At 70.9% G+C, this 50,511-nt stretch carries 47 protein-coding genes; 22 read left to right on the top strand and 25 right to left on the bottom strand.

Annotation, left to right across the window (positions count from 1 at the left end):
* The 4 genes from ACZ6QQ_RS31520 to ACZ6QQ_RS31505 form a co-directional block, all read right to left on the bottom strand.
* Positions 1–1,932 (bottom strand): S8 family serine peptidase (locus ACZ6QQ_RS31520; RefSeq protein ID WP_465881241.1); only part of this gene is annotated, 1,932 nt, incomplete at its 3' end.
* Between the two features lie 142 nt (positions 1,933–2,074).
* Complete coding sequence (locus tag ACZ6QQ_RS31515; RefSeq protein ID WP_465881239.1) at positions 2,075–3,085, bottom strand: serine/threonine-protein kinase; 1,011 nt, start codon at positions 3,083–3,085, stop codon at positions 2,075–2,077.
* 189 nt (positions 3,086–3,274) lie between these two features.
* Positions 3,275–6,646, bottom strand: a complete 3,372-nt coding sequence (locus tag ACZ6QQ_RS31510) for a 3-keto-alpha-glucoside-1,2-lyase-like domain-containing protein (RefSeq protein ID WP_465881238.1) — start codon at positions 6,644–6,646, stop codon at positions 3,275–3,277.
* A 182-nt stretch (positions 6,647–6,828) separates the two neighbouring features.
* Complete coding sequence (locus tag ACZ6QQ_RS31505; protein WP_465881237.1) at positions 6,829–7,251, bottom strand: MarR family winged helix-turn-helix transcriptional regulator; 423 nt, start codon at positions 7,249–7,251, stop codon at positions 6,829–6,831.
* Positions 7,252–7,336: 85 nt separating this feature from the next.
* Here ACZ6QQ_RS31505 and ACZ6QQ_RS31500 point away from each other — a divergent pair, with 85 nt between their 5' ends.
* The 3 genes from ACZ6QQ_RS31500 to ACZ6QQ_RS31490 all read left to right on the top strand — a co-directional run bounded on the left by ACZ6QQ_RS31500 (position 7,337) and on the right by ACZ6QQ_RS31490 (position 10,077).
* Positions 7,337–9,130, top strand: coding sequence for an ABC transporter ATP-binding protein (locus ACZ6QQ_RS31500; protein ID WP_465881236.1), 1,794 nt, complete (start codon positions 7,337–7,339; stop codon positions 9,128–9,130).
* 69 nt (positions 9,131–9,199) lie between these two features.
* Positions 9,200–9,637: an NAD(P)-dependent oxidoreductase gene (locus ACZ6QQ_RS31495; RefSeq protein ID WP_465881235.1), complete on the top strand. Its 438-nt coding sequence runs from the start codon at positions 9,200–9,202 to the stop codon at positions 9,635–9,637.
* A complete protein-coding gene (locus ACZ6QQ_RS31490) occupies positions 9,634–10,077 on the top strand; it encodes an NAD-binding protein (RefSeq protein ID WP_465881234.1) in 444 nt (147 codons plus the stop codon). The genes ACZ6QQ_RS31495 and ACZ6QQ_RS31490 overlap by 4 nt, the downstream gene beginning before the upstream one ends.
* A gap of 114 nt (positions 10,078–10,191) precedes the next feature.
* Here ACZ6QQ_RS31490 and katG read toward each other — a convergent pair whose 3' ends face one another.
* Both katG and ACZ6QQ_RS31480 read right to left on the bottom strand, forming a co-directional pair.
* Positions 10,192–12,465 carry a catalase/peroxidase HPI gene (katG, locus tag ACZ6QQ_RS31485; RefSeq protein ID WP_465881232.1) on the bottom strand — a complete coding sequence of 758 codons (2,274 nt, stop codon included), beginning with the start codon at positions 12,463–12,465 and terminating at the stop codon, positions 10,192–10,194.
* Entirely contained in the window at positions 12,462–12,917 is a 456-nt protein-coding gene (locus ACZ6QQ_RS31480; RefSeq protein WP_465881230.1) for a Fur family transcriptional regulator, read from the bottom strand. Before ACZ6QQ_RS31480 ends, katG begins: the two co-directional genes overlap by 4 nt.
* Before the next feature lie 512 nt (positions 12,918–13,429).
* Between ACZ6QQ_RS31480 and ACZ6QQ_RS31475 the strand changes: the two genes are divergently transcribed.
* Positions 13,430–14,662 carry a hypothetical protein gene (locus tag ACZ6QQ_RS31475; protein ID WP_465881229.1) on the top strand — a complete coding sequence of 411 codons (1,233 nt, stop codon included), beginning with the start codon at positions 13,430–13,432 and terminating at the stop codon, positions 14,660–14,662.
* Here the strand turns inward: ACZ6QQ_RS31475 and ACZ6QQ_RS31470 are convergent.
* The 5 genes from ACZ6QQ_RS31470 to ACZ6QQ_RS31450 all read right to left on the bottom strand — a co-directional run bounded on the left by ACZ6QQ_RS31470 (position 14,646) and on the right by ACZ6QQ_RS31450 (position 18,417).
* Complete coding sequence (locus ACZ6QQ_RS31470; protein WP_465881228.1) at positions 14,646–15,470, bottom strand: hypothetical protein; 825 nt, start codon at positions 15,468–15,470, stop codon at positions 14,646–14,648. The two genes, ACZ6QQ_RS31475 and ACZ6QQ_RS31470, sit on opposite strands and share 17 nt — an antisense overlap.
* Before the next feature lie 453 nt (positions 15,471–15,923).
* On the bottom strand, positions 15,924–16,664 hold the full coding sequence (locus ACZ6QQ_RS31465) for an IclR family transcriptional regulator (protein WP_465881226.1): 741 nt from the start codon (positions 16,662–16,664) through the stop codon (positions 15,924–15,926).
* A 228-nt stretch (positions 16,665–16,892) separates the two neighbouring features.
* Positions 16,893–17,027: a fumarylacetoacetate hydrolase family protein gene (locus tag ACZ6QQ_RS31460; protein ID WP_465881255.1), complete on the bottom strand. Its 135-nt coding sequence runs from the start codon at positions 17,025–17,027 to the stop codon at positions 16,893–16,895.
* On the bottom strand, positions 17,027–17,290 hold the full coding sequence (locus ACZ6QQ_RS31455; protein ID WP_465881225.1) for a hypothetical protein: 264 nt from the start codon (positions 17,288–17,290) through the stop codon (positions 17,027–17,029). The genes ACZ6QQ_RS31460 and ACZ6QQ_RS31455 overlap by 1 nt, the downstream gene beginning before the upstream one ends.
* 26 nt (positions 17,291–17,316) lie before the next feature.
* Positions 17,317–18,417, bottom strand: coding sequence for a cupin domain-containing protein (locus ACZ6QQ_RS31450; RefSeq protein ID WP_465881224.1), 1,101 nt, complete (start codon positions 18,415–18,417; stop codon positions 17,317–17,319).
* Positions 18,418–18,575: 158 nt separating this feature from the next.
* Between ACZ6QQ_RS31450 and ACZ6QQ_RS31445 the strand changes: the two genes are divergently transcribed.
* A complete protein-coding gene (locus ACZ6QQ_RS31445) occupies positions 18,576–19,358 on the top strand; it encodes an IclR family transcriptional regulator (protein WP_465881222.1) in 783 nt (260 codons plus the stop codon).
* Between the two features lie 205 nt (positions 19,359–19,563).
* On the opposite strand, the gene ACZ6QQ_RS31440 is transcribed toward ACZ6QQ_RS31445, so the two are convergent.
* Positions 19,564–20,493: an SDR family NAD(P)-dependent oxidoreductase gene (locus ACZ6QQ_RS31440; RefSeq protein ID WP_465881221.1), complete on the bottom strand. Its 930-nt coding sequence runs from the start codon at positions 20,491–20,493 to the stop codon at positions 19,564–19,566.
* Between the two features lie 85 nt (positions 20,494–20,578).
* Here ACZ6QQ_RS31440 and ACZ6QQ_RS31435 point away from each other — a divergent pair, with 85 nt between their 5' ends.
* Entirely contained in the window at positions 20,579–21,184 is a 606-nt protein-coding gene (locus ACZ6QQ_RS31435) for a TetR/AcrR family transcriptional regulator (RefSeq protein ID WP_465881220.1), read from the top strand.
* A 61-nt stretch (positions 21,185–21,245) separates the two neighbouring features.
* Here ACZ6QQ_RS31435 and ACZ6QQ_RS31430 read toward each other — a convergent pair whose 3' ends face one another.
* Positions 21,246–21,815 carry a TetR/AcrR family transcriptional regulator gene (locus ACZ6QQ_RS31430; RefSeq protein ID WP_465881219.1) on the bottom strand — a complete coding sequence of 190 codons (570 nt, stop codon included), beginning with the start codon at positions 21,813–21,815 and terminating at the stop codon, positions 21,246–21,248.
* Between the two features lie 103 nt (positions 21,816–21,918).
* Here ACZ6QQ_RS31430 and ACZ6QQ_RS31425 point away from each other — a divergent pair, with 103 nt between their 5' ends.
* The 3 genes from ACZ6QQ_RS31425 to ACZ6QQ_RS31415 all read left to right on the top strand — a co-directional run bounded on the left by ACZ6QQ_RS31425 (position 21,919) and on the right by ACZ6QQ_RS31415 (position 24,515).
* Positions 21,919–22,881, top strand: a complete 963-nt coding sequence (locus ACZ6QQ_RS31425) for a zinc-dependent alcohol dehydrogenase family protein (protein ID WP_465881218.1) — start codon at positions 21,919–21,921, stop codon at positions 22,879–22,881.
* Between the two features lie 170 nt (positions 22,882–23,051).
* Positions 23,052–23,555, top strand: a complete 504-nt coding sequence (msrA, locus tag ACZ6QQ_RS31420) for a peptide-methionine (S)-S-oxide reductase MsrA (RefSeq protein WP_465881216.1) — start codon at positions 23,052–23,054, stop codon at positions 23,553–23,555.
* A 309-nt stretch (positions 23,556–23,864) separates the two neighbouring features.
* Positions 23,865–24,515, top strand: a complete 651-nt coding sequence (locus ACZ6QQ_RS31415; RefSeq protein WP_465881215.1) for an ATP-binding protein — start codon at positions 23,865–23,867, stop codon at positions 24,513–24,515.
* 43 nt (positions 24,516–24,558) lie between these two features.
* On the opposite strand, the gene ACZ6QQ_RS31410 is transcribed toward ACZ6QQ_RS31415, so the two are convergent.
* The 3 genes from ACZ6QQ_RS31410 to ACZ6QQ_RS31400 all read right to left on the bottom strand — a co-directional run bounded on the left by ACZ6QQ_RS31410 (position 24,559) and on the right by ACZ6QQ_RS31400 (position 27,047).
* Positions 24,559–25,176: a lytic polysaccharide monooxygenase auxiliary activity family 9 protein gene (locus ACZ6QQ_RS31410; protein ID WP_465881214.1), complete on the bottom strand. Its 618-nt coding sequence runs from the start codon at positions 25,174–25,176 to the stop codon at positions 24,559–24,561.
* A gap of 194 nt (positions 25,177–25,370) precedes the next feature.
* Entirely contained in the window at positions 25,371–25,949 is a 579-nt protein-coding gene (locus tag ACZ6QQ_RS31405) for a hypothetical protein (RefSeq protein ID WP_465881213.1), read from the bottom strand.
* A 483-nt stretch (positions 25,950–26,432) separates the two neighbouring features.
* Positions 26,433–27,047 (bottom strand): TMEM175 family protein, encoded by a 615-nt coding sequence (locus ACZ6QQ_RS31400; protein WP_465881211.1) that lies wholly within the window; start codon positions 27,045–27,047, stop codon positions 26,433–26,435.
* Between the two features lie 187 nt (positions 27,048–27,234).
* On the opposite strand from ACZ6QQ_RS31400, the gene ACZ6QQ_RS31395 reads away from it, so the two are divergent.
* The 4 genes from ACZ6QQ_RS31395 (at position 27,235) to ACZ6QQ_RS31380 (ending at position 29,673) form a co-directional block, all read left to right on the top strand.
* Positions 27,235–27,477: a hypothetical protein gene (locus ACZ6QQ_RS31395; protein WP_465881209.1), complete on the top strand. Its 243-nt coding sequence runs from the start codon at positions 27,235–27,237 to the stop codon at positions 27,475–27,477.
* Positions 27,470–27,940: a hypothetical protein gene (locus tag ACZ6QQ_RS31390; RefSeq protein WP_465881208.1), complete on the top strand. Its 471-nt coding sequence runs from the start codon at positions 27,470–27,472 to the stop codon at positions 27,938–27,940. Before ACZ6QQ_RS31395 ends, ACZ6QQ_RS31390 begins: the two co-directional genes overlap by 8 nt.
* Positions 27,910–28,842 (top strand): peroxidase family protein, encoded by a 933-nt coding sequence (locus ACZ6QQ_RS31385; RefSeq protein ID WP_465881207.1) that lies wholly within the window; start codon positions 27,910–27,912, stop codon positions 28,840–28,842. Before ACZ6QQ_RS31390 ends, ACZ6QQ_RS31385 begins: the two co-directional genes overlap by 31 nt.
* A gap of 96 nt (positions 28,843–28,938) precedes the next feature.
* On the top strand, positions 28,939–29,673 hold the full coding sequence (locus tag ACZ6QQ_RS31380; protein WP_465881205.1) for an SDR family oxidoreductase: 735 nt from the start codon (positions 28,939–28,941) through the stop codon (positions 29,671–29,673).
* A 927-nt stretch (positions 29,674–30,600) separates the two neighbouring features.
* Here the strand turns inward: ACZ6QQ_RS31380 and ACZ6QQ_RS31375 are convergent.
* The 4 genes from ACZ6QQ_RS31375 to ACZ6QQ_RS31360 form a co-directional block, all read right to left on the bottom strand.
* Positions 30,601–30,732 carry a hypothetical protein gene (locus ACZ6QQ_RS31375; protein WP_465881204.1) on the bottom strand — a complete coding sequence of 44 codons (132 nt, stop codon included), beginning with the start codon at positions 30,730–30,732 and terminating at the stop codon, positions 30,601–30,603.
* Between the two features lie 75 nt (positions 30,733–30,807).
* Complete coding sequence (locus tag ACZ6QQ_RS31370; RefSeq protein ID WP_465881202.1) at positions 30,808–31,770, bottom strand: acyltransferase domain-containing protein; 963 nt, start codon at positions 31,768–31,770, stop codon at positions 30,808–30,810.
* Positions 31,771–31,913: 143 nt separating this feature from the next.
* A complete protein-coding gene (locus ACZ6QQ_RS31365; protein ID WP_465881201.1) occupies positions 31,914–32,654 on the bottom strand; it encodes a VOC family protein in 741 nt (246 codons plus the stop codon).
* 33 nt (positions 32,655–32,687) lie between these two features.
* Complete coding sequence (locus ACZ6QQ_RS31360) at positions 32,688–33,563, bottom strand: CDP-diacylglycerol diphosphatase (protein ID WP_465881200.1); 876 nt, start codon at positions 33,561–33,563, stop codon at positions 32,688–32,690.
* A gap of 249 nt (positions 33,564–33,812) precedes the next feature.
* Between ACZ6QQ_RS31360 and ACZ6QQ_RS31355 the strand changes: the two genes are divergently transcribed.
* The 3 genes from ACZ6QQ_RS31355 (at position 33,813) to ACZ6QQ_RS31345 (ending at position 36,382) form a co-directional block, all read left to right on the top strand.
* A complete protein-coding gene (locus ACZ6QQ_RS31355) occupies positions 33,813–34,949 on the top strand; it encodes a sensor histidine kinase (RefSeq protein ID WP_465881199.1) in 1,137 nt (378 codons plus the stop codon).
* Entirely contained in the window at positions 34,946–35,608 is a 663-nt protein-coding gene (locus ACZ6QQ_RS31350; RefSeq protein ID WP_465881197.1) for a response regulator, read from the top strand. Before ACZ6QQ_RS31355 ends, ACZ6QQ_RS31350 begins: the two co-directional genes overlap by 4 nt.
* A gap of 114 nt (positions 35,609–35,722) precedes the next feature.
* Positions 35,723–36,382 carry a DUF2306 domain-containing protein gene (locus ACZ6QQ_RS31345; RefSeq protein WP_465881196.1) on the top strand — a complete coding sequence of 220 codons (660 nt, stop codon included), beginning with the start codon at positions 35,723–35,725 and terminating at the stop codon, positions 36,380–36,382.
* Positions 36,383–36,640: 258 nt separating this feature from the next.
* Here ACZ6QQ_RS31345 and ACZ6QQ_RS31340 read toward each other — a convergent pair whose 3' ends face one another.
* Positions 36,641–37,672, bottom strand: a complete 1,032-nt coding sequence (locus ACZ6QQ_RS31340; RefSeq protein ID WP_465881195.1) for a DUF808 domain-containing protein — start codon at positions 37,670–37,672, stop codon at positions 36,641–36,643.
* An 86-nt stretch (positions 37,673–37,758) separates the two neighbouring features.
* On the opposite strand from ACZ6QQ_RS31340, the gene ACZ6QQ_RS31335 reads away from it, so the two are divergent.
* The 5 genes from ACZ6QQ_RS31335 (at position 37,759) to ACZ6QQ_RS31315 (ending at position 44,343) form a co-directional block, all read left to right on the top strand.
* Positions 37,759–37,944, top strand: coding sequence for a hypothetical protein (locus ACZ6QQ_RS31335; protein WP_465881194.1), 186 nt, complete (start codon positions 37,759–37,761; stop codon positions 37,942–37,944).
* A 248-nt stretch (positions 37,945–38,192) separates the two neighbouring features.
* Positions 38,193–40,991 (top strand): AfsR/SARP family transcriptional regulator, encoded by a 2,799-nt coding sequence (locus ACZ6QQ_RS31330; protein ID WP_465881193.1) that lies wholly within the window; start codon positions 38,193–38,195, stop codon positions 40,989–40,991.
* A 187-nt stretch (positions 40,992–41,178) separates the two neighbouring features.
* Positions 41,179–41,706, top strand: coding sequence for a hypothetical protein (locus tag ACZ6QQ_RS31325; RefSeq protein WP_465881192.1), 528 nt, complete (start codon positions 41,179–41,181; stop codon positions 41,704–41,706).
* A 71-nt stretch (positions 41,707–41,777) separates the two neighbouring features.
* Entirely contained in the window at positions 41,778–42,236 is a 459-nt protein-coding gene (locus ACZ6QQ_RS31320; protein WP_465881190.1) for an RICIN domain-containing protein, read from the top strand.
* A 331-nt stretch (positions 42,237–42,567) separates the two neighbouring features.
* Positions 42,568–44,343 carry an ATP-binding protein gene (locus ACZ6QQ_RS31315; protein WP_465881189.1) on the top strand — a complete coding sequence of 592 codons (1,776 nt, stop codon included), beginning with the start codon at positions 42,568–42,570 and terminating at the stop codon, positions 44,341–44,343.
* A gap of 42 nt (positions 44,344–44,385) precedes the next feature.
* Here ACZ6QQ_RS31315 and ACZ6QQ_RS31310 read toward each other — a convergent pair whose 3' ends face one another.
* From ACZ6QQ_RS31310 to ACZ6QQ_RS31295, 4 genes are read right to left on the bottom strand one after another with little or no spacing between them, the layout of a single operon-like run.
* The gene (locus ACZ6QQ_RS31310) at positions 44,386–45,927 is read right to left on the bottom strand and encodes an FAD-dependent oxidoreductase (protein ID WP_465881188.1); all 1,542 of its coding nucleotides are present in this window, start codon (positions 45,925–45,927) and stop codon (positions 44,386–44,388) included.
* Complete coding sequence (locus tag ACZ6QQ_RS31305) at positions 45,911–47,155, bottom strand: MFS transporter (RefSeq protein ID WP_465881187.1); 1,245 nt, start codon at positions 47,153–47,155, stop codon at positions 45,911–45,913. The genes ACZ6QQ_RS31310 and ACZ6QQ_RS31305 overlap by 17 nt, the downstream gene beginning before the upstream one ends.
* 10 nt (positions 47,156–47,165) lie before the next feature.
* Entirely contained in the window at positions 47,166–49,274 is a 2,109-nt protein-coding gene (locus tag ACZ6QQ_RS31300) for an MMPL family transporter (protein ID WP_465881186.1), read from the bottom strand.
* Positions 49,274–50,062, bottom strand: coding sequence for an alpha/beta fold hydrolase (locus ACZ6QQ_RS31295; RefSeq protein ID WP_465881185.1), 789 nt, complete (start codon positions 50,060–50,062; stop codon positions 49,274–49,276). Before ACZ6QQ_RS31295 ends, ACZ6QQ_RS31300 begins: the two co-directional genes overlap by 1 nt.
* 119 nt (positions 50,063–50,181) lie before the next feature.
* On the opposite strand from ACZ6QQ_RS31295, the gene ACZ6QQ_RS31290 reads away from it, so the two are divergent.
* Positions 50,182–50,385 (top strand): 2TM domain-containing protein, encoded by a 204-nt coding sequence (locus tag ACZ6QQ_RS31290; RefSeq protein ID WP_465881184.1) that lies wholly within the window; start codon positions 50,182–50,184, stop codon positions 50,383–50,385.
* The last annotated feature ends 126 nt before the right edge of the window (positions 50,386–50,511 follow it).

The raw sequence follows: 50,511 nt of genomic DNA, 5'->3' as shown, positions 1-50,511 counted from the left end.
GACGGTGGTGAACGTACCGTTCCCGTTCGAGAACGCGACCGGCACCGTCGTCCACCCGGCCCCACCCGCCACCGCCAGATCGTCCCGACCATCACCGTCGAAGTCGCCGCCGACCAACTTCGCCCCGCTGGTCTGCGCGAAACCGGGGAAGCTCGCGACGGGCTGGGTGACGGTGGTGAACGTACCGTTCCCGTTCGAGAACGCGACCGGCACCGTCGTCCACCCGGCCCCACCCGCCACCGCCAGATCGTCCCGACCATCACCATCGAAGTCGCCGCCGACCAACTTCGCCCCGGTGGCCTGCGCCCAGGTGGGGAAGCCGGCAACCGGCTGGTTGGCGGGGGTGAAGGTGCCGTCGCCGTTGGAGAATGCCACGGCCACCGTCGTCCACCCGGTCCCGCCGGCCGCGGCGACGTCGTCGCGACCGTCACCGTTGAAGTCGCCGCTGACCTTCTGGGCCCCGGACGCCGCCGCGCGGGCCGGGAAGTCCGCCAGGTACTGGTTGACCAGCGTGAACGACCCGCCGCCGGTGGAGAGGGCGACCGGGATCGTCGTCGCGTTCGGGGCGCCGGTGAGCGCCAGGTCGTCACGGCCGTCGGCGTCGAAGTCGCCGCTGAGCAGGGTGGCGCCGGGAAGGCAGGCCCAGTGGGCGAACCTGCTCGGCGCCAGCGAGTACGCCAGCCGGTTGGGCGAGCCGGCCAGGTTCGTCACCACGTTGTAGGTCGCGACCTCCACGACCACCCAGGCGGTGACCGCGGCCGGTGACTCGCCGGGGTGACCCTGGAGGTGGAGGGCCGCGATCGCGGCGACGTGCGGGGCGGCCATGTCGGTGCCGCTGAGGGTGTTCACGGCGGTGTTCGAGGTGTGCCAGGCCGAGGTGATGCCGGTGCCGGGGGCAAAGATGTCGACGCAGGTGCCGTAGTTGGAGTAGCTGTCACGGCTGTCGGTGCGGTTGGTCGCGGCGACGGTGATCGCACCGGCCACCCGGGCCGGGGAAACGGAGCAGGCGTTGGTTCCACCGTTGCCCGCCGCGACCACATAGGTGATTCCCGCGCTGATCGAGTTGCTGACGGCCGTGTCGAGCGCCGGATTGGCCGGGGCGCCGAGGCTCAGGTTCGCCACCGACGGGCCGGGTCGGTTCAGCGCGGTGAGCCAGTTGATGCCGGCGATGATCCCGGCGACCGTACCGCTGCCGGCGCAGTCGAGGACCCGGACCGGCACCAGTCGTACGCCCTTCGCCACGCCGTGGGCGGTGCCGCCGATCGTACCGGCGACGTGGGTGCCGTGGCCGTAGCAGTCGGTCATGCCGTAGTCGGGCGCGGGGTATCCGGGGGCGACCCGCCCGCCGAAGTCCGAGTGGGTGGCCCGGATACCGCTGTCGATGACGTAGACGGTCACCCCGGCGCCGGTGGCGTACCAGTCGTAGCGGTTGTTCAGCGGCAGGGGACGCTGGTCGACCCGGTCCAGTCCCCAGCTCGGCACCGGGCTCTGGGAGTCGTTGACGACCATCGTCGGGTTGGTGTCGACGGTCACCGTCTCGTTGCCGGCGATGTAGGCGACGTCCGGGTGAGCCCGGAGCGCGGTCAGCTGCGCCGGGCTGAGTGAGGCGGCGAAGCCGTTCAGGGCGTGTGCGTACCGGTGCTCGATCCGGACTCCGGCGGCCTCGGCGCGGGCGACGGCCGCAGTGGCGGCCCTGCTCGCGCGGGCGGTGCCCGGTGCGCCGTCGAGCACCACCAGGTAGCTGTCCGGAACCGCCCTGCCGGGCGCCGCGGCGAGCACCGGGGCGAGGCCACCCGCCCTGGTCGTGGGCGCGGCGACCGCCGTCGTGGGCAGGCTGAGCGACGCGAGCACGAGTACGGTCCCGAGCGCGGTCGCCGCCCGCCAACCGGGTACGCCGCCCATCCCGTACCTGGGCCGTTCGAGGTGTTGCACGGTCGCACCTCTCTCCGTCGGTCTCCGCCGGGCACACCGTGCAGCAGAGCGATCGCGTAGAGAAGCTTCTATATCGTTGGCCGTCTCTGTCAAGAGTCGACGACGGTCGACGCGTGCACCGCGAACCCGGCGACGTACGGCATCAGGCGCGGTGCCGCCCCGGGCGCGGGACTCGCGGTTCGGCGCTCCGCGACGACGACGAGAACGGCTCGACGGCCGCCGCGTAGGTCACCTCGTGCAGCGCCGGGTCGTCGGCCGACACCGGCTGTCGGGGTGCCGAGACCGGCGGGCGGGAGGGTGACGGCAGGACACCGATCGGCACGTACACCTGCGTCTGCACCGCCTCGGCGAGCAGCAGTGCCATGGCGACACTCGTCGGCCGGTCGGCCGGATCGGCGCTCAGGCACGACAGGCACAGCTCGGCCACGTCGGCGGGCAGGCCGGCGACCGGCGGCAGCGGGTCCGGTGGCCGGTGGACGTGGGACAGCGGCCGGTCCGGTTGCGTGTGTACCGGCCACGGCAGCCGCCCGACCAGGCTGAGATAGAGCAGCACGCCGACGGCGTACACGTCGCTGGCCGGGCTGGCGACGACCCCGTCGAGCCGTTCCGGGGCGACGAACGCCGGTGTGCCGACCACCTCGCCCGGGGCGACCGGGTCACGCTCGCCGGTCAGTGCCGCGATGCCGAAGTCGAGCACCTTCACTCCGGACGGGGTGAGCACGATGTTCGCCGGCTTGACGTCCCGGTGCACGATGCCGCCCTGGTGGGCCGCGGCCAGCGCGGCGCTCGCCTCCGCGCAGACCCGGACCGCGATCCGCCAGTCCAGCGCCCCGGAACGCAGGTGTACGGCCAGCGTCTCGCCCTCCACCAGCTCCATCACGATGTACGGCGCCAGTTGGCCGTCCGGCAGGGGTACCAGGCCGAAGTCGTGCACACCGGCGATGTTGGGATGAGCCAGCCGGGCCGCCGCGCGGGCCTCCGTGCGGGCCTGTTCCACGATCGCCCGGCCGCCCGCCGGATCGGCGTACGGCAGGGTGATCAGCTTGACCGCGACCGGCCGGTCGAGCACCTCGTCGTGGGCGTGCCAGACCTCCGACATGCCCCCTGCCCCGATCCGCTGATCGAGGCGGTACCGCCCGTCCAACACCGGCATCCCACGCCCCCGACACCTGCTCCCGCCGCCGGTCCGGTTCGACGACGGTCGGGAAGAGCGCTACCCCCGGTCCGCCCGACACAAACCGCCGAGGCGACGACGCACCCCGCTCACCCGCGCGAACGGTCACCGGTGGGACGGCGACGAGCGCCGACCCCGAATGCGGGGTCGGCGCTCGTCGGACGGGAGCTACGCCGGCTCGATCCAGATGTTGCGGTAGCGGATCGGGTTGCCGTGGTCCTGGAGGCGGATCGGGCCCGCCGACGGGCTCTCGGCCGCGCCGCCGCCGGTCGGGCCGTTGACCGCGACGTTGTTCTGGACCGTCACGCCGTTCCAGACCACCGTGATCCGCGCGTCCTCCGTCTTCGTGGTGCCGTTCCAGCGGGCCGCCCGGAACGTGATGTCGTAGGTCTGCCACGTCTGCGGTGCCGTCGCGGCGTTCACGTCCGCCGCCTTCTTGGTGTAGATCGCCGCCGCCTCGTCGTTGGCCAGCGACCTGTCCCCGTACGAGTCGAGCACCTGCACCTCGTAGCGGTCCTGCTGGTAGACGCCGGAGTTGGCGCGGGCCTGGCCGGTCACCTCCGGCCCGTACAGCGGGAGCCAGAACTCGACGTGCAGCTTGTAGTCGCCGTAGCTCTGCCGGGTACGGATGTCACCGCCGTTGACCTGCATGCCGCCACCGGTGATCGTCCAGGTGGGGTTGGCGCCGCTGGTGTGCTGCCAGTTGGCGGTCTGGGACGCCGCGGTGCCGTCGAACAGCACGGTCCGGTTGGTGGCCGCCCGGACCGTCCAGTGCTGGCTCGCCGCGCCGGCGTACTCCCAGATGTGCAGTTGCGTGCCGTCGGCGGAGCTGCCGGCGAGCGCGTCGAGCACCTTCCCGGACTGCGGGTTGAGCAGCGAGCCGTCGGCCTGCGGTTGCCAGACCTGGGAGCCGCTGCCGTTGCAGGTCCAGAGCTGCACCTTGGTTCCGTTCACGGTGCCGGCGTTGTCGACGTCGAGGCACTTGCCGAGGGCCTGGTAGGTCGTGCCCACCCGGCTCCACTGCTGGGCGGCGCTGCCGTTGCAGGTCCAGAGCTGGATCTTCGTGCCGTTGGCGGAGCCGGCGTTGTCGACGTCGACGCACTTGCCGCCGATGCCGCTGATCGTGCCGGGCCCGCCACCGCCACCGCCGCCGACCGAGGTCACCGTCAGGTTGTCGAGGTTGACGTGGCCGATGTCGCCGGCGTCGTACCGGTAGGCGATCGTGTTGGCGCCGGCGTTGAGGGTGACCGGCTCGGACCTGGTCGCCCAGGTGTCCCAGTTGCCGGTGCTGGGCAGGCTGGTCTGGCGGATCTTCGTGCCGTTGACGTACAGGCTGACGGTCTTGGCGCCGGTGCCGCCGTTGGGCCCGTTGGAGAACCGCAGTACGGCGTTGTGGGCGCCGGCCGCCGCGTTCACGGTGAACGTCGTCGAGGCGCCCTGGGTGCCGTAGCCGGCCACGAACCCGCTGCCGGTGTAGCCGACGTGGTCGGTCATCGCGACCGCGCCGCCGGCGAGCGAGGCGTTCTCCGCCTCCAACGTTCCCGTCTGCGGCGGCGGGCCGCCGACCAGCGAGTTGAGCGTGTACCAGGCCTCGGTGCTCCACAGCTCCTGCCCGTTGGTCGCGGTGAACGGGCGGGGCGACCGCAGGTGCACGACCCGGCCGGGCTGGAGGCCGGTGATCTGGAGGGTGACCTTCCTACCGTCGGCCGACGGGGTCGCGGAGCTGACCGTCAGGGTCTGCTCGTCGACCTTCGGGCCGCCGTAGGTCGCCGTCGGGACGTACCGCCACTGCTTGACCTTGTACTTGGCGGCGAGTCCGGCGAGTGTCGCCGGGGACAGCGGCTGGGTGTAGGTCAGCTCGAATCCGCCGGCCACCGCGCGCATCGAGTGGATGTCGAACGCGTTGCCACCGTTGGCGGTCAGCTTCTGCAGGCCGTAGGTCAGCTTGCCGGACTGGCCCCAGTTGCCGCCCGCGCCGAGCCCGCCGACGTAGATGGCGCCGTCGGGGCCGATCGACGTACGCAGCACGCCCATCTCCAGTCCCTGGGTGTGCCGGAACACCGCGCCCTGGTACTCACCGTTGATCTTCTCCAGGAACGCGCGCTGGAGCCCACCGTAGGTGACGTCGCCGATCAGCATCTGCCCGGCGAACGGGCCGGTCGACACCATCACCGGTGTGCTCGGCGAGTTGGCGATCTCGTTCTGCGGCAGCCAGAGCACCGGCTGGGTGACCGGATTGCCCTGGAACGGGCCGGGCGGGTTCATGTTGAGGTTGAAGAACCGGTCCTGCTTGATGTGCAGCAGCTTCGACGACGGCAGCCAGTCACCCTGGTTGTCGAGGACGAAGATGCCGCCCTCCGGACCCCAACCGATGCCGTTGGGCGTACGCAGACCGCCCGCGACGTAGTGCAGCGCGCCGGTGAACCTGTCGATCCGGACCGTCGTGCCACGGTTGGGCGCCGGCTGCGGGTTGGTGGTCGCCCCGCCCTGGTTGATCGAGATCGACAGGTTGAGGTAGAAGTACGGCGCCTGGTAGAGCAGCCCGAACGCGAACTCGTGGAAGTTGCCGCCGAACGGCCAGGTCGCCACCTGGCGGTAGCTGTCGGTGACCCAGTCGCCGTTGGTGTCGTTGAGTTCGACCAGCCGGTGCTTCTCCGACACGTAGAGCTTGCCGTCGACGTACTTGATGCCCATCGGCTCTTTCAGCCCCTGGGCGATCCGCTGGTGGGTTACCTGCGCGGGGCTCGTGCTGCCGGTCACGTTCGACAGCAGGTAGACCTCGCCGAGCGAGTTGTCGGTGCCGCCCCAGGTGGTGATCGCGAGCCGCCCGTCGGGCAGCCAGTCCATCGCCGACACCTGTGGTTGGAAGCCGGTCGGCCGCAGGTTGGTCAACGTGTAGTTGGGGTGGACGCCGGTCAGCGGCAACCCGTCGCCGGGTGCGTCGGTGACGCCCTCGCACTCCTTGCGGCCCGGCGCGGTGACCCGTACGACGCCGGCATCGGTGCTGAGCACGCTGTTGGGCACGAGGACGAAGGACGACGATCCGGGCGTACGCCAGTCGAGGGTGATCTGCTGGTCGCCGGCCCGCTCGAAGTGGTCGATCCGCAGCGAGTGGTAGCCGGCCGTGAGCGCGACGGTGCCCTCCTTGGGCGGTGCCACGCCGTGCAACCCGTCGTGGTCGATCACGAGCTGGTCGTCGATCCGCAGTTCGGACCCGTCGTCGCTGCTCAGCCGGAAGGTGTAGCTCCCGGCGGTGGCGATGTTGATGTTTCCGGTGACCTGGCTGACGAAGTTGTCACCGAACCCGAAATCGGTGGTGGCGGTCCAGTTGATCGTGGACATCTTCCTGTCCACGTTGGGCGTCTGTCCGGGCTTGAGTACGCAGATCTCGCTGAGCGGCACCTGTACGTCGAAGACGCGCAGGGTGACACCGGGCTCCTGTGGTGGTGGCGCCGCGACGGCGGCGCCGGGTGCGATGACAAGGCTGCCGGTCAGGAGACCGGCGGCGGTGAGGACGGCTGACAAGGACCGTATGCCCATTGTTCCTCCGGGACGGGAGAGGGACGTGACGGACACGGTAGGGGGCTTTCATTCAACTGTCCATATCTATACATCTATCAATCAGAACTTTCGTTCGATTGAGCAAAAGTCAACGGCTGGCCATCAGAAAGGGCGAGCATGCCCTGCACTTCGCCCGGCCGAGCCGGGTCCGCCGTGGCGGATCAGCCGCCCAGGGTACGCAGGATGCGGGCGAGTTCGTCCCGGTCGGCGGGGTCGAGGTCGGCGAAGAGACGTTCCGCCTCGGTCTGCCGGGCGGTCCGGATGGCGGTGTGGATCCGGTTGCCCTCCTCGGTCAGCGCGACCAGCGTGGCCCGTCGGTCACCCGGATCGGGGCGACGTTGCACCAGCCCCCGGCTCTGGAGGTCGTCGACCACCTCGGTGGCCGAGCGCGGCGCGATGCGCAGGTGTTCGGCGAGGGCACTGAGCCGCAGCGTGTCGTGCCGCGCGAGGACGCCGAGCGCGCGGGCCTGACTCGGGGTGACGTCCCACGGCTCCAGCGCCTCCCGGCTGCGCTGCCGCAGCCTGCGGGCCACCCCCCAGAACGCCTCCGCCAGGGTCTCGTCGTCGCCGTCCGCCTCGGTCACGGGAATACGGTAGCAGGGGATACGGTTGTTACCTCATGATGAGGCAACCTCAGCAATATTCCCCGTCGAAAGGCAGACACCCCCCTTGGAACCCACCCCCTCCGGCCGCGACCGCGGCCCCCGCACCGTCAGCGCCGACGAGAAGGCACAGGCCCGCCACGTGTCGCTGCGCCGCATAGCCGGGCTGTTCACCCAGCACCGGACGGCGCTCGCCATGGTCACCGCGATCATCGTGGCCTCCTCGGTCATCGCGATGGCCTCACCCTTCCTGCTCCGTCACGTCATCGACCGCGCCCTGCCCGAACGCGACCTGCCGCTGCTCGTCTGGCTGGTCCTCGGCATGGTCGGGGTGGCCGCCGTCACCTCACTCCTCGGCGTCATACAGACCTGGATCTCCACCCGGGTCGGGCAGGAGGTCCTGCACCGGCTGCGCACCGACGTCTTCCGTCACCTCCAGCGGCAGTCACTGGGATTCTTCACCCGGACCCGTACCGGCGAGGTGCAGTCCCGGATCACCAACGACATCGGCGGCATGCAGTCGGTGGTCACCTCCACCGCCACCGGCGTCGCGTCCAACCTGACCACGGTCATCGCCACCGCCGTCGCCATGGTCGCGCTCTCCTGGCGGCTCTCCCTGGTGTCGCTGATCGTGCTTCCCCCCGCGATCTGGCTGACCCGCCGCGTCGCCCACCTGCGCCGCGAGATCACCGCACGCCGCCAGCGCGAACTGGCCGACCTCAACGTCACCGTCGAGGAGGGGCTGTCGATCAGCGGCGTGCAGCTCGCCAAGACCCTCGGAACCGGACCGACCCTGATCGAACGGTTCACCACCTCCTCCGCCCGCCTGGTCGACCTGGAGCTGCGCAGCGAACTCGCCGGCCGGTGGCGGATGGCCTCGATGAGCGTCATCTTCGCCGCCATCCCGGCGATCATCTACCTCAGCGCCGGGCTGCCCGGCACCGCCGGCACGCTGAGCATCGGCACCCTGGTCGCCTTCACCGCGTTGCAGGGCGGGCTGTTCCGCCCGCTGATGGGTCTGCTGAACGTGGGCGTCTCGCTGACCGCGTCGCTGGCGCTCTTCGCCCGGATCTTCGAGTACCTGGACCTCCCGGTCGAGGTGGCCGACCCGGCCGAGCCGGCCGGCATCGACCCGCGCCGGGTCCGCGGCCACCTGCGGCTGGACGAGGTCACCTTCAGCTACCCCGGCAGCGACACCGCCGCGGTCGCCGGGGTCACCCTGGACGTACCCGCCGGCACCAGCCTTGCCCTGGTCGGCGAGACCGGCTCCGGCAAGAGCACCCTCGCCGCGCTGGTCAGCCGGCTGCACGACCCGAGCAGTGGCCGGATCACCGTGGACGGCGTCGACCTGCGCGACCTGCGCCTGGCCGACCTGGCCGCGATCGTCGGCGTGGTCAGCCAGGAGACGTACCTGCTGCACACCACCGTGCGGGAGAACCTGCGCTACGCCCGACCGGACGCCACCGACGCCGAGATCGAGACCGCCGCACGCGCCGCGCAGATCCACGACCTGATCGCCGGCCTGCCCGACGGGTACGACACGGTGGTCGGCTCGCGCGGGCACCGGTTCTCCGGTGGGGAGAAGCAGCGCCTGGCCATCGCCCGCACCCTGCTGCGCGACCCGCGCGTCCTGATCCTCGACGAGGCCACCAGCGCCCTGGACACCGAGACCGAACGGGCCGTCCAGCGTGCCTTCGACGTGCTCGCCGAGGGACGTACGACGATCACCATCGCGCACCGGCTCTCCACCGTGCGGCACGCCGACCAGATCGCGGTGCTCGACCACGGACGGATCGTCGAACACGGCACCCACGACACCCTGATCCACGGCAACGGCCGGTACGCCATGCTGGCCGCGTGATCCTCTCCCAGGCCAATCCCGTCGAATTGGCTGCGGCCACCGGGCCGGCCGCTGCGTAGCGTGCAACGGGTGACTGTGGGATTTCTCGGCCTCGGTGTCATGGGACAACCGATGGCGCTCAACCTGGTTCGAGCCGGTACCGACCTGATCGTCTGGAACCGCACGCCGGAACGGACGCAGCCGCTGAGCGCGGCCGGCGCCGCCGTGGCAGGTAGTCCGGCCGAGGTCTTCGCGAAGGCCGAAACCGCGATCGTGATGCTGGCGAACGGCGCCGCCATCGACCATGTCCTGGGCCGCGGCACGGAGACTTTCGCCCGGCAGCTGACCGGACGGACGGTGGTGCACATGGGCACCACCGAGCCCGACTACTCGCGCGGGCTCGCCGCCGACGTACGGGCCGTGGACGGGGCGTACGTGGAGGCACCGGTCTCCGGGTCGCGAGGGCCCGCCGAAGCCGGCCGGCTGGTTGCCATGCTGGCCGGTGACGACCGGACGTCGAGCGGGTGACGCCCCTGTTGCGGCCCATGTGCCACGAGATCCTGCGGTGCGGTCCGGTCCCCGACGCGCTGTTGACCAAGCTGGCCGTCAACACGTTCCTGATCAGCATGGTGACCGGGCTGGCGGAGGCGTTCCACTTCGCCGACCGGCACGGCCTGGACCGGGCGACACTGCTGACGGCGCTGGACGCCGGGCCGATGGCGAGCACGGTTTCCCGGGTGAAGGGCCGCAAACTGCTGGACCGCGACTTCGAGGTGCAGGCCTCGATCCGCGACGTGCTCTACAACAGCGGGCTGATCGTCCGGGCCGCCGAGCGGGCCGGTGTCGTCTCCCCGCTGCTGGACGTCTGCCAGGAGCTGTTTTCCGAAACAGCCGAGGCCGGGTACGCAGCCGAAGACATGGCTGCGGTGGTCCGCGCGCTGGAGGCCCGCTCACGCGACTCGCGGTGAACGCATCGGGGTGCCGCGCACCGGTCGGCTTCCCCGACCCGCCCGAGGGACGGCGCGCCCCGGCCGATCACTGATCGATCGACCGGGGCGCGCCGGTTAAAGCCTTGGTGCCGGTCAGACGAGGTCGAACCGGTCGAGTTCCATGACCTTGGTCCAGGCCGCGACGAAGTCGGTGACGAACTTGTCGCGAGCGTCCTGGCTGGCGTAGACCTCGGCGAGGGCCCGCAGCTGGGAGTTGGAGCCGAAGATGAGGTCGACCGCGGTAGCGGTCCACTTCACCTCGTCGGTGGCCAGGTCGCGGATCTCGTACACGTGCTCGTCGGACTCCGACGCCCTCCACCGGGTGCCCGGGGAGAGCAGGTTGGCGAAGAAGTCGTTGGTGAGCACCCCGGGCCGGTCGGTGAGGACACCGTGCTGCTTGCCCCCGACGTTGTTCCCGAGCGAGCGCAGGCCGCCGACGAGGACGGTCATCTCGGGCGCGGTCAGGTTGAGCATGTACGCCCGGTCGACGAGCAGCACCTCCGGCTGGGTCTTCTCGCCGGGACGCAGGTAGTTGCGGAACGCGTCGGCGCGCGGTTCCAGCACCGCGAAGGACTCGACGTCGGTCTGCTCCTGGGTCGCGTCGGTACGGCCCGGACGGAACGGCACGGTCACCTCGACACCCGCGTCGCGGGCCGCCTTCTCGACGGCGGCCGAACCGGCCAGCACGATCAGGTCGGCGAGCGAGATCTTCGCCCCGCCCGCGTCGTTGAACTCCCGCCGGATCCCCTCAAGGGTCTCCAGGACCGTCGCGAGCTGCTCCGGCTGGTTGACCTCCCAGCTGCGCTGCGGCTCAAGCCGGAGCCGGGCACCGTTGGCGCCGCCGCGCTTGTCGGTGGACCGGTAGCTCGCGGCCGAGGCCCAGGCGGTGGAGACCAGTTGGGCGGTGGTGAGGCCGGACTCCAGGACCTTCGCCTTGAGGGCGGCGACGTCGGCGTCACCCACGAGGGCGTCGGTCACGGCCGGCACCGGGTCCTGCCACAGCTGGGGCTCGGCCACCCACGGTCCCAGGAAGCGGCTGACCGGACCCATGTCGCGGTGCAGCAGCTTGTACCAGGCCTTGGCGAAGGCCAACGCGAACTCGTCCGGGTTCTCCAGGAAACGGCGCGAGATCTTCTCGTACGTCGGGTCGAAGCGCAGCGACAGGTCGGTCGTGAGCATCGTCGGCTTGTGCTTCTTCGCCGGGTCGAAGGCGTCCGGAATGATCGCCTCGGCGTCCTTGGCGACCCACTGCTTGGCGCCGCCGGGGCTCGTGGCGGGCTCCCACTCGTACCCGAAAAGGATCTCGAAGAAGCGGTTGCTCCACTGCGTCGGCCGGTCGGTCCAGGTCACCTCAAGGCCGCTGGTGATCGTGTCACCGCCCTTGCCGCTGCCGTGGGTGCTCAGCCAGCCGAGGCCCTGCGCCTCCAGCGGTGCCCCCTCGGGCTCCGCGCCGACGTGGGTGTCGGCGACGCCGGCACCGTGGGTCTTGCCGAAGGTGTGACCGCCGGCGATGAGGGCGACGGTCTCCTCGTCGTTCATCGCCATCCGGCCGAAGGTCTCGCGGATGAAGTGCGCCGCCGCCCGGAAGTCCCCACTGCCCCGGGGCCCCTCGGGGTTGACGTAGATGAGCCCCATCTCGGTCGCGCCGACGCCCTCGGCCATCTGCGAGTCGGAGACGTAGCGCTCGTCACCGAGCCAGGCGTCCTCCGGACCCCAGAAGATCTCCTCCGGCTCCCACACGTCCTCGCGGCCGAAGCCGAAGCCGAAGGTCTTGAAGCCCATCGACTCCAGGGCGACGTTGCCGGCGAGCACCAGCAGGTCGGCCCAGGAGATCTTCTGGCCGTACTTCTGCTTGACCGGCCACAGCAGCCGGCGGGCCTTGTCGAGGTTGGCGTTGTCGGGCCAGCTGTTGAGCGGGGCGAACCGCTGGCCGCCGTCGCCGGCACCGCCGCGACCGTCCTGGATGCGGTACGTGCCGGCGGCGTGCCAGCTCATCCGGATCATCAGGCCGCCGTAGTGACCGAAGTCGGCCGGCCACCAGTCCTGCGAGGTGGTGAGCACCTCGACGATGTCCTGCTTGAGGGCCTCGACGTCGAGCTTCTCGAACTCCTTGGCGTAGCTGAAGTCCTCCTTCAGCGGACTGCCCTTGGACGAGTGGGCGTGCAACACCGAGAGGTCGAGCTGGTTGGGCCACCAGTCCCGGTTGGTCCGCGGACGACCACCGGTCTTCGGGGTCGGCGAGTCGATCGCCGGGTTCTCGCTCTCGCTGCCGCTCGCGGTCACGGAGTCGTGCGCGACCGGGCAGCCGCCCGCCGCCGGGTCCACGCCCTGCGCACTGGAGGGACCGTTGTCCTGGGTGTCGCTCATCTGTTTCCTTCCGAACTGACGGATCGCTGGGACGTGCGTTCGGCCGCGCAGTCGGGGCAGGTGCCCCAGTAGACGACCTCCGCCTCGTCGATCACGTAACCGTGGTCGTCCGAGGCGGTCAGACAGGGAGAGTGGTCGACGGCGCAGTCGACGTCGGCGATCGCACCGCAGGAGCGGCAGACCACATGGTGGTGGTTGTCGGCGACCCGGGACTCGTAGCGGGCGGTCGCACCGGCAGGCTGGATACGACGCACCAGACCGCTGTCGGTGAGCGCGCGCAACACGTCGTACACCGCCTGATGGGAGACCGTCGGATGGTCCGCCCGTACCAGCGCGATCACCGTGTCGGTGTCGACGTGCGGGTGGTCGCGCAGCGCTGCGAGCACCGCCAGTCGGGGCCGGGTCACGCGCAACGAGACCGCCCGCAGCTGCGCCTCGAAGTCGGACGTCACGCGATCAAGATAGCCCACTTTTCTGGAACAGATCAAGTTTGTTCCCAACCTCGGCGCCGTATCGCCCGAAACCCCGCGTTCGGCTTCTGACGTGCGGTTTTCGGGCACCGGGGCCGAACGACCTCGGGTGCGCGGTGCCGGCCTCCGCCCGGCCGAACCGACCGGTGGACGATCACGCGACGGCTCGCGGTCCACGAGATCATCGGTCACCCTCCACGCGGCCACCACGAATGGGCCGCCGAGAACGCGGATTCGTTCCGCCGACCATCCGGGGCGACACCAACGCACCGAAACGCACTCGCCCGTTCCGACGTGAACGAGTCGGACACATTGACCCGCTCCACCATTGCCTCTAGCGTGCCTTTCCGTCAGCGCAGTGACCCAAGCCCGACGAGAGGCCGATCATGACCGCCGATGGCACCATTCCAGCGGAAGCGCAAATCCCAGCAAAAGCGCAAGCATCGACGGAAACGCCAACCCGAACGGAGGCGGCAACCCGGACGAGAGCGAGAATGGACATTGGCCGCCGGGGATTCCTCACCGGTCTCGCCGCCGTCGGTGTCGGCGTCACGTTGCCGGAGGCGGCCCACGGCCGGGCCCGACCGGCGGGCACGGCCTCGGCACCCGTACGCGTCGCGGACCGGCCGTCGGCGCCGGCCGGCCCGGTGCCGCTACCGCCTGCCGTGCGCTCCCGGCAGGCCCTGTCCCCGCCGACCACCTCGGCCGCGCTGCCGATCGTCCAGCACGGCAGCACCTACAACCTGGCGCAGGTGGTCCGGTGGCTCGACCAGGAGCACTTCGCGGTCGGCCGGTGGGACGGCACGATGAGCGTCTACGACTTCGAGACCGCCCCGTACGTCGGTCCGATCATCACCGACGTGGTGAACACCCCCTCCTCCCAGGGCGTACGGATGATCACCGTGCTCCCCCGCCGCACCCTGGTCACCTCCAACGACGCCGGTTCACTCTCCGTCTGGTGGACGACCTCCGACCGGTGGGCGGACCTGCGCCTGCGCGGCACCGCGAGTTACGAGCCGACGCTCGGGGCGGCGACGGGTGGCACCTTCTTCGGCGAGTTGTCGCTGCTCGTGGTCGGCCACGACAACGGCTACCTGTCCTTCTGGTCGTTCGAGCCGTGGACCCGTACGCTGCGCTCGCGCGGGCAGGTCAACGTGCAGAACCCCAACCCGGTCAACCCGTGGGGCCTGCACGCGGTCTACGAGGTCGCACCGCTCGTCACCTCGGGCCCGTACGCCAGCGTGATCGCCGGTTCGGACGACGGCTACCTCTCGATCGTCCGCGTACCGAGCAGGACGATCCTGTCCCAGACGGTTTTCAATCCTTCCGCCCAGCGCGGAATCAACTGCGTCTCCGTTTCGGGAAACAAGATCCTCGTCGGTAACTGCTCGGTGGGTGCCGACGACGACAATCTCTGGTACTTCACCGCGAACACTTCGACCGGTCAACTCACGCTGGTCGACAGCGTTAATCTGATCATTGATCCGGCCGAGGTGCAGTCGTTCAATTTCGAGACGGTGTGGGGCAGTTACAGCGGCGGTCCCTGCTGGTTCGCCGGCACCGAAGAGGGCGCACTCTGGATGGGTACGGCCACCGCCGGGATCGACGTCATCGGTTACCAACCACTGAGCGACGGGGCGATCGGCGCCGCGCTCGACTGCACCGACGGACCGGGGCGGTTGGCCGCGGTGATCCACAACCTGCAGCAGTTCACCACCGGGGCGTAGGACGAACCGGTCCGGTGGGGGTGGGCCGGGCTCGGCGCCGCTCGACCAGGGCGCCGAGCAGGTTCAGCCCGAGCGCGTACGCTCCGGCGCCCACCAGCAGGGCGACGCCGGCACCGTGCCCCCAGTCGCCGACCAGGACCGGAGGATCGGACCACACGTCGAGCGACAGACCGGCGAGGGCGAGCGCGGTGCCGGCCGCGATCGGCGGAACGGTCCACAGTAGCCAGGCCGGCCCGGCGAACTCGTCGTCCTGGGCCAGACCCACCTGCGTCGCGCCGTACCAGAACATGCCGAGCAGGACCAGCAGCGCGCCGCGTTGGCCGGTCCGCCGGCCGGCGAGCAGGATCCCGAGACCGACCCCGGCGGCGGCGAGCAGCGGATAACCAGACAGTTCGTACAGGAGCACCCGGAGCAGCACCGGGTCGTCGAACGCGGGGCCGACCCGGTGGCCGGCCTCCCGCGACCGGGCAACCGGGTACGCCACCAGCACGGTCACCCCGGCCAGCAGCACCCCGAGCGGAAGCGCCACCGCCAGTGCGGTCACCTGGCCGTGGCGGCGGACCAGCGCGACGCCGGCCAGCAGGGCCAGTAGTTGTCCACCGAGGACTCCGGAGGTGTACCGGAAGATTCGCGTGGCGTGGGACCACTCGTGCTGCTGGGCGGCACCCTGCGGGTCGTCGTTGACCCAGAACCCGTAGAGCTCGTCGTTGAACGGCATGGAGCTCCAGGCCAGCAACGCCATCACCGGCACCGACCAGACCAGCGGATGGGTCAGCGCGCTCCGCAGCACGGGCCGGGACCTGCCCACCGGACTCGTTCCTACGTTTTCGGCCATGGTCCACCGATCCGGGTGAGGGAGTGGGTGCCCAGCATATTCCGGCGGCCGTGTGCGTGTTCGGAGCCGGTGTCGGGAGCCGAGGTGCACGGTTCAACGCCGACGCGCCTCGCAGAATGCGGCGACGGCGGTTGTGCCGGCCCGCGTCGCCGTAGGCGATGTTCCCGTACCCGGACGACGTCGCGACGTCGCACGGCACCCGGTGTGAAGAGGATGCGCGCCCACGGCCGCCGTCCCGGCACGTAGTCGATGCCGCCCTCGGCGAGCGCCCGCCGCAGCGCCGGGCGGGCCCGCGGTGCCCGTCGGGCCAGCACGCCGAGACCTACGACGACGAGCACGGCGACCCCGAACGCGGACGTGCTCACGGTCCGGTGGTGTCAACGCGCTACGCGCCGGGATCCGTCACCGGCGGGTGTGCCGAGCGGGCTACAGCGCCGCGTGCACGCGTTGCTTGACGCTCTCCCGGGCGGCCACCAGGTGCGGCACCAACGCCTCCGCCTCCCGCACGCCGGCCATCCGGCTGGCGGGGACGACCACGGCGATGGCCGCCAACGGGCTGCCGGCGAGATCCGGGACGGCGGTAGCCACCGCGCAGATGCCGGTCTCGCCCTCCTCGAAGTTGAGGGCGTACCCGCGCTGGCGGATCGACTCCAGTTCCTCGGTCAAGTCCTGCCAGGTGGTGACCGAGGAGGGCGTACGTCCGTCGAGCGACCGCGTCGGGTAACGCCGTTCCAGGTCGTGCGGTTCGAGTCCGGCCAGGATGGCCTTGCCACCGGCGGTGCAGTGGGCCGGGAGCACGACCCCGGTCCGGTCACCTACCCGGACGGCACGGGGACTCTCGACGCAGTCGTGGAACCGGACGAGGTTTCCCTCCAGCAGGGTGAGGCTGGCGGTTTCGCCGGTCGCGTTGCGCAGTTCCTCCAGGATCGGCGCGGCGACACGACGTACGTCGATCCGGCCGATGGCGGCGATGCCGATCTCGTTCAACGCGGGACCGGACCGGTAGGCACCATTCGGACGGTCCTGGATCACGAACCCACGATGACGCAGTGCCGCCAGCAGCCGGTGCGCGGTGGAGCGCGCCACGCCGAGCTCGTCGGCCGCCTCGGAGACGCGCAGCACCTGGTGCTCACCGAGAAGGCCGAGCAACCGCAGGGCATTATCCACAGAGGCGAGGCCTTTGACGGGGGTCAACGCGTCGTTCGCCATGGCGGAATGCTACCAACATTGGTGCCGCCCGCAAGAAGGACAGCCGGGCGATCGGGACCGGGTACCGGGTCGGCCGAAAAGGGGCCGCCCGTGCCGCGCGTGGGCGTCAGCACCGGCCCGCCGGACGCACGCCACCGACGGCAGGCGCGGCCCGAGTCCACTCCGGAGGATGCCACCCCGCGCCGGTCAGTCGGCCCGGCGTACCCGGGTGCGCAGTTCACCCGGCCCGCTGATGGTCGTACGCAGGTCGTCCCCCGCGGCTACCGGTCCCACACCGGGCGGAGCCCCGGTGAAGACGAGGTCACCGGGGAGCAACGTCATCACCGACGACGCGTACGCGATGATCCGGGCGACCCGAGTGCCGGCGCGCCGAGCCGGACCCGGTCCAGCGGCAGCACCGGCCCCTCCCCCGCCGTCTTGACGAGCCGGTCGCGGACCGCCGGAAAGTCCCGACACAGCCGTCGCCACCAGCCGGCCGTCAACGGGTCGGGATCGTGTGCCCACGGCAGCACGTCGGTCACGTCGACCAGCCCGCCGTCGACCACCGCACCCAGCCGATGGTCGTCGAAAATAGCCAACCGCATGGCAGGTGCGTCCTCGGTCGGAGCGGCTAGCGCGGCTGGAACGTCCGGAGCACGGGTTGCGCCGCGTCCAGGGTCTGCCGGCGGAACAGTCCCAGCGCACGCAGCACGGGGGCGTCGCTGATGCTGAACAGGTCGGCCCGCTCCCGCGCGTGGTGCTCCACGGCCGACCAGGAGGGCACGACGAAGCAGTCACCGGCGGACCACTCGAACGACTCACCGTCGATCACGCTGTGACCGTGGCCGTCGAACACCACGAACACCTGGTTACCGGCCTGCCGTTCGGGCAGGCTCGCCCCGGCGGCCGCGATCCGGTGCATGAAGCAACCCAGGGTGGGCAGCACGCTGGCGCCCGAGCGGGGGTTGGTGAATTCGAGGGTGACCCGGGGCGCGTCGGTGCCGGCCGCGAGCCGGGACAGTTCGGCGTCGGTGTCCGCCCACCGGTAGACCAGCAAAGGCGACGGCGCGGGATCCAGCTGACCGGTGACCGCGTCCGGGACGAACCGGGGACCGGCCGCCGCGTACTCGGCCTCGGACCGGTTGTGCGGTCGCAGGTGCGGCTGCTGTAGTTCGCCGTACTCCTCGAAGAACACCGCGTCGAGCGCCTCGACCATCGGCAGGTCCAGCCCGTCGAACCAGAGCATGGTCGAGTCGCCGCCGTTGGTGTGGTCGTGCCAGTTGTAGGCCGGGGTGAGAACCAGGTCGCCGGGGGCCATGTCGCAGGCGTCTCCGTCGACGGTGGTCCAGACACCGGAGCCGGACAGGACGAAGCGGATGGCGCCGGGACTGTGCCGATGAGCCGGCGCGGACTCGTACGGGCCGAGGCACTGCAACGCCCCCCACAGCGTGCCCGCCGCGTACGGGCGACCACCCAGCCCCGGGTTGACCAGGCTCAGCACCCGACGCTCGCCGCCCCGCTCGATCGGTACGAGTTCGATGGCCTGTTCGGCGAGTGGTCGCAGGGTCTCGGCGGACCACAGCCAGGGCACCGCCTTCGGCCGGGGCGTGGGGGTCAGCAACTGGTCGGTGATGTTCCAGAGGGGGGCGAGATCCGCTCGGGCGAGCGCCTCGTAGAGCGCGCCCAGCTCACCTTCGGCGTCCGCTTTCGTCGACGGCAGGTCGATGCTCACGGGTTCTCCTTCGTCGGCACGGAGCGGCTGGACCAGCGGGTCCACGACGCCGAGCAGCGCGTCCCGCCCGGCGACGAGGGCCGGCAGTGGCTGGCGTCACGACCAGAGACTATTGGCTGATTCTGTTCTTAAGAAGTTCCAGACCCTACGATTCCTCTATGTCGAACACCTACCTACCGAAGCCGGCGACGTCCAGCTCGGTCGACAACGCGCTCTACCTGCTCCAACTGGTCGGCGAACACCAGGCACTCCGGGTCTCCGAGGCCGCCGACCTGCTCGGTGTCGGTCGGTCCACCGCCCACCGGCTGTTCGCCGCGCTGCGCGAGCGCGGTTTCGTCATGCAGGACAAACCGAACGGCGCCTACCGCCCCGGACCGGCCCTCAACGAGATCGGCCTGGCCGCGATCGGCCGCATCGACATCCGCAGAGTCGCCCGCCCGATCCTGGAGACCCTGCGGGACGAGACCCAGGAGACCAGCAGCCTGGTCCTGCTCGAAGGCCGTACGGTCCGGTTCATCGACTGCGTGGAGAGCCCACGGTCGGTACGGGTCGGTTCACGCACCGGTCTGGTGCTGCCGGCCCACTGCACGGCGTCCGGCAAGGCGATCCTCGCCTCCCTTCCCCCGGCGGACCTGAAACGTCGCTACTCCGGCCAGCAGCTTGCCGCCTGTACCCCGCAGTCCACGACGCAGTGGAAGGCACTGGAGCACGAGTTCGCCCAGATCCGGCAGACGGGTTTCGGGCTGAACATCGAGGAGAGCGAGAACGGCATCAGCGCGGTCGGTGCCGCTGTCCGCGACCTGATCGGCGCTCCCCTGGCCGGTGTCGCCATCGCCGTACCCGCGAGCCGGCTGTCGACCCACGAGGCGGGCAGGGCCCACGCGCCCGCGGTGGTCCGGGCGGCCCGGGCGATCCAGTCCCTGCTCCGTAACGAGCTGTGAGTTCCCGCCCCACTTGATCAACCGTTCCGAGCGCCCGCACGGGTCGGGCACTTGCCCGCGAGGACCGGCACCGCGTGGACGAATTCCGCAACGCGGAATCCGCGAGCCGCCCCGGTCGCCGGAGGCGAGCCGGCCCAGCGGCCCGGTGCCACCACGCACCCCGCTCCCCGAGCCGGCCGAGGTCCGGGTGTCCGGCTCCGGCCCGTCACGGCCGTAGCGCGGTCGGCGTGATCCTCAGATTGGTGATCTCCTCGGACCGCGACCACAGTCGCGCCGCGAGGTCGAGGTCGGTGGCCGCTCCGGAGAGTTTCTCGAAGGTGGGGCGGGCCGGGCGCAGGGGCCGTCCGGGACCGATGTGACGGCCGGTGGGCGCCCCGGTTTCGGTGGCGGCGTAGAGGATCGGCGCCACGGCTTCGTCGATCGGGCGGCGCAGGAGAAGTCCCATCAGTGTGCCGACCGCACGGGTCAGTAGTGGCGCGTCGCGGTCCAGGTCGGTTTCGACCATGCCGGGATGGGCGAGCAGGCTGCGTACCGGCGACCCGGCGACGCGCAGCCGACGGTCCAGCTCCAACGCGAAGAGCACGTTGGCGAGTTTCGAGGTGGCATAGGCGCCGCCGGGCGAGTAGCCGCGCTCGGCGGCGAGGTCGGCCGGATCGAGCCGTCCCATCCGGTAGAGACCGGACCCGACGGTCACCACCACCGGATCGCGTGCCGCCGTCAGCAGGCCGAGCAGCAGGCCGGTGAGGGCGAAGTGGCCGAGGTGGTTGGTGGCGAGTTGGCTTTCCACGCCCTGCGGGCTGAGTCGCCGGGGCACGGTGCCGATGCCACCATTGTTGATCAGGGCGTCGACGGTGACACCGTCGGCATGCAGGCCCTCGGCGAAGGCGCGCACGGTGTCGAGGTCCAGCAGGTCCAGACGGCGGATGTCCAGGTCGGCGTCCGGGTTCTCGGTGCGCAGCAGCCGGCGTACGCGACCGCCCTTGTCCGGGTCACGGACAGCCATGATCACCCGGCCGCCGCGTGCGGCGAGGTGGCGGGCGATCGCCACACCGAGGCCGCTACTGGCCCCGGTGACGACGGACGTACGGCCGGTCTGGTCGACGAGATCGGCCACGGTCCACGCGGTGTGCTCCACGGGTTCCCCCAACACTAAACGGATGACCTATCCGATTAGAGGCCACCCGAAACGGATTGTCAATCCGGTTAGGTAGACTGGCCCGGTGACCCCGCCGCTGCGCGCCGACGCCGCCCGCAACCGCGACCGGGTGGTGGCGACGGCCCGCCTCGCGCTGGCCGAGGGTGACCTCTCGCTGCAACTCAACGACATCGCCCGCCGGGCACAGGTGGGCGTCGGCACCGTCTACCGGCACTTCCCCACCCGCCGAGCCCTCCTCGAAGCCCTCGCCGACGACGCCTTCACCACGCTGCTCGACGAGGCCCGAGCCGCGAGCCGACACGACGACGCCTGGACCGGAGTCGAGGTCCTGCTGCGGGCACTGCTCGTGCGACAGCTGGCCGATCCCGCGTTCGCCGAGGTGATCTCCACCGGGTCGGACCTGGACGCGTCCGCGCGCACCACCGCCCATCGCGGCGAGTTCGACGCCCTGACCCGCTCCGTCCTCGATCGGGCCCGACAGGCGGGATCCCTGCGACCCGGCCTCACCGACGACGACCTGCACCACCTCGTCTGCGGCACCGCGTTCGCCCTGCGCATCGGGGGCGAACCGGACGAGCGCGTCGATCGCTACCTGCGGGTCCTGCTCGACGGCATCCACTCCGGCGCGCCGATCGCGGCGGGACCGGTGGTGGCGCCACCGCCGCGATGAGAGCCGGGAACGGCGGGCGAGCGCGCCCGCTGCGGACCAAGGGCCTTCGGCGAGTGCCGACTCAGGCGCGAAACGCCTGGATCGCGAGCGCGGCGAAGCGGCGGGAGGCGGCAACCCGGGCGTCCGTCGACACGGCGTGCAGGCCACCGTTGGCCATCAGCATGAGGATCAGGTCATCCAGCACGAAATCAGACCGCAGGTGGCCGGTCTCCCCGGCGCGGCGCGCGAGCTCGGCGAGCGAGGCGAGTGCGTGTCTGCGTCCGGCGGCGAGATCCATGGCGTGCGGGAAGGCCGTGGTGAACGCCGTGGTGAAGCCCCGGTTCCGGGCGTGCAGCTCACAGAGCTTCTCGATCACGAGGCAGAGGCCGTGCCACGGATCAGGGTCGGCCAGGCCCTCCTCGACAATGGCCTGGCACGCGTGCATCTGCTCCGTGAACGCCTCGGTGGCCAGCGCCTGCTTGGTGGGGAAACGGCGGTACAGGGTCGCGGGGCCGACGCCGGCCCGCCGGGCTATCTCGCGCATCGGGACGTTCAGCCCTTCGGCGGCGAAAACCGCCCGGGCCGCGTCGAGGATGCGCTCGCGGTTGTCCAACGCGTCCGAACGCAGCGTCTGAGGCAGACCGTCGACCATTGCCTCACTTTAGCCAAACGGACGCCGGCGTCCGCTAGCGTCCGTGAGCGACCGAGGGCCGCCTCACATGCGGCTCCGCTCCAGCTCACGAGGAGGGACAGCAGTGAAGGCAGTGGTGATCAGGGAGTTCGGGGGTCCCGAGGGGCTGGCGGTCGTCGACCTCCCCGGCCCGGCTCCCGCGCGGGGCCAGGTGTCGATCGCCAGTGAGGCGATCGGCGTCGGCGGGGTCGACGCCGTGGTCCGGAGCGGCGCTCTCGCCGCCTACGGCTTCCGGGAGGGTTTCGTCCCGGGCAGCGAGGTGGCGGGGACGGTGACCGAGGTGGGCGACGGCGTCGATCCCGCCTGGGTCGGGCAACGCGTCTGGGCGTTCACCGGTACGGGCGGCGGCTATGTCGAGCAGGCGATCGCACCGATCGGAGAGGTCCTGCCCCTCCCCGCCGGCCTGTCCGCCACCGACGCCGTGACGCTCGGAAGCTCCGGGGTGGTGGCCCACTTCGGTCTCGCCCACGCCCACTTCTCCCCGGGCGACGCCGTACTGGTGCGCGGCGCGGCCGGCAGCATCGGGATCATGACGGTCCAGCTCGCGGCTCGCGGCGGTGCCGGCGCGGTGGCGGTCACCACCTCCTCCCCCGAGCGGGGCCGTCGACTGCGCGACCTCGGCGCGACCCACGTGCTGGACCGCTCCGGGAACACCGGGCCGGACGGTCCCGCCGGCTACGACGTCATCATCGACGTGGTGGCGGGTGCGGACATGCCCTCGTTCTTCGACCGGCTCAACCCCAACGGTCGACTCGTGGTCGTCGGCGCGGTCGGCGGCCAGCCGCCGGCGGATTTCGGCACCCGGCTGATGGCCGCGTTCCAACGGTCGTTGTCGTTCGCCACCTTCAGCGCGGCGACGGTGGCCGAGCCCGCCCGACGGGCCGTACGGGCGGAGCAGTTCGCCGCCGCCGGTCGCGGCGTTCTCCAGACCGTGGTGCACGAGGTGCTGCCGCTGGAGCACGCCGTGCTGGCGCACCGGAAAATGGACGCTGGCGAGGTCTTCGGAAGGATCGTGCTGATCCCGTAGGCACCCGGTCACGACCCGACGGTCGATTCAGGCAGCACGCAGTGTCACCACAGTCGCACGAATCCACGGGAGCGGGGCCCCGCTGACCCTAGGCTGGTGACGGAGGCGACAGTGCGCGGCAGCGGCACGCGGACCATGCTGGGAGGCCGACGACGGATGAGGGGGCGCGCATGGCTACGGAGAAGGCGGTTCTGGCCGGAGGGTGTTTCTGGGGGATGCAGGACCTGATCCGCCGGCGCCCCGGTGTTGTCACGACCCGGGTCGGTTACACCGGCGGCGAGGTCGCGAACGCCACCTACCGCAACCACGAGGGTCACGCGGAGGCCATCGAGATCACGTTCGATCCGTCGGCCACGTCGTACCGGGACCTGCTCGAGTTCTTCTTCCAGATCCACGATCCCACCACCCTCAACCGTCAGGGCGGCGACATCGGCACCAGCTACCGGTCGGCGATCTTCTACGAGAACGACGAGCAGAAGCGGGTCGCCGAGGACACCATCGCCGACGTCGACGCGTCCGGGCTCTGGCCGGGCAAGGTGGTCACCGAGGTCACCGCGGCCGGTCCGTTCTGGGAAGCCGAGCCGGAGCACCAGGACTACCTGGAGCGCATCCCGGACGGCTACACCTGCCACTTCCCGCGACCGGACTGGAAGCTGCCGCGCCGTTCCCAGTGAGGGCGCCGGGCCGGTCTAGGTATGCCTAGACCGGCTCGCGTACCCCGCTAAGCCCGGCTGGCCGGTGAAGACAGGTCAGCGCTCCCGATGTGGCTGCACCCTCGTCAACCGACGATTGATCCATCAGCGGTTGACAAGGAGGCAGGCCATGTTCATGCACCCGGACACGTTGCTGGTTCTGGCGAAACGACCGTCGCCGTGAGTTGATCGCCGAGGCCGACCAGGGGCGCCTGCTCAACAGCGCCCGCCGGGTCCGCCGGGCCCGGAAAGCCCCGGCCGTACGCGGACGACCCACCGGTACCTGTCGTCGTGCGAACCATCCGCGGCGGTGCCAGCCCGGTGATGATCGGGCGGGAGAGCGAGCTGCGCCGGTTGGCGCGGCTCGCCTCGTCGCGCGAGCCGGCGGTCGCGATCATCGCGGGCGAGCCGGGAATCGGAAAGACCCGGCTGGTGCGCGAGTTGCTGGCAACCGTGCCGGCGGAGACCGTCGTACTGGTCGGCCAGGCGGAACCCGGCTCGCTGTCCCGGCCGTACGAGGTGCTCCCGGACGCCATCGACGGCCGCCCGGAGGTCGACGAGGAGCAGCTCGCGGCCCTCGCGGACCCACGGCGCAGCCCGGTCGAGCGCCTGCACACCGGCCTCGCCATCCTGGCCGACCTGATCGGCGACGCCCCGGCGGTCATCGTCTTCGAGGACCTGCACCGGGCCGACTCGGAGAGCGCGGCGCTGTTCGAGCGGATCGCCGACCAGCGCGGGCCACGGCTGCTCGTCGGTTCGTACCGGCCGGACGAGGTGACCCGCCGCCAACCCGTGGCCGGCCTGCTGGTCCGGATGGAACGCCGGCACACCGTCGACCACGTACGCCTGGATCGCCTCACCCGTCGCAGACCGCGGCGTTGCTGGCGGCGACCAGCGACCTCATCGCACGGCACTGACCGGACGATCCGGCCCGGGGCGTGAGTGCCCCGGGCCGGATTGGTGCCGCGATCGTCGGTCTTGCCGATCAGGCGATGGTGATGTCGCTGCACCACATGTAGGCCTGGTCCATGTGCGACGCCTTCCAGATCACGAAGAGGACGTGGTTCCCGCTGCGCCCGGAGGGAATCGAGACGTTGAACGAGATGTTCTGCGCCGGCGCATAGCGCCCGGTCGTCGTGATCAGGTCGACGTTGCCCCACCCGAGGCGCTGGGTGGCCGGGTTGAACCCCTGCTTGCTGACGTAGACCTGGAAGTAGTCAGCACCGTGGCTGGCCTGGTCGTACATCTGGACGGTGAGGTTGCGGCCGACCGTGGTGGACTTCCACGCTCCGGGCTGGTTCAGGCTGTCGTTCCTGGAGAGGGCGTTGCTGCACAACTGCCCGTCCGGGGTACGGGCCTGGTACTGAGCGCCGAGCCCGTCCCGCAGCGCGCTCATCCAGTTCCACATGGTGTCGGGGTTGGCCTGGAACGCCCGGTAACACATGGGGTCCTGTTGCTGCATGGCCGGGTTCGTGTGTTGGCTGCCCCAGGTCTTCCAACACTGGTAGGCGCGACTTGCCGGGTTGATGATCGTGCCGTGGGCCTGGGCCGCGCCGGTGAAGGGCAGCATGGCGGCCACCATGGCGACGAGCAGGACGAGCACTCGGAGGGACTGACGGGCGGCCGGCCGGGATGGTCCGGCGGGTTGATCGGACGTGTATGAACGCACGGTTCATCCTCCGTTTCTCGGTACCAGAGATCAGGATGGGAACGCTCCCAAACCAACTATTACATCCATGAACTTAAATATCAATGTCGATCTATATCGTTATGTCCCACGCGGGACGCCCCGCGCGGTCACAACCCGGCCGCGGTGTCGTACCGGCGGCGCAGGTCGGCCATCTCCGACTCGGCCAGCGCCTCCCTGAGCGCCAGCTCCGCGTACCTGTTCGGGAACATCTCCCGCAGCCGGTCGACGAACATGACGTCGGCGGTCGCCTCGACCACCCGGATGCCGGGCGGCTCGGTCGACATGTCCACGATCACCGGACCGGCCAGCTTGACCGCCACGTCCCAGGGGCGCCGCTGCTCGGCGACCCCGCAGAGATGGAAGCCGTAGACCGTCCGCACGTCGGCGAGCGCGGTCACCTCGGCCGGCTCGTAGCCGTAGACACGGACCCCGCAGACCACCGCCGGCTTCTCCTCCCCGCCGGCCGCCTGCTGGCCACCGTGTCCGGCGTGGTTGTGCTGCCCCGGATCCGCCCGCTCCAGCGTGCTACGCATCCGGGTCACGATCTGCCCCTGCAGATCCGCCGGCTCCACCTCCTGGCCGGCCCGGTTCAGTACGACCACGCCGGCCGACACCGCCAGCAGGACCACCGCCACCCACACCAGGCGGTTTCGGTACCACCCCACGAAACTCTCCCGGAAAATCATGATTGCTTCTCACCTCGTCGCCGGTTCTGGTGCGCTGGCAGACCGCATCGGACGCCCATGGCGGGTCGGACGTCGGGCGCGTCGGCTGTCGCGGGGACACGTGTTCGCAGGCACGTACGACGGGCGGGCGGCGCCCGCCCGGCAGGATGCCCGTCGTCGTCGTAGAGATGGCCCGGCGATGCGGCACGCGAACGCCCGTCGAAGCGGCGCGCTGCCGACACTGCGATGCTCCCGTGCTGGCCGTTCCCAGCGCGGTTGCCCCCGCGCTGCGGCGATATGAGCCATTCCAACACGGTTGGAGCCGCGCGGCAACATCGACGATCCTCAACGTGAATCCGGTCCCACCAGCCCATCGGCACCGCTCGGGTTTCCGCTCTGCGGCGATCATCCCCGGCTCGGCCGGGGCCTGAACGGTCAGTTCGATGCCGCGCGGGGTGCACGGCACGAATGACCCCGTCATCGCGGGCGCGACACCGCCACGGCTCAGCCCACGGTCTCGTGCTGGTGCACCACCCGGTCGATGCGGCGGTCGGGGATGAGCCACATGATCGCCGTGCCGACGAAACACGCCAGGGCGATCCAGACGCCGACGTGACCACCACGGTCGATCAGCAGGGCGCCGAGGACCCCGACCCGGTTGAGTACGGGAGAGAGCTTGCCCTTGCGGTCACTGCCGACGGCCTGCCGCAGCGGCGACTCCGGTCCCTGCTGACGGATGATCACCGTCTGGAGCACGAAGTACGCGAGGGCCGCGGCGAGCAGCTTCAGGCCGTAGACGGCGACCGGGGTCGGTGCGAACGTCGACTCGTCCATCCGGGCCGTCGTGAACGGCAGCAGCGCCAGGCAGAACAGCAGCGCCAGGTTCGCCCACAGCACCTCGCCGCTGACCTGCCGTACGAGATGGAACATGTGATGGTGGTTGTTCCAGTAGATGCCCACATAGACGAAGCTGAGGAGGTAGGTCGGCAGCCCCACGCCGGTGGTGTGGAGCAGGCCGGTGAGGTCGTGTTCCTCCGGCACTCTCAGCTCCAGCACCATGATCGTGATGATGATGGCAAGGACCCCATCACTGAACGCCTCAAGTCGACTGGTCCTCATGTTCCGTCCTCGCTGCTGGTGGCCGGGCCCGGCTGATCGCCGGCCGGGAACCGCGGTCGCGGCTCCGTGTCGTCACCGGTCAGGACCGGACAGCCGGGGAATCTGTGACACCCCGCCCGGCGTGTCACAGCTCGCCGGGCTGTCCGGTCTTGGCTGGTGCTCACCCGCGTACCGACGGAGGAAAGAGATGAGCCTGCCAACCAGCGACGACGCCTTCCTGCACGGGCTCGAACGCAACGTCAGGGCGGAGTTGACCGCGATCGAGACGAGCCGACCCGAGGACGCCCTCGCGGTACCGAACGACGAGTGGATGTTCGATCCGGCGGAAGCCCAGCGGGAGGAGGCGGGCGTCCGTAGCCTTCTCGGTGCGGTCAAGGCCCTGGAAGACGGCTCACGGGCCGACGGGCGGAACGGAGACCGAGATGCCTGAAAGCGGCGCCCACGTGGCCGCCCGGGACCACTGCCTCAGCCTGGTGCGCGCCGTGGACCGGCCCACCGGGGCGGCCCGCTACGGACGCATGTTCCCCGACCTGGACCCGCTGAGCACCGATCCCCAGCTGCTGATGCAGGCCGGCGGCGACGGCGGGATCTGCGACGCCGCCGCGGCCCTGGACCGGCTCGACGCTGGCGGCGACGACGCCACCGAGGCCGCCGGCTGGCCGTTCTTCGGCCAGCTGATCGCCCACGACATCACCGCCGACCGTTCGCCCATCACCGGCGGTGCCGACCCGGAGGCGCTGCGCAATTCCCGTACCCGAAGCTCAACCTGGAGATCATCTACTCGGACGGCCCGATCGGCTCGCCGTACCTGTTCGACCTCGGCGACCCGGCGAAGTTCCTGCTCCGCCCGGACGGCGCCGACGTGCCGCGCAACCACCAGGGCGTGGCCCTGATCGGCGACCCCCGCAACGACGTGCACGTGTTCGCGCTGACCCTGCACGTCGCCCTGTTGCACGCGCACAACCGGATCGTCGACGTACTGCGCGGTAACGGGGTGCCCGAGTCCGACGTCTTCGACCGGGCGCGGACCACCCTCACCTGGCACTACCAGTGGGTCGTGGTCCACGACTTCCTGCCCCGGCTCGTCGGGGCGAGCCTGGTCGAGCAGGTACTCGCCGAGGGCGGACGATGGTTCGCGCCGTCGCCGCAGCAGGCGTACATCCCGCTGGAGTTCGCCGACGCGGCCTTCCGCTACGGCCACGGTCAGATCCGGCACACCTACCGGTTGGTCGACGACGGCCCGGCCGTGCCGCTCTTCCCCGACCTGGCCGGATTCCGCCCGCTGCCCGCCGACCGGCAACTGGACCTCACACAGGTCTTCGACGTGCCCGGCCACCCACCCGCACAGCGCGCCAAACGCATCGACGGGCGGCTCGCCGCCAGTCTCATCGGACTGCCCGAGCAGGTCACCGGTGCCGTCGACAGCGCCGCCTACCGGTCCCTGGCAGTACGCGACCTGCTGCGCGGCGGAACCACCGGGCTACCCGGCGGCGAGGCGATCGCCCGACTCGTCGGCGCGGCACCGCTGACCCCCGACGAGCTGGGGCAGGCCTGGCCGCACGGCACCCCGCTGTGGTTCTACGTCCTCAAGGAGGCCCAGCACCGCGGCGACGGCGACCGGCTCGGCCCGGTCGGCGGCCGGATCGTGACCGAGGTGCTGATCGGCCTGCTCCGCGCCGACCAGGCCAGCTACCTGGGCCTGGAACCGGACTGGGAGCCGACCCTGCCCGCCGCCGGCGAAGGCTTCGACCTGACCGACCTGCTCACCCTTCAACGACACGCGCTCTCGGTGTGACCCGCGCGTCAGTCACAACCGGCGGTGCTGCCCGGTCATAGCTGGCGTAGCCGGGTGAACGCCCGGCCTCCGGAACGAGACAGGGGTGTGAGAGACATGAAGATCGCCGTGTTGGGTGGTACCGGGCTCATCGGGTCGCAGGTCGTCAAGATCCTTCAGGGGGAGGGGCACGAGGCGGTGCCGCTATCCCCGTCGAACGGGGTCAACCTGCTCACCGGTGAGGGCCTCGGCACCGGCCTCGAAGGCGCCGACGTCGTACTGAACCTGACGAACTCGCCCACCTTCGACGAGGCATCGGCCGACTTCTTCCGGACGACCATGGACAACCTGCTGACGGCCGCGCAGCGGGCCGGCGTCGGCCACGCCGTGATCCTCTCGATCGTCGGTGTCGACCAGGTGCCGGACCTCGCCTACTACCGCGCCAAGCTGCTGCAGGAGGAGATCCTGAAGGCCGGCCCGGTGCCGTACTCGATCGTCCGTGCCACCCAGTTCTTCGAGTTCGTCGGCGCGATCCTCTCCTGGACCTCCGACGGCGACACCGTACGGTTGCCCGCCACGCCGGTGCAGCCGATGGCGTCGGCCGACGTCGCGAAGGCGGTGGCCGAGGTCGCCGTGGGCGCGCCGCTGCGGGGCACCCGGAACGTGGCCGGCCCGGAGGTCTTCACCCTCGACGAGTGGGGCCCCGCCGCACTGGCCGCCGAGGACGACAAACGCACGGTGGTCGTCGACCCGACCGCCGGCATGTTCGGTGCGGTGCCCGGCGATGTCCTGGTCGCCCCGGAGGGTGCGGTCCTCGCCGAGACCACCTACCACGACTGGTCGGCCCGCTGATCGCCTCGGCCCGCTGATCGCCGAGATCGGGCAGCCGGCACCTCGGCGAGGTGCCGGCTCCCAGCAGCCGGACCAGCGCGGTCGGGTCACCGGTCCGGCTGACCTGCCGATCCGCCTCGTGTTCGCGCGATCGCAGCACCATTGCCCGCAGCAGTACCAGCACCAGCGCCCGACCGACCGTGACGACCGGGATCTCGGTGACCCCCTCCGTGTGGATCCCGGAAACACTGGCCACCACCACCGCGGGTACGACCAGCCACAGCAGACCGCGCACGGCCGAAACCCACCGGACGTCCCGCCCTCGCACGTGCGCCAACTCGTGCTCGACGACCGGATCGAAGCGCGCCGGACCCCGGTAACCCACCGCCACCGCGGCCGGAAGCACCACGAGTGGCCGGCCGCCGGGCCGGACCGTGGTGAACGCCTGCCGCACCGACGGTCCCGCCACGAACAGCCGGGGACGGTGCCGACCGTGCGGGCCCTGCCGGTCGCAGAGTTCGGCGAACCGCTGCTCGGCACCGGCGATCGTGGCCGAACGTCGGTGCCGACGCAGCCGCCAGTGATCGACCACCGGGGTCAGCGCGACGATCAGGGCGAGCCCGGCCACCAGCAGGACGCCGCCGGCGAGCATCACCAACCCGCGTAACCGGGCCGGGTCGGACATGCAGGGCAGGAACTGCGTCGCCCGGGTGGCGTCGAACCCGACGGGCAGGGTCGGATCGACGTCGTGGATCCGGGAACACCGCACGATCGCGTCCATGTAGGGCTGCGCCAATGGACGGTGACCGTGGAAGAACACGGTGCCCAGCGCCACACCGACGCCGCCCACCACCCCGACGACCTGGAGGTAGAGCCAGAGCAGTGGGGTGGGCGGTCCGGTCGGTCTCCGGGCCGCCGCAACAGCCTGCGACGGCCCGTCGGTGCGGGTCACTCCGGTGCGGGCGGAGCGCCCGCCGCGGCGGCCAGCCGGGCCGGTCGCGCCCCGAGGGCGAGCCGGGCCACCCCGGTACGGGCGGCGGCCTCGATGCCGCCCGGCAACCGCGTGTACGTGTCCGCCATGCCCACCACTCCGCTGAGTGGGCATCAGGATACGCAGTGTTCGCCATCCTCAACGGTCGTGAAAGTGACCGTTCGTCAGACGTCCGGGAGGTCGCAGATCGGGAAGCGGCCGCGCCGCCAGCGCCAGTGGCGGCCGGCCTGCAGGTGGTCGACGATCGCGCGCTGGAGCACGGTGCGGCGCGGCAGCTGGTCGAGCGGCGTGGTCAGGGTACGGAACACGAACCGCAGCGCCTCGACGTCGGCGTCAAGCCCCTCCGGCTCCTCGTAGGGCTCCAGCTCGAACCTCCGCTGGAACCGGACGATGTTGGAGTCGCCGGGCAGGTACTCCAGCAGCTGCGGGTCGAGCAGCCAGGAGCCGCAGGCGAACGCCGTGTAGCGCTCGTCGGGGAAGTGGCGCGGGAAGAACGCGCGGGCCTCGTCGAGCGACGCCGCGACCGCCTCCGGGGTCAACGGCCCCGACTCGGGGACGTGCAGGTCGATGCTGGTGCCGCCGCGGTGGTGCTGAAGCCGGCCCAGCTCGTACACGGCGCCGCGCGCGTGCAGCGTCAGCCAGCTCTGCATGACCGGCCAGCCCTCACGGTGCATCCGCCGATCGATCGCGAGGTTACGGCCCAGGTCGGCGAGGGTCACCCAGGACACGGCATCGGGGATGCCGTGGTCGCGGTGGTAGACCCTGACGACGTCGACCAGGGCCAGGTACGCGTACACGTAGAGATGCCGCCAGGCGGGACCCCGTTCGCGCGGCAGCGCCGGACCGGGCGACAGCCAGCCGTGGCCCCCGAGATCGGCGCGGACCAGGGCGATCGAGCGGTCGAGCAGCCAGCGCAGCTCCGGAGTCCAGGCCGGAGAGTCGGAGTCGGGCCAGCCCGCCATGATCTCGGCGGCGTCGTCCGGCCGCACCGCGAGCCGGTCGAGGATCGCGGGCGCGTCGGCCCTGGCGGGCAGCGGAGCCGACGGCTGGTCACCCGCGAGACGGTGCACCCGGTCGATCTCCTCGACGGGTACCCCGAGCCGGGCGGCGGTCTGGTCCACGTCCACGCGGACGACCCTACCGACCCGGTGGGGTCGCTGCACAGGCCCGAACTCGCGGTCGTCCTGGCCGCTCCCCCGTGTCTGTCTGCCGCCCCCGGGCCACCCGGGTCGTCGAGCACACAGGGCTCCCGTGTCGGGACGTCGCCGCCTCAGGACGGGGCGAGGACGCAGAACTCGTGGCCCTCCGGGTCGACCAGGCACGTCCACGGGACGTCACCCTGACCGATGTCGAGGTCGCTGGCGCCGAGGGCCCGCAGCCGGGCCACCTCCGCCGCCTTGTCGTCACCGGGGTACGGCATCAGGTCAAGATGGACGCGGTCCGGCGCGGTCTTCACGTCGGGCGTACGCCGGAACTCGAGGTACGGGCCGACCTCCCTGGCGCAGCGCAGCGCCGCGTGATCATCGGTCACCTCGTGCAGGGTCCAGTCCATCGCCTCGTCCCAGAACCGGGCCATGGCTCGCGGGTCCGCGCAGTCGACCACGATCCGGGCGATCGGCCCGGTGTCCCGGTAGACCTCCCGAGGCTCCAGCACGCAGAACTCGTTGCCCTCCGGGTCGGCGAGGACCGTCCACGGCACTTCGCCCTGGCCGACGTGGGCGGAGGTCGCGCCGAGAGCCCGGAGTCGGGCGACCAGCTCTGCCTGGTGGGACGCGGAGGTGGTGGCGAGATCGAGGTGCAGCCGGTTCTTCGTCGTTGTCCCGGGTCCGGGGACCGGAACGACGTCGATGCCGACGACGACCGGGTCCGGCCACACGAAGGCGCCGACGGGTCCTACGTAGGTGGTCACGCCGGGTTGGTAGGCAGTCCAGCCGAGCGCCTCCGCCCAGAACCGCCCGACCGCCAAGCTGTCGAGCGCCTTCACGTTCACCTGAACAGGTCGCAACGCCACGCCGTTGATCGTACCTGGGCTCCGGGATCCGGCTTACGCGTAGGCGAGCAGGAGATCGACCGTACCGGTGCCGCCCGGTTGGCCGGGTGGGGTTTGCAGACCGGGTTCGCTGTTCAGGACGTAGAAGCCCCCGTTGCCCGTCAGCCGAGGTGTCACCGCCAACATCTGCGCTCCCATGTCCGCTCCGGTCGGTGCGACCACGTAGTCGCGCAGCAGCGTGAAGAGGTTGCGGTTCAGGTTCGCGACCTGCAGCACCCGGTACGAACGGGGAGCCGACATCCCGGTGCCCGTGAGACCCCAGATCGGAACGATCTGGCTCCGCCAGCTCGCCGGATTGTTGGTGATCGAGCTGTCGTGCATGTTGAGTTGTGTCTGGACTCCCGAGTGCATTCCGGCCAGGTGAATGTGGAGCTGGTCCTGCTGTCGGTCACCGGCCGAGTTGACTCCCAGACCGATCTGCGGATAGACCACGTGCCCGGGTTGTCCCGGCTGGGCGTTGTCCCACGCCTCCAGCCAGTAGTTCGGCGCGCTGGAGGTCACGACGAACGGGCATTCGATGCCCTTGACGCGGCAGGTGGGGAGCAGCAGGAAATTGTGATCGGTCTGCGGTGAGCCGTGCAGCACCACATAGGTGGCGGTCGTTCGCAGGCAGTTGGTCGGCGGCGTACTCCTGGTTCCCAGGCAGACCTGCACCCTGTCCCAGAGGTCGTACCTGCCTGCGGTGTCGCCGGGGAATCCGCACAGGTTCGACGGTGCCGGACAGGAGAGGCCGCCAGGATCGGCAGGGGCCGGCAGCGAGGGATCGGTGGGCCGTCCCCCGTCGGCCAGCGCTCGGTCCGCCCCGACCAGCCCCAGGAGTCCGGTGGTGCCGGCGACTCCCGAGAACTTGACGAATTGTCGCCTGTGCATCTGCTCGGCTCGCCCGTTGTCGCCCATGTTCGCCCTTCGTGTTGCGGTCCGAACAGGGCCGGGCGCCCAGCATTCGCGGGGAACCGGGTCGCCAGCCGGAGAACGTGGGGGTTGGACGTGCTGACACTAGGACGACCCGTTCTGCCCGGCAGCGCTACCGGAACAGAATCCCCTGATCGTGTCACGGACGAATCAGTCGTCGTACTTTGGGACGATCTGGATTCGCACCACCGTTCGTACGATGGTTCCATGCACCCTCGCCTGCACGGTGTGTTGGCCGAGCCGCGTGTCCCCCACGCCCCGTTCCGGGTCTGGCGCGACTGGGCCCTGATCGCGGTCCTCGCGCCGGCGATCGTGGTGGAGGGGATTCTCCGGCCCGACCTGCCGTGGCGGGTGGGTTGCCTCATCGTCGCGCTCGCGCTGCTGCCCACGCTGCTGTGGCGGCGTACGGAGCCGCTCGCGATGGTGGCGACCGCGTTCGGCTTCACCACGGTCGCCCCGTTCGTGCTGCCCGGCGATGCCTGCCGGATGTTCACGGCGAGTTTCCTGGTCCTCCTGGTCTACGCGCTGTTCCGCTGGGGCTCCGGCCGGGACGTCGTGATCGGTTCGCCCTTCGTGGTGGCCAAGGTGGCCGCCGCCGGCCTGGCCGGCTCGATCGACGTGGGCGAGTTGGTCGCCGGCTTCGCGGTGATGTTCGCCGCCGCCACGCTGGGCACCGCGATCCGCTTCCGTGCCACCGTCCGGCTGCGCGAGCTCGATCGGGTCAAGCTGCTGGAGCGCGAACGGCTCGCCCGTGACCTGCACGACACCGTCGCCCACCACGTGTCGGCGATGGCGATCCGTGCCCAGGCCGGCATCGCCGCCTCGGCCGGTCAGCCGGCCGCCGCCGTCGAGGCACTCCGCGTGATCGAGGCCGAGGCGTCCCGTGCGCTCGCCGAGATGCGCGCGATGGTCCGCGTCCTGCGCCGCGACCAGCCCGCCGACCTGGCGCCCAACCCACGGGTCGCCGACATCGAGCGGCTCGCCGGGCGCTTCCACGCCGGGCCGGCCGTCGACGTGAACATCCACGGCGACCTCGGCGACCTTCCGCCCACGGTCGGCTCCGCGCTCTACCGCCTGGCCCAGGAGTCGGTCACCAACGCCCGCCGCCACGCCCGTCACGCCACCCGCATCGAGGTCAGCGTCGCGGCCGACGACACCTCCGTACGCCTGCGGGTCAGCGACGACGGCGAGGCCGGCACCCGCCCGACCGGCTCGCCCGGCTTCGGCCTGATGGGCATGATGGAGCGCGCCGACCTGCTCGGCGGCACCTGCGCCGCCGGCCCCGACCCGGGCCGTGGATGGACCGTCACGGCCGTGCTCCCGCGAGCGGGGATCGGCACGTGACGGTGCGCGTCCTCGTCGCGGACGACCAGGAGATCGTCCGCACCGGCCTCACCATCATCCTGAACGCCCAGCCCGGCATCGAGGTCGTCGGCGAGGCCGTCGACGGCCGACAGGCGGTCGAACTCGCCCGGCGGCTCCGCCCGGACGTGTGCCTCTTCGACATCCGTATGCCCGGCATGGACGGCATCGAGGCCACCCGCGCGCTCGCCGGACCCTCGGTCGCGGAGCCACTCGCGGTGGTCGTCATCACGACCTTCGACCTCGACGACCACGTGTACGCCGCACTGCGCGCCGGCGCACGCGGCTTCCTGCTCAAGGAGGCCGGCCCCGACCTGCTCAGCCAGGCCGTGCACGCGGCCGCCAACGGGGACGCGCTGATCGCGCCGAGCGTCACCACCCGGCTGCTGAAGGCGTTCGCCGACGCGGGTCCCGTCGCACCGCCGAAACAGCCGATCGAGGGGCTCACCGACCGGGAGGAGCAGGTACTGGTCGCGGTCGCCCGGGGACACACCAACAGGGAGATCGCGGGCGAGCTCCACATCACGCTGAGCACCGTCAAGTCGCACGTCACCAGCCTGATGACCAAGCTCGGCGTGCGTAACCGGGTCGAGGTCGCGATGTGGGCGTACGAGACCAACCGCAGGCGGGCGCGCTGGTGACGGCACGCCCCACACCCCGGCGAAAGTACGACGACGGCGTACGACCATGGGCCGGCCAGATCCCGGTCCATCCGCCGATGAACCGGGGCGGGTACGGCGTCCACCATCGATGGCATGACAGTGCGCGAGTGGCGGCTACCGGCCGCGTTGATCCTGCTGGGCCTGATACCGATGATCGCCGGCGCGGGGCGGCTCACCGAACTGGGCACCGGACCGGAGCTCACTCCGGCGAACGCCCGCTTCGTCGCCGACCCGACCCCCGTGGTGCTGCACATCGTCGGTGCGGTGGTCTACACGGTCCTCGGCGCCTTCCAGTTCGTACCCGGTCTGCGTCGCCGCCGCTGGCACCGCCTCGCCGGCCGGGTACTCGTCCCCTGCGGGCTCACCGTCGCCCTCTCCGGCCTGTGGATGACCTTCGCGTACGACCTGCCGGCCCATGACAACGACGTGCTCGCCGGCATGCGACTCGTCTTCGGCTCGGCGATGGCCGCCTCTATCCTGCTCGGCCTCGCCGCCGTACTGCGCCGCGACTTCACCCGGCACCGGGCGTGGATGGTGCGCGGCTACGCGATCGGCCTCGGCGCCGGCACCCAGGCGTTCACGCACGCGCCGTACCTCCTGGCGACCGGTGAGCAGCCCGACGGCAACGTTCGGGCCGGGCTGGTGCTCGCCGGTTGGCTGATCAACCTTGCCGTCGCCGAGTGGTACCTGCGCCGTCCGGCCCGCGCGACGCCTCCTCGACCGGCTCGTCAGCCGCGTGCCGCTGCCCGATGACGTCTACGCCGGGTTGCCCACCTGTCTGCCGACACCGACCGGCACCTCCACCTGAGTGCGACCGTCGGCGCCGCTGCGGGCCGGGCAGAGGTCCGGCCAGCTGAAGTTCAGTACCGGAGTGGCAAAGACACAGATGTTCGGCACCGGAAGATCGGTGGCGCGTTCGACGAGCCGGGTCGTGATGGTCGCCCCGGTCGGGTCACTGGCCTGCGACGAAGGACGACTGACCGTGGGGCCGAGTTGCCGGTGATCCCGCGATCAGGCGCGCGGCGCCCCGTCCGGGGAAGCATCCTCACGCGGAGCTGCCTCTCGGGGCGTCGCGGGGACGGTGCCGTCGGCGGGAGTCGCGTCCGCCGTGGCGACCGGCTTGGACTTGCGACGGTGGAGCGTGAAGGTCATGACCAGCACGACCAGCGCCCCGACGATCAGCCCGAGGATCGCGCTGGCCACCGTGTTGACGAGCCAACCGACGAGACCACCGACAACACCGGTGGCGTCGTGAGCGGCTTCCTCCACGTGGTGCACGGCCCCGTACAGAGCGTGCAGGCCCAGCTCGTCCGAGCCCACCAGCAGGATGTGTCCGCCCACCCACAGCATCGCGGCGGTGCCGACCACCGTCAGTACGGTGAGAACCACCGGCATCGCCTTCACCAGACCACGGCCGAACCGGGCGGCCACGCCGGACAGTTGCGCCAGGCGCAGCCCGGCGTCGTCCATCCGCACGATCAGGGCCACGACGCCGTACACCAGAACGGTGATGACGACGGCGACGAGAGCCAGGATCGTCAGGCGGGACCAGAACGGCTGGTCGACCACCTCGTTGAGGGCGATGACCATGATCTCCGCCGAGAGGATCAGGTCGGTCCGTACGGCCCCGGCCACCAGCGTCTTCTCGTCCGGCAGCGTCTCCTCGCCCGCTCCGTGGGCGTCGTGATGGGCGATCCTGGCCCACACCTTCTCCGCGCCCTCGTAGCACAGATAGGCGCCGCCGAGCATGAGGATCGGCGTGAGCAGCCAGGGCACGAACTGGCTGAGCAGCAGCACAGCCGGCAGGATGAAGAAGAACTTGTTGCGCAGCGACCCCAGGGCGATGCGCTTGATGATCGGCAACTCGCGCTCGGCCGCCAGGCTCCGCACGTACTGCGGCGTCACGGCGGCATCGTCGACGACGACGCCCACGGCCTTGGCGCCGGCCTTCGCGGCAGCCGCCCCGATGTCGTCGACCGACGCGGCGGCGGCGCGAGCCAGCACCGCCACGTCATCCAGCAGGGCTACGAGTCCACTGGCCAAGGGGTGGTCCTTCCGGGGTCGAGCAGAGTCCGGGGTGGTCCATTCTCACTCAGGTCCCTGCCCGAGGCATCTTACCGGCCGGTCACATGTCTGCCGGAATTCGGGCGCGACCGCAGGTCATCGACGTGCCCGTCGCCGCCCGCCGCCATTGGTCATCGCTGGACGCGTTCATCGGGAATCCGCGCCGCGACTCGGTGTTCTGCGTCAACTCGACCGCCGGCATCCCGTTCGGGCTGGTGGTGGCGATGGCCGGGGTGCGCTGGCGGTGCTGACCCAGTGGGGTGACCGGCTGGCGGCCTGGTCGGGGCGGCGGCGCCTCGGCACCGACCTGGGGCGCGTTCCGGGAGACACGGTGCGGAGGCGGAGGTCACGACGCGGCGGTGGGCGACAGAGAACGGGTCTCCGGTGTTCGGTACGACGACCGGGAAGCACGAAGCGCCGGAACGGGTAGCAGCCGGCCATGAAGGCGTGGTTCGCCGATGCGGCCGGATGCGAGAAGTGCTCGGTTACGCTGCGCCGCGTGGAGTTTCAGGTGCTCGGAAAGGTCGCGGCCAGCCACCGCGGCAGCCCGGTCGAGCTGGGCCGCCGACAGGAGCGCTGTCTGCTGGGACTGCTGCTGTTGGAGCCGGGCCGGGTGGTGCTGGCGGAGCGCCTGATCGAGTTGCTGTGGATGGATGCCGAGGCGGCGGAGCGTAGGGCGACCCTCCACACGTACGTCGCAAGGCTGAGGCGGCGGCTCGCTCCGTACGGCGTGCGCATCGTCACCCGGCACGCGGGCTATCTGATCGACGTGGACCCGGCGGCGGTCGACCTCCACCGGTTCACCGCCGAGGTCGAGCGTACGAGCACGATCGCCGACCCGGCGAGCCGCGCGTACGCCCTGGCGGCAGCCCTCGATCTGTGGCAGGGCCCACTGCTGGCCGGGGTCGCGAACGAGGAACTTCGCCAACGACTCGGGCGCGGTCTGGAGGAGAACCGGCTCGCCGCGTTCGAGCGGCGTGTCGAAGCCGAACTGGCCGCGGGTGAGCATCTCCGGGTGGTGGGTCTGCTGGCCGACTTGGTCCGGGAGTTCCCGACCCGGGAGCACGGCATCGAACTGTTCATGCTGGCTCTGACCCGCGCGGGTCGACGAACGGAAGCCCTGGAGGCGTACCGGGTCGCCCGCCGGGCCCTGGTCGAGGAGTTCGGTGTCGAGCCCGGACAGGATCTCCGGCGCCTGCACCGACGGATCCTCGACGACGACCCGGCACTGATGTTGCCCGCGCCCACCGGCGGTGACATGGCCACCGGCACCCCGCGACGTCTCCCCCGTGACATCCCCGGTTTCGTCGGGCGGCAGGAGGACCTCGCGGCCCTGGACGCCCTGGTCGGCGGCGACGGTGGGTCGTCCGGCGTGGCCGCGGTCTGCACCATCGGCGGGATCGGCGGGATCGGGAAGACGGCGCTGGCCGTGCACTGGGCGCACCGGGCGGCCCGGCACTACCCGGGTGGTCAGCTGTTCGTGAATCTCCGCGGCTACGGGCCCGGCGCGCCGACCCGTCCGATCGACGCACTCGGCCAGTTGCTGCGATCGCTGAACGTGCCACCGGAGCGCATCCCGCTCGACCTTGACGAGGCGTCGGCCATGTACCGCTCGGTGCTCGCGAACAGGCACGTGTTGGTCCTGCTCGACAACGCCGCCTCCTCCGAGCAGGTCCGGCCGCTCCTTCCGGCATCGACGCGCTGCCTGACGGTCGTCACCAGCCGGCATCGCCTCGACGGTCTGGTGGCCCACGAGGGGGCGCAGAGCCTGCGGTTGGGACTGATGTCCGACGACGAGGCGTACGAGCTGGTGGCGACGATGATCGGTGCGGATCGGGCGGCTGTCGCGGGCCGCGAACAGATCCTCCGACTGGCGGCGCACTGCGGGAACCTGCCGCTGGCCCTGCGTATCGCCGCCGCCCGGATCGTGGTGGACGAGCGCCGGGCAGTCGGCGAGCTGCTGCTGGAACTCGCGGACGCCAGGGCGCGTCTGTCCGGGCTCACCGTCGAAGGCGACGCCGCCGTACGGAGTGCCTTTGCCGTGTCGTATCGCGCGCTCTCCGCCACGACGGCGAGGGTGTTCCGGACGATGGGACTCGTGGCGAACACCGTGCTGCCGGCGACGGCTGTCGCAGCCCTGCTGGGCTGGACCGAGAGCCGCAGCCTGGATGCCATCGCGGACCTGATGGAGCTGCACCTCCTCGACGACGACGGCACGGGCCGGTATCAGATGCACGACCTGCTGCGGCTCTACGGCATCGAACGGGCCGAGGAGGAGGACTCCGAGCAGGAGCGCCGCGTCGCGGTGGGACGGCTCGCCGACGCGTACGTCCAGCAGGCGATGGCCGCTCAGGCCGTGTACGACCGGTTCCGCGTCTCGGTACCCATGCGGATCGAGCATCCACTTCCACGGGTGCCCACGTTCGATTCGCCGGACGCCGCCGCCGTGTGGTTCCACATGGAGGGCGGCAACCTGGTGGCGTTGGTCAGGATCAGCGATGACCTCGGCCTGGTGCGCGAGACCTGGCAGCTCGCCGGATGCCAGTACAGCTTTCTCCTCCGTACCCACGATCTGACCACGCTGCGGGCGACCCACGAGTCAGGGGTGGTCGCGGCTCGGCTGGATGGTCGGCCCGACGGTGAACGGCTGATGGCCAACGGGCTCGGCGTGGCCCACTCGTTGATGCGGGACTTCGACGAGGCGATCCGGTGGATGGAGCACGCCGCGCAGATCAGCGTCGAGCTGGGTTCGCGACGGGAGGAGTTCGTCAGCCGACTGAACATCGGGAGCGCGTACGGCCAGAAGGGTGATCGGGCCGAGTCCGAGAGGCACATGCGCCTGGCGTTGGCCGGGGCCCGACAACTGGACGACGCGTTCCTGCTCTGCGTGTGCCTGAGCAACCTCGGCTGGCTCTGCACCGAGCAGGGCAGGACGCAGGAGGCGCTCGCCCTTCTTGAGGAGGCGCTGGGAATCGCCGTCGACCATGACATCCGCCAGCAGATCGCACCGCTCGAGGTCCACCTGGCCCATCAGAACGCCAACCTCGGGCGGTACGAAACCGCGGTCGAGCATGCTCGGGCGGCGGTGGCGTTGCGAGACCTCGGTGATCATCTCAGCACCGCTCGGGCGCTCTACTGGCTGGGTGTCGGGCTCGACGCCCTCGGCGCCACGGCGGAGGCGATCGGTTGCTGGCAGGAGTCCCACACCCTGATGGCCAAGATCGGCGCCCGCGACCTGGAGTATCCCGCCGCCGCGCTCGCCCGGTCGGGCCACCGGCCGCAGAGCGACCCGGCCTGACCACACCGGGCTCGCGACCCGGGTACCGCTCACCCCGCCGACGTTGGTAAGGGTTTGGTCAGGTCGCCCTGCCAGCCTTCGCGGTAGCCGGCGCAGCTCAGTCTGCCGGACGTACCAGGAGGGAGCGTCAATGTTCAGGACCAGGAGCCAGCATCGATATCGTCCGCGCGCGATTGCCGTCGGACTCGTGACGATCCTCGTCACCATCACCAGCGCGGTGGGCACGGCGAGTGCCTCGGCGGATTCGACCGGCACCCGCGCCTTCGCAGGTCAGGCGGCGTCCGCCGGACTGACTGTGGCCGAGTCCCACGCCCTGCAGGCCCGGGTCGACGACCAGCTGGCCGAACTGGGTGGCACCCAGATCTCCGCCAACAAGATCCAGCTCGGCCCGGGCACGACCCTCCTGCTGGTGCTACCCGGCGAGCAGCGGGCCCGTGAGATCAACGGGACCGCCGCCGCGACCTGCGACGGCGGGCACATGTGCTCGTGGCAGTACTCCAACTACGGCGGAGACAAGATCGACCAGTTCTACTGCAGCGACGTGCGGAAGGTTCCCCCCGAGTGGACCGCCACCGGCGTCTACCACAACAACCAGTGGAACGGGACCGTCGCTCGTTTCCTGGGCGCGTCCCGTCAGTGGATCGCCGACAGCGAGCCGGCCCCCAACCAGGGCTTCCGGAACTGGGCGAATGTTTACTACATCGATCCCTGCTGAACCACTGATCCGGTTTTGTCAGCAGTCGGGCGCGACCTGAAGTTGCGGCCCGCTCATGAAAGGACATGGGAATGAGACGGACGATGGGCGTGCTGGCGGGAATGTTGATCATCGCCGCGGGAGTGCTGGTCGGGCCTGCGGCACAGGCCGCGGATCCCATTTACACCTACCGGAACCAGAGCACCAACAACTGCATGGATGACAGCTTCGGCGGAGGACTACGGACCTGGCCGTGCAACCAGACCAACTCGCAACGGTGGTACGTCCGGGCATGGGCTGACGAAACATACCGGCTCCAGAACCTCGGCACCAACCACTGCCTCGACTACACCCCCAGCGGCGGCCTCCGCACCTGGCCGTGCAACGAGACCAAGGCGCAAAGCTGGTACGTCGACTTCTGGGCGGACCAGACGCGCAGATTCAGGAGCCAGCTCGTCGCCAACACCTGCCTCTACGACAGCAACAGCCACGGCTTCCGTACGTGGTCGCCGTGCGACTCCAGCACGCAACAGAGCTGGTACCGCTCGTAGTAGCCGCCGAAACGGACGGTCGAACAGCCCTGGTGGATCCGATCTCGACGCAGAATCGGATCCACCAGGGCCACGCTCCTGGTCCGGGGCGCCGGAGACCTCGAACATCCGGGTCACGCGTTCTGGCTCCTGCTACCGCTGACCGAGTCAGGGTGGCGGGTTACCTTGGCCCTCTCCCACTGAGCCGGATGAGGGACTTTCCGCAGACGTGACCGCAGCCGACGTGGGTGAACTGAACCCTCCGGGACCAGCCGAAGGCGGCTGCACGAACCCACCCGGAAGCGGTGCCCTGCGCGATCGGGCGCCCGCACCGGGCTCCGAGCTTTCACGGGTGCTGGCCGCCGCCAGCCGGCTGCCCGGCCACCGAAGGATCCGACTCGGCCCGCTCAGCCTCCCCGAGGTGGCCGAACTCATCCGTCGCGAAGCCGGCCACGAGCCCGGCGCCGAGATCGCCCGCAGCATCCACGCCCGGACCGCCGGCAATCCGTTCTACGTCCGGGAACTGTCCCGGCTGCTCAACGACCGTGGCGCGCTCGCCGACGAGGCGCCGGTGCGGGTCGGGGTGCCGTCGACGGTGCGCGACGTCGTCCGTGGCCGGATGGCCGGCCTCGACGACGGTGCCCTCGACCTGTTGCAGCTCGCCGCGCTCATCGGCCGCGACGTCGACCTCGGTCTGCTCGCCCGAGCCGCCGACGCCGACGCCGACGCCGCAGACTGCCTCGAACGCCTCGAACCGCCGCATGCGCTCGGTCTGCTCGAAACGAGGCCCGAGGACCCGTTCTCGTTGCGCTTCGCACACGACCTGGTACGCGAGTCGATCATGGAGGCGACGGCGCAGCAGCGGGCGATGCGGCTGCACCTGCGCATCGCGGACTCGCTCGAAACGAGCCAGGCCGACGACGAGTCCAGCACCGAGCGCCTCGCCTACCACCTGTGGGCCGCCGGCCCCCTGGCCGACCCGGTTCGCACCGCGGAGGCGCTCAAGCGCGCCGGTCGTCGCGCGGCGACCAAGCTCGCGTTCGCGGCCGCCGACCGGCATCTGGAGACGGCCGCCCAGGTCGCGCGGAAGGCCGGCCTGCCGGTGCTGGAGCTGTCCGCGCTCTCGCTGCTCGCCATCGCCCCGCGCCGGCAGGCCGGGTTCGGCGGCACGACGTTCGATCTGCTGGAGCGTGCCGAACACCTGGCCCGCCAGCTCGGCCGCGACGTCGAGGCCGCCGGCCTGCTGTTGGCTCGCCTGTTCGGGGCGTACACCTTCCTGGAGCCGGACCGCGAACTTCTGGTCCGCCGGCTGTACGAGCAGGGGGAGGCGTCCTCCGATCCGATCCTGCGGGTGTACGGCCGGCAGGCCTGGGGCCTGCACCAGTGGGACATCGGCAACATCGGCGAGGCGTACCGGTACTTCATGGCGAACGACCCCGCCGTGCTGCACGGCGCCGTCTCGTCGCACAGCGAAAGCCCCGTCCGGCGTGACGTCTCGGGTGAGTGGCCCGGCTGGCGGGCCGTCGTGACCGCACTGCACGGTGACGCCGCGACGGCGGGCACCATGATCGACGAGTGGAACGGCCCGGCCGACCCGCTGGGGGTCGCGACCTGGGCCTACTACATCACCATCATCGCCTCCATGGCCGGTGACGCGGGCTGGGTGATCCGCACGATCGACCGGTGGATGGCCATGGGCACCGGCCGCACCGCAGTCCAGCAGGAGCACTACGTACGGCTGAACTGGTACTGGGCCCGAGCCCTCACCGGCGACGATCCGGCTCCGATCGCGGCCGAGGCCGAACAACTGCTGGCCACGACGCTGGTCGACCCGCCGCGGTGGGGCATCGCGTACCACAACGGGCTGCTCGCCGAGATGTGGCTGGCCGCCGGGCGGCCGGACGAGGCCGGCACCGCCCTCGACCGGGCGGAGCGGGCGCTCGACGCCCACGGCCAGCGCTACGCCGAAGGACTCGTCCGCCTGCTGCGGGCGCGCCTGCTGCACGCCCGGGGCGAACCCGTCGACGTCGTCCGGGCCGCCGCCGAAGCGGCCCGAGCCTGGTCCGCCGAACGCGAGACGCACCTCTTCGCCCGCCGGGCCGAGGAGTTCGCGGCCTCGCTCGACTGAGCCCCATCGGAGGAGTTCGCGGCCTCGCTCGGCTGAGCCCCATCAGTCCCCGCCGAGTGCCGCGTGGACCGAGGAGACCGCGCCGGCACCGTCGCCGACGGCGGCGGCCACCCGTTTCGTCGAGCCCGAGCGCAGGTCGCCGACGGCGAACACCCGTGGTGCACTCGTCTGGAACGGCAGCCGGCCCTCCGTACGGACGAAGCCGTCGTCGTCCAGGGCCACGCCGGTGAGCCAGCCCGAGACCGGGTCGGCGCCGATGAAGCAGAACACCGCCCGGCAGGCCAGCGACTCCAGGCTGCCGTCCGATCGCTGGACGACGATCGACGTGAGGGTGTCTCCGCCGACGAGCTCGCGTACCGCGGTGCCGGTGTGCACCCGGATCCTGGCGTGTGCCCGGATCCGGTCCGCCAGGTAGGACGACATCCTGCTCCCGAGCGCGCCACCACGGAGGACGAGGTCGACGTCGGCCCCCCGGGCGGCGAGGGACAGAGCCGCCTGCCCGGCCGAATTGGCGCCCCCGACGACCGCCACCGGTCGATCGTCGTACCCCCGCACCTCCAGTTCGGTCGCCGCGTACCTGATGCAGCCGGACTGCTCGAACGTCGTCCGCCGGGGAATGTCGAGGCGCCGGTACTGCGCCCCGGTGGCGGCGATCACCGCACGGCACTCGACGCGGGTGCCGTCGGCCAGCAGCACCGCCGGGCGCCGGTCGTCCGCGAGGTCGAGGCCCGCGGCCGCACAGGGCGAGTGCATGCGTACGCCGAACTTCAGCGCCTGCAGCATCGCGAGCCGGGTGAGGTTCGCTCCGCTGACCCCGTGCGGGAAGCCGAGGTAGTTCTCGATGCGCGCGCTCGTCGCGGCCTGTCCGCCGAGCCCGTGCCGGTCCAGCAGGACGGTGGCGAGACCCTCCGAAGCGGCGTACACGGCGGCGGCCAGACCTGCGGGGCCGGCGCCCACGACGACCACGTCGACCGGGGATCGGCCGGGCCGGTAGGTGAGGCCGAGCGCCTTCGCGACCGTCCCGGGAGTCGCTCGCCGCAACACCGCACCGTCGACGATCGCCGCCGGCAGGTCGTCGTCCGCGAGCCCGGGTCCCGGCGAGTCGTCCCAGGTGTGCGGCAGCAGCAGCTGGGTCACGTACGTCCGCAGTGCGAGCGACTCCACCGCGTCCGGTCGGGCGTAGATCCTCAGCGTGTTGCCGGCGGCGGCGCCGATGACGTCTCGTCGTTCCCGGAACGCGTGCAGCAGCAGGTCGGCGAGGTCGTCGTGTTCGGCGAGGACCCGGCGCAGCCCTTCCGCGCCGACCCGGACGACGGTCCCGGCGGTCACCACCCGGGCGGTGAGGTAGACGTGCTGCCCGGTCAGCAGGCTGAGCTCGCCGAGGAAATCCCCGGGGCCACCGTGGAAGATCAGTCGTTCCGGCTCGGTTCCCGTCGCGTCCCGGACGATGTCCACCGTCGCCGTCCGGAGCAGGAAGAGGTCGTAGGTGTCGTCGCCGGTCGCGTACAGGATCCGCCCGGCCTCGGCGTGCTCGGTGACGCCGTAGCCGACGAGCCGGCCGAGCTGTTCATCGGAGAGTGCCATCGCGGCCACCAATCCTGGGACGTGCGACGGTCACCAGGTAGAGCAGCAGCCCGGCCGTGGTGAGCGCGAAGCCGGCCCAGACGGTGGACAGGGTGCCCCAGCCGGCGTCGATGGCGATCGCGCCGCCGATCGCGCCGAGCGCGTTGGCCAGGTTGAGCGCGGCGAGATTGAGCGCACCCATCAGCGTCGGCGCGTCCGGCGCGAAACTGGTCAGCCGGACCTGGATGGTGGGGATCGCGGCCATCATCGTCGCGCCGACACCGAACAGGCAGGGCAGCAGAACCGCGAGGCGGTCGCCGGCCGTACCGATCAGCACCAGCAGCACCAGCACCCCGCCGTAGCCGACGATCAGGCCGTGGTGGTCGTACCGGTCGGCGACGCGCCCGCCGAGATGATTGCCGGCCGCCATGCCGAGACCGAAGACGGCGAGCGCTAGCGGGATGACCGAGGCGTCCTGCCGCGCGGCGTCGGTGACGAACGGGCCGATGAAGGTGTACACGGCGAAGATGCTCGAAATGCCGAGCGCCGCCACGGCGACCACCAGCCAGACCTCGCGCCGGCGGATCGCGCCGAGTTCGCGCGCGACGGAACTCCCGTGCAGTTCGTCGGTACGCGGCAGCCACGCCATCAGGGCGGCGCCGGCGAGCAGGCCCACAGCGGCCACGGTCCAGTACATGACGCGCCAGCCGGCGTGCTGGCCGATGAAGGTGGCGAGCGGTGATCCGACGATGGTGGCGACGGTGAGCCCACCCATCACGGTGGCGAACGCCTTGCCACCCCTGCCCGGGCCGTACACGTATGCGGCGACGACGGCACCGGCGCCGAAGAACGCGCCCTGCACGCTGCCGGCGACGAACCGGAACACCACGAGCGACGCGATGTCCGGCGCCAGCGCGGAGAGGGTGTTTCCGACCAGGAACAGCAGGATCAGACCGAGCAGCAGCCGGCGGCGGTTCACCGTGGCGGCGAGCAGCGTGATCGCCGGGGAGCCGACGATCACCCCGACCGCGTACGCGGTGATCGCGTGCGTGGCGACCGGGATCGACACGTCCAGATCGGAGGCGAACAGCTGGATGATGCCGTTGCTGCCGAACTCGCCGGTGCCGATCGCGAACGTGCCCAGCGCCAGGGCGAACAGCGTCAACCTCGGGTTCCGGACCGGCGACATCGCTGCGGTGTGCCGTCGTTTCCCGACGACGGAGGGTTGCTCGTACGTGTGCTGATTCATCGCCCCTCCCCTACGCCGTCGCTTCGCGCAGGCCGTGACGGGCGTAGAAGCGCCGCAGTGGCGCGGGCGCCCACCAGTTCGCGCCGCCGAGCAGCCGCATCGTGGCCGGCACCAGCACCGCCCGGACGATGGTCGCGTCGACCAGGATCGCGATGAGCATGGCCACTCCGATCAGCTTGATGAAGGTGATGCCGGACACGGAGAACAGCCCGATCACGACCAGGATGAGCAGGGCGGCGCTGGTGATGACCCGGCCGCTGCGCTGCAACCCGACCGCGACCGCCATGGTGTTGTCGCCGGTCCGGTCGTACTCCTCGCGGATCCGCGACATCAGGAAGACCTCGTAGTCCATCGACAGCCCGAACACGACCGCGAGGACGAGGATCGGCTGGGTCGCCTCCAGGGTGCCCGTCGGGGTGAAGTGCAGCAGGCCCGACAGGTGCCCGTCCTGGAAGATCAGCACCAGCGCGCCGAACGAGGCGCCGAGCGACAGGATGTTCATCACGATCGCCTTGACCGGCAGGACGACCGAGCCGAAGGCGAGGAACAGCAGGGTGAACGTCGCGCCGACGATGATCAGCGCCATCCAGGGCAGCAGCGCGCCGACGGCGGCGAGCTGGTCGGACAGCCGCGCCGTCAGACCGCCCACGAGTACGGTGCCACCCGCCGGTGGCGGTAGCGCCCGGATCCGGCTGACCAGGTCCCGCGTGTCCGCGGAGATCGGGTCGCCGAGGTAGGTGACGGTGACCCGGGCGACGTCGCCGGACGCGCCGGTGATCTCGGCACCGGTCACGCCGTCGACGGCCCGGACCGAGGCGACGTACCGTGCGAGGCCGCCCGGGTCGGGCGAGGTCACGATCGCCTCGACCGGTAGCTGACTGTTGCGGACGAAGTCCCGGTCCACCGCCTCGGAGACGGCCCGGCTCTCGGTGCCGGCGGGCAGCACCCGTGGGTCGATGCCCCCGAACTCGACGCGGAGGAACGGCGCACCCGCGAGCAGCAGAACGGCGAGCACTCCACCCGCGTAGAGCAGCGGACGGCGCATGATGCTCTGCGCGAGCCGGTGCCAGAACCCCGCTCCCGCGGTGGGAGGTCTGCGCCGCCGCACCGAGAGTGCCTCCACCCTCGGACCGAGGACGGCGAGCAGGGCGGGCAGCACGGTCAGCGCCGCGGTCATCGCGACCACGACCGCGGCGAGCCCGCCGAGGCCCATCGACCGCAGGAACGTCATCGGGAAGATCAGCAACCCGGCGAGCGACACCGCGACGATGACGCCGGAAACGGCGACGGTGCGCCCGGCGGTGGCCATGGTGGCGACGATCGCGTCCTCGACGCCCCGCCCCGCGGCGATCTCCTCGCGAAACCGGCCGACCACGAACAGGCCGTAGTCGATCGCCAGTCCCAACCCGAGGATCGTCACCACGTTGACGGAGAACACCGAGACGTCGGTCAGATAGCTCATCACCCGCAGCGCGGTGAACGCCCCGAGGATGGCCAGCCCACCGATCGCCAACGGCAGGCTCGCCGCGGCGACGCTGCCGAACACGAGCACCAGCAGGACCAGCAGCACCGGGATCGAGATCGTCTCGGCGAGGGCGATGTCGGCGGCGACCCGTTCCCGGATGTCGCGGCTGACCGGCGTGATCCCGCCGACCCGGGTGTCCAGGCCCGGCGCGGCGAGATCGCCGTCGATCACCTCCAGCGCCTCGCCGCGCTCCGTCTCGTCAGCGCCGGCCAGGGTCAGCACGGCGTACGTGGCGCGCCGGTCGTGGCTGACCAGGGCCGGGCTGCCGGTGCTCCAGAACGTGACGCTACTGGTCACCACGTTGTCCGGCAGTGCGTCGAGCGTCTCGGTGACCGCCCGCCGGAACGCCGGGTCGTCGACCGTCGTGCCGGTGCTGGTGTAGAGCACCACCACGTCGTTGCCGGTCCGGCCGAGCGTCTGCTCGGCCCGGACGACGGATCGGGAGCTCTCGCTCGCCGGGTCGTCGAACCCTTCGGTGGTCAGTGCGCCGAAGACCTGCGTGCCCCAGATGCCGCCGAACGCCATGAAGGCGACGGCCGCACTGATCACCCACCAACGGCGGCGGTACATGGTCCGCCCGAGACGCTCGAACATCAGCGCGCTGCTCGCTCGACGAACTCGGCCGTCACGTCGGGCTGCGAGATCATCGCGACGTGCGACGAGGCGACCTCACGGATCTGCGCCCCGGCCCGCTGCGCCATGAACCGCTGCGCCGTGACCGGCAGCACCTGGTCGTTGCGGGCCACCAGGTACCAGGAGGGAATCGTCCGCCACGCCGGTGCGCCGGACGGCTCGCCGAGCGTACGCGCGTCAGCCGGCCGCTGACCGGCCCACATCAGCTCCGCGGTCGCCCTCGGTACGTCCCCGGCGAAGACATCGCGGAAGACCTCCTTCTTGATGTAGCCGTCGACGAGGCCCTCACCGTAGGGACGGAAGTCCAGCGCCGCCTCGTCCAGCCTGCTCCCCGGGTACTTCGTCTGCAGCCCCAGCAGCGTCTCATCCTCGTCGGGTGCGAACGCGGCCACGTAGACCAGCGCCTTCACGTTCGGGTTGCCGGTCGCCGCGTTCGTGGCGACGATCCCGCCGTAGGAGTGCGCCACGAGCACCACCGGCCCGCTGAGCGTCGCCAGAACGCTGGCCAGGTACGCGGCGTCGGCGGAGACGCTGCGCAGTGGATTCGCCGGGGCGATGACCGGGTAGCCGTCGCGGACCAGCCGTGCGGCCACGCCATTCCAGCCGGAGGCGTCGGCGAAGGCGCCGTGTACGAGTACCACGGTCGGCTTCGGCTTCGGCTTGTGTGCCTCGGCGGCAGCAGGCGCTCCGAGGACCGTACCGGTGGCGGCCACGGCTGATCCGGCCAGAACCATTCTGCGAGTCGTCATTGCAGGGATTTCCTTTTCCGCAGGAGGGATGAACGTCGGCCAGCGTAGGGACGACCACTTGACGGCCACTGACCAACGGATTCAGTCGCCGTCAAGTGCGCGGGCCTAGCCTGCGCACCATGCAATCGACGAAGAGCAAAGCCGCCAAGTGGGGCCTGCGAATTCACGCCCTCTGGTATGTCCTCGCCAATGTGGGCCAGGTCTTCACGTGGTACTACGCCACGCCCGAACAACACTTCTGGCCGGTGTGGTCGATCGTCGGGTGGGGCGTCGGACTGGCGTTCCACGTCTGGGCGGTCAACCGAACCCCGCGCCAGGTCTGAACGGGGTCCTGCTCCCGGTCGCGGCCCCGGCGCGGCGACCGCTGGCGGTACCGGTAGGGATGGTCACCGGCCGGCGGTTCGGCGTACCGCCGGACGGTGACCGTACCGGGTGGAGCCGGCGGCTCC

This window comes from Micromonospora sp. NPDC049529, from assembly GCF_055586685.1.
Note: the sequence above shows the minus strand (reverse complement) of the source record. Positions and strands in the feature narration are given on the sequence as shown.

What these genes read in the sequence shown, in the direction of transcription:
- ACZ6QQ_RS31320 (WP_465881190.1), top strand. Translation starts at nt 41,778, where the DNA reads ATGAGACGGACGATGGGCGTGCTGGCGGGAATGTTGATCATCGCCGCG.
- msrA (WP_465881216.1), top strand. Translation starts at nt 23,052, where the DNA reads ATGGCTACGGAGAAGGCGGTTCTGGCCGGAGGGTGTTTCTGGGGGATG.
- ACZ6QQ_RS31375 (WP_465881204.1), bottom strand. Translation starts at nt 30,732, where the DNA reads ATGGCGGACACGTACACGCGGTTGCCGGGCGGCATCGAGGCCGCCGCC.
- ACZ6QQ_RS31295 (WP_465881185.1), bottom strand. Translation starts at nt 50,062, where the DNA reads ATGACGACTCGCAGAATGGTTCTGGCCGGATCAGCCGTGGCCGCCACC.
- ACZ6QQ_RS31335 (WP_465881194.1), top strand. Translation starts at nt 37,759, where the DNA reads ATGTCTGCCGGAATTCGGGCGCGACCGCAGGTCATCGACGTGCCCGTC.
- ACZ6QQ_RS31390 (WP_465881208.1), top strand. Translation starts at nt 27,470, where the DNA reads ATGCCTGAAAGCGGCGCCCACGTGGCCGCCCGGGACCACTGCCTCAGC.
- ACZ6QQ_RS31355 (WP_465881199.1), top strand. Translation starts at nt 33,813, where the DNA reads ATGCACCCTCGCCTGCACGGTGTGTTGGCCGAGCCGCGTGTCCCCCAC.
- ACZ6QQ_RS31395 (WP_465881209.1), top strand. Translation starts at nt 27,235, where the DNA reads ATGAGCCTGCCAACCAGCGACGACGCCTTCCTGCACGGGCTCGAACGC.
- ACZ6QQ_RS31405 (WP_465881213.1), bottom strand. Translation starts at nt 25,949, where the DNA reads ATGATTTTCCGGGAGAGTTTCGTGGGGTGGTACCGAAACCGCCTGGTG.
- ACZ6QQ_RS31475 (WP_465881229.1), top strand. Translation starts at nt 13,430, where the DNA reads ATGGACATTGGCCGCCGGGGATTCCTCACCGGTCTCGCCGCCGTCGGT.
- ACZ6QQ_RS31305 (WP_465881187.1), bottom strand. Translation starts at nt 47,155, where the DNA reads ATGAATCAGCACACGTACGAGCAACCCTCCGTCGTCGGGAAACGACGG.
- ACZ6QQ_RS31310 (WP_465881188.1), bottom strand. Translation starts at nt 45,927, where the DNA reads ATGGCACTCTCCGATGAACAGCTCGGCCGGCTCGTCGGCTACGGCGTC.
- ACZ6QQ_RS31300 (WP_465881186.1), bottom strand. Translation starts at nt 49,274, where the DNA reads ATGTTCGAGCGTCTCGGGCGGACCATGTACCGCCGCCGTTGGTGGGTG.
- katG (WP_465881232.1), bottom strand. Translation starts at nt 12,465, where the DNA reads ATGAGCGACACCCAGGACAACGGTCCCTCCAGTGCGCAGGGCGTGGAC.
- ACZ6QQ_RS31360 (WP_465881200.1), bottom strand. Translation starts at nt 33,563, where the DNA reads ATGCACAGGCGACAATTCGTCAAGTTCTCGGGAGTCGCCGGCACCACC.
- ACZ6QQ_RS31345 (WP_465881196.1), top strand. Translation starts at nt 35,723, where the DNA reads ATGACAGTGCGCGAGTGGCGGCTACCGGCCGCGTTGATCCTGCTGGGC.
- ACZ6QQ_RS31445 (WP_465881222.1), top strand. Translation starts at nt 18,576, where the DNA reads ATGTCGAACACCTACCTACCGAAGCCGGCGACGTCCAGCTCGGTCGAC.
- ACZ6QQ_RS31290 (WP_465881184.1), top strand. Translation starts at nt 50,182, where the DNA reads ATGCAATCGACGAAGAGCAAAGCCGCCAAGTGGGGCCTGCGAATTCAC.
- ACZ6QQ_RS31455 (WP_465881225.1), bottom strand. Translation starts at nt 17,290, where the DNA reads ATGCGGTTGGCTATTTTCGACGACCATCGGCTGGGTGCGGTGGTCGAC.
- ACZ6QQ_RS31460 (WP_465881255.1), bottom strand. Translation starts at nt 17,027, where the DNA reads ATGACGTTGCTCCCCGGTGACCTCGTCTTCACCGGGGCTCCGCCCGGT.
- ACZ6QQ_RS31400 (WP_465881211.1), bottom strand. Translation starts at nt 27,047, where the DNA reads ATGAGGACCAGTCGACTTGAGGCGTTCAGTGATGGGGTCCTTGCCATC.
- ACZ6QQ_RS31510 (WP_465881238.1), bottom strand. Translation starts at nt 6,646, where the DNA reads ATGGGCATACGGTCCTTGTCAGCCGTCCTCACCGCCGCCGGTCTCCTG.
- ACZ6QQ_RS31430 (WP_465881219.1), bottom strand. Translation starts at nt 21,815, where the DNA reads ATGGTCGACGGTCTGCCTCAGACGCTGCGTTCGGACGCGTTGGACAAC.
- ACZ6QQ_RS31515 (WP_465881239.1), bottom strand. Translation starts at nt 3,085, where the DNA reads ATGCCGGTGTTGGACGGGCGGTACCGCCTCGATCAGCGGATCGGGGCA.
- ACZ6QQ_RS31380 (WP_465881205.1), top strand. Translation starts at nt 28,939, where the DNA reads ATGAAGATCGCCGTGTTGGGTGGTACCGGGCTCATCGGGTCGCAGGTC.